The 57671-nt window shown below is 61.8% G+C and carries 46 protein-coding genes, 1 other RNA gene and 1 pseudogene (2 of these 48 only partly in view); 35 read left to right on the forward strand and 13 right to left on the reverse strand.

The window, feature by feature from the left end; all coding sequences use genetic code 11:
• Positions 1–328, reverse strand: the 5' end (the start) of a protein-coding gene (gene caiB / locus AC02Y0_RS05570) for a succinate--glutarate CoA-transferase (protein WP_476382919.1). 872 nt of this gene lie to the left of the window's left edge; 328 of the gene's 1200 nt are visible here — the first part of the coding sequence; its start codon is at positions 326–328; its stop codon lies beyond the left edge, outside the window.
• 160 nt (positions 329–488) lie between these two features.
• Positions 489–1415 (reverse strand): alpha/beta fold hydrolase, encoded by a 927-nt coding sequence (locus AC02Y0_RS05575; RefSeq protein ID WP_476382921.1) that lies wholly within the window; start codon positions 1413–1415, stop codon positions 489–491.
• Between the two features lie 135 nt (positions 1416–1550).
• Between AC02Y0_RS05575 and AC02Y0_RS05580 the strand changes: the two genes are divergently transcribed.
• The 5 genes from AC02Y0_RS05580 to metF all read left to right on the forward strand — a co-directional run bounded on the left by AC02Y0_RS05580 (position 1551) and on the right by metF (position 9645).
• Positions 1551–3335: a hypothetical protein gene (locus tag AC02Y0_RS05580; protein WP_476382922.1), complete on the forward strand. Its 1785-nt coding sequence runs from the start codon at positions 1551–1553 to the stop codon at positions 3333–3335.
• 126 nt (positions 3336–3461) lie between these two features.
• Positions 3462–5111, forward strand: a complete 1650-nt coding sequence (ettA, locus tag AC02Y0_RS05585; RefSeq protein WP_307372866.1) for an energy-dependent translational throttle protein EttA — start codon at positions 3462–3464, stop codon at positions 5109–5111.
• A gap of 192 nt (positions 5112–5303) precedes the next feature.
• Positions 5304–7565 (forward strand): methyl-accepting chemotaxis protein, encoded by a 2262-nt coding sequence (locus AC02Y0_RS05590; protein WP_476382923.1) that lies wholly within the window; start codon positions 5304–5306, stop codon positions 7563–7565.
• A gap of 164 nt (positions 7566–7729) precedes the next feature.
• The gene (locus tag AC02Y0_RS05595) at positions 7730–8737 is read left to right on the forward strand and encodes an ArsR/SmtB family transcription factor (protein ID WP_476382924.1); all 1008 of its coding nucleotides are present in this window, start codon (positions 7730–7732) and stop codon (positions 8735–8737) included.
• Positions 8737–9645: a methylenetetrahydrofolate reductase [NAD(P)H] gene (metF, locus tag AC02Y0_RS05600; protein WP_476382926.1), complete on the forward strand. Its 909-nt coding sequence runs from the start codon at positions 8737–8739 to the stop codon at positions 9643–9645. Before AC02Y0_RS05595 ends, metF begins: the two co-directional genes overlap by 1 nt.
• A gap of 523 nt (positions 9646–10168) precedes the next feature.
• On the opposite strand, the gene AC02Y0_RS05605 is transcribed toward metF, so the two are convergent.
• The 4 genes and pseudogenes from AC02Y0_RS05605 to AC02Y0_RS05620 all read right to left on the reverse strand — a co-directional run bounded on the left by AC02Y0_RS05605 (position 10169) and on the right by AC02Y0_RS05620 (position 14289).
• Positions 10169–11353: a lytic murein transglycosylase gene (locus AC02Y0_RS05605; protein ID WP_476382927.1), complete on the reverse strand. Its 1185-nt coding sequence runs from the start codon at positions 11351–11353 to the stop codon at positions 10169–10171.
• A 101-nt stretch (positions 11354–11454) separates the two neighbouring features.
• A complete protein-coding gene (locus tag AC02Y0_RS05610) occupies positions 11455–12234 on the reverse strand; it encodes a glycoside hydrolase family 25 protein (RefSeq protein ID WP_476382928.1) in 780 nt (259 codons plus the stop codon).
• 127 nt (positions 12235–12361) lie between these two features.
• Positions 12362–13042 (reverse strand): class I SAM-dependent methyltransferase, encoded by a 681-nt coding sequence (locus AC02Y0_RS05615; protein WP_476382929.1) that lies wholly within the window; start codon positions 13040–13042, stop codon positions 12362–12364.
• Positions 13039–14289, reverse strand: a pseudogene (locus AC02Y0_RS05620) (BtaA family protein). The gene AC02Y0_RS05615 and the pseudogene AC02Y0_RS05620 overlap by 4 nt, the downstream one beginning before the upstream one ends.
• Positions 14290–14548: 259 nt before the next feature.
• On the opposite strand from AC02Y0_RS05620, the gene AC02Y0_RS05625 reads away from it, so the two are divergent.
• Together AC02Y0_RS05625 and AC02Y0_RS05630 are read left to right on the forward strand one after the other, a co-directional pair.
• Positions 14549–16003: a putative bifunctional diguanylate cyclase/phosphodiesterase gene (locus AC02Y0_RS05625; protein ID WP_476383966.1), complete on the forward strand. Its 1455-nt coding sequence runs from the start codon at positions 14549–14551 to the stop codon at positions 16001–16003.
• A gap of 90 nt (positions 16004–16093) precedes the next feature.
• Positions 16094–17461: a serine hydrolase domain-containing protein gene (locus AC02Y0_RS05630; RefSeq protein WP_476382930.1), complete on the forward strand. Its 1368-nt coding sequence runs from the start codon at positions 16094–16096 to the stop codon at positions 17459–17461.
• A 10-nt stretch (positions 17462–17471) separates the two neighbouring features.
• Here AC02Y0_RS05630 and AC02Y0_RS05635 read toward each other — a convergent pair whose 3' ends face one another.
• The 3 genes from AC02Y0_RS05635 to AC02Y0_RS05645 form a co-directional block, all read right to left on the reverse strand.
• A complete protein-coding gene (locus AC02Y0_RS05635) occupies positions 17472–18446 on the reverse strand; it encodes a transglycosylase SLT domain-containing protein (protein ID WP_476382932.1) in 975 nt (324 codons plus the stop codon).
• Between the two features lie 132 nt (positions 18447–18578).
• A complete protein-coding gene (locus tag AC02Y0_RS05640) occupies positions 18579–19214 on the reverse strand; it encodes a LysE family translocator (protein WP_476382933.1) in 636 nt (211 codons plus the stop codon).
• A 46-nt stretch (positions 19215–19260) separates the two neighbouring features.
• A complete protein-coding gene (locus AC02Y0_RS05645; protein WP_476382934.1) occupies positions 19261–20475 on the reverse strand; it encodes a pyrophosphate--fructose-6-phosphate 1-phosphotransferase in 1215 nt (404 codons plus the stop codon).
• 315 nt (positions 20476–20790) lie between these two features.
• On the opposite strand from AC02Y0_RS05645, the gene AC02Y0_RS05650 reads away from it, so the two are divergent.
• The 28 genes from AC02Y0_RS05650 to ligA all read left to right on the forward strand — a co-directional run bounded on the left by AC02Y0_RS05650 (position 20791) and on the right by ligA (position 53753).
• Positions 20791–21528, forward strand: a complete 738-nt coding sequence (locus AC02Y0_RS05650; RefSeq protein WP_476382935.1) for a TerB family tellurite resistance protein — start codon at positions 20791–20793, stop codon at positions 21526–21528.
• Complete coding sequence (locus AC02Y0_RS05655; protein ID WP_476382936.1) at positions 21525–22286, forward strand: N-acetylmuramoyl-L-alanine amidase; 762 nt, start codon at positions 21525–21527, stop codon at positions 22284–22286. Before AC02Y0_RS05650 ends, AC02Y0_RS05655 begins: the two co-directional genes overlap by 4 nt.
• 258 nt (positions 22287–22544) lie before the next feature.
• Positions 22545–23069 (forward strand): lytic transglycosylase domain-containing protein, encoded by a 525-nt coding sequence (locus AC02Y0_RS05660; RefSeq protein ID WP_476382937.1) that lies wholly within the window; start codon positions 22545–22547, stop codon positions 23067–23069.
• An 83-nt stretch (positions 23070–23152) separates the two neighbouring features.
• On the forward strand, positions 23153–24343 hold the full coding sequence (locus AC02Y0_RS05665) for an NAD(P)/FAD-dependent oxidoreductase (protein WP_476382938.1): 1191 nt from the start codon (positions 23153–23155) through the stop codon (positions 24341–24343).
• A 79-nt stretch (positions 24344–24422) separates the two neighbouring features.
• An RNA gene (gene rnpB, locus AC02Y0_RS05670) (RNase P RNA component class A) lies at positions 24423–24821 on the forward strand.
• A 382-nt stretch (positions 24822–25203) separates the two neighbouring features.
• Positions 25204–25641: a division/cell wall cluster transcriptional repressor MraZ gene (gene mraZ / locus AC02Y0_RS05675; RefSeq protein ID WP_476382939.1), complete on the forward strand. Its 438-nt coding sequence runs from the start codon at positions 25204–25206 to the stop codon at positions 25639–25641.
• 17 nt (positions 25642–25658) lie between these two features.
• A complete protein-coding gene (rsmH, locus tag AC02Y0_RS05680; protein ID WP_476382941.1) occupies positions 25659–26684 on the forward strand; it encodes a 16S rRNA (cytosine(1402)-N(4))-methyltransferase RsmH in 1026 nt (341 codons plus the stop codon).
• 26 nt (positions 26685–26710) lie between these two features.
• Positions 26711–27079 carry a cell division protein FtsL gene (gene ftsL / locus AC02Y0_RS05685; RefSeq protein WP_476383967.1) on the forward strand — a complete coding sequence of 123 codons (369 nt, stop codon included), beginning with the start codon at positions 26711–26713 and terminating at the stop codon, positions 27077–27079.
• Entirely contained in the window at positions 27079–28824 is a 1746-nt protein-coding gene (locus AC02Y0_RS05690; protein ID WP_102022067.1) for a peptidoglycan D,D-transpeptidase FtsI family protein, read from the forward strand. Before ftsL ends, AC02Y0_RS05690 begins: the two co-directional genes overlap by 1 nt.
• A gap of 58 nt (positions 28825–28882) precedes the next feature.
• Positions 28883–30337, forward strand: a complete 1455-nt coding sequence (locus tag AC02Y0_RS05695) for a UDP-N-acetylmuramoyl-L-alanyl-D-glutamate--2,6-diaminopimelate ligase (protein WP_476382943.1) — start codon at positions 28883–28885, stop codon at positions 30335–30337.
• A complete protein-coding gene (locus AC02Y0_RS05700; RefSeq protein ID WP_476382944.1) occupies positions 30334–31767 on the forward strand; it encodes a UDP-N-acetylmuramoylalanyl-D-glutamyl-2,6-diaminopimelate--D-alanyl-D-alanine ligase in 1434 nt (477 codons plus the stop codon). Before AC02Y0_RS05695 ends, AC02Y0_RS05700 begins: the two co-directional genes overlap by 4 nt.
• Before the next feature lie 24 nt (positions 31768–31791).
• Complete coding sequence (gene mraY, locus AC02Y0_RS05705; protein WP_102022070.1) at positions 31792–32892, forward strand: phospho-N-acetylmuramoyl-pentapeptide-transferase; 1101 nt, start codon at positions 31792–31794, stop codon at positions 32890–32892.
• A gap of 7 nt (positions 32893–32899) precedes the next feature.
• On the forward strand, positions 32900–34309 hold the full coding sequence (gene murD / locus AC02Y0_RS05710; RefSeq protein WP_476382945.1) for a UDP-N-acetylmuramoyl-L-alanine--D-glutamate ligase: 1410 nt from the start codon (positions 32900–32902) through the stop codon (positions 34307–34309).
• Position 34310: 1 nt separating this feature from the next.
• Positions 34311–35465: a putative lipid II flippase FtsW gene (gene ftsW, locus AC02Y0_RS05715; RefSeq protein WP_476382946.1), complete on the forward strand. Its 1155-nt coding sequence runs from the start codon at positions 34311–34313 to the stop codon at positions 35463–35465.
• A gap of 6 nt (positions 35466–35471) precedes the next feature.
• On the forward strand, positions 35472–36593 hold the full coding sequence (murG, locus tag AC02Y0_RS05720) for an undecaprenyldiphospho-muramoylpentapeptide beta-N-acetylglucosaminyltransferase (RefSeq protein ID WP_476382947.1): 1122 nt from the start codon (positions 35472–35474) through the stop codon (positions 36591–36593).
• Positions 36590–38002, forward strand: a complete 1413-nt coding sequence (gene murC / locus AC02Y0_RS05725; RefSeq protein ID WP_476382948.1) for a UDP-N-acetylmuramate--L-alanine ligase — start codon at positions 36590–36592, stop codon at positions 38000–38002. Before murG ends, murC begins: the two co-directional genes overlap by 4 nt.
• Entirely contained in the window at positions 38003–38977 is a 975-nt protein-coding gene (gene murB, locus AC02Y0_RS05730; RefSeq protein WP_444559101.1) for a UDP-N-acetylmuramate dehydrogenase, read from the forward strand.
• A gap of 161 nt (positions 38978–39138) precedes the next feature.
• Positions 39139–39903 (forward strand): GGDEF domain-containing protein, encoded by a 765-nt coding sequence (locus AC02Y0_RS05735; protein WP_476382949.1) that lies wholly within the window; start codon positions 39139–39141, stop codon positions 39901–39903.
• Positions 39904–40106: 203 nt separating this feature from the next.
• Positions 40107–41033, forward strand: coding sequence for a D-alanine--D-alanine ligase (locus AC02Y0_RS05740; protein WP_476383968.1), 927 nt, complete (start codon positions 40107–40109; stop codon positions 41031–41033).
• Complete coding sequence (locus AC02Y0_RS05745) at positions 41021–41953, forward strand: cell division protein FtsQ/DivIB (protein WP_476382952.1); 933 nt, start codon at positions 41021–41023, stop codon at positions 41951–41953. The genes AC02Y0_RS05740 and AC02Y0_RS05745 overlap by 13 nt, the downstream gene beginning before the upstream one ends.
• Positions 41950–43281 carry a cell division protein FtsA gene (ftsA, locus tag AC02Y0_RS05750; RefSeq protein ID WP_102022079.1) on the forward strand — a complete coding sequence of 444 codons (1332 nt, stop codon included), beginning with the start codon at positions 41950–41952 and terminating at the stop codon, positions 43279–43281. The genes AC02Y0_RS05745 and ftsA overlap by 4 nt, the downstream gene beginning before the upstream one ends.
• A gap of 96 nt (positions 43282–43377) precedes the next feature.
• Entirely contained in the window at positions 43378–45123 is a 1746-nt protein-coding gene (gene ftsZ / locus AC02Y0_RS05755; protein ID WP_476382953.1) for a cell division protein FtsZ, read from the forward strand.
• Between the two features lie 262 nt (positions 45124–45385).
• Positions 45386–46342, forward strand: coding sequence for a UDP-3-O-acyl-N-acetylglucosamine deacetylase (lpxC, locus tag AC02Y0_RS05760; protein WP_476382954.1), 957 nt, complete (start codon positions 45386–45388; stop codon positions 46340–46342).
• Positions 46343–46624: 282 nt separating this feature from the next.
• Entirely contained in the window at positions 46625–47431 is an 807-nt protein-coding gene (locus tag AC02Y0_RS05765) for an outer membrane protein assembly factor BamD (protein ID WP_444559242.1), read from the forward strand.
• Between the two features lie 33 nt (positions 47432–47464).
• On the forward strand, positions 47465–49138 hold the full coding sequence (recN, locus tag AC02Y0_RS05770; RefSeq protein ID WP_476382955.1) for a DNA repair protein RecN: 1674 nt from the start codon (positions 47465–47467) through the stop codon (positions 49136–49138).
• Positions 49139–49196: 58 nt separating this feature from the next.
• The gene (locus AC02Y0_RS05775; protein WP_476382956.1) at positions 49197–50645 is read left to right on the forward strand and encodes a phospholipase D-like domain-containing protein; all 1449 of its coding nucleotides are present in this window, start codon (positions 49197–49199) and stop codon (positions 50643–50645) included.
• Between the two features lie 75 nt (positions 50646–50720).
• Positions 50721–51533, forward strand: coding sequence for an endonuclease/exonuclease/phosphatase family protein (locus AC02Y0_RS05780; RefSeq protein WP_102022084.1), 813 nt, complete (start codon positions 50721–50723; stop codon positions 51531–51533).
• A gap of 63 nt (positions 51534–51596) precedes the next feature.
• Positions 51597–53753, forward strand: a complete 2157-nt coding sequence (gene ligA / locus AC02Y0_RS05785) for an NAD-dependent DNA ligase LigA (protein ID WP_476382957.1) — start codon at positions 51597–51599, stop codon at positions 53751–53753.
• A 2-nt stretch (positions 53754–53755) separates the two neighbouring features.
• Here the strand turns inward: ligA and AC02Y0_RS05790 are convergent, their stop codons facing one another.
• The 4 genes from AC02Y0_RS05790 to AC02Y0_RS05805 all read right to left on the reverse strand — a co-directional run.
• Positions 53756–54601 carry a GGDEF domain-containing protein gene (locus AC02Y0_RS05790; protein WP_476382958.1) on the reverse strand — a complete coding sequence of 282 codons (846 nt, stop codon included), beginning with the start codon at positions 54599–54601 and terminating at the stop codon, positions 53756–53758.
• A 247-nt stretch (positions 54602–54848) separates the two neighbouring features.
• Positions 54849–55259 (reverse strand): TIGR02588 family protein, encoded by a 411-nt coding sequence (locus tag AC02Y0_RS05795; protein WP_476382959.1) that lies wholly within the window; start codon positions 55257–55259, stop codon positions 54849–54851.
• Between the two features lie 11 nt (positions 55260–55270).
• On the reverse strand, positions 55271–56137 hold the full coding sequence (locus AC02Y0_RS05800) for a TIGR02587 family membrane protein (RefSeq protein WP_476382960.1): 867 nt from the start codon (positions 56135–56137) through the stop codon (positions 55271–55273).
• 136 nt (positions 56138–56273) lie between these two features.
• Positions 56274–57671, reverse strand: the 3' portion of a protein-coding gene (locus AC02Y0_RS05805; RefSeq protein ID WP_476382961.1) for a DEAD/DEAH box helicase. The gene runs 687 nt beyond the window's last position; only the last 1398 of its 2085 coding nucleotides appear in the window; its start codon lies off the right edge, out of view; its stop codon occupies positions 56274–56276.

Below are 57671 nucleotides of genomic sequence, written 5' to 3' on the forward strand. Positions count from 1 at the left end.
TGAAGTTCTCGATGATGACATCGGCCGAGGCGCAGAGGCGGCGGACCGTTTCCTGGCCCTCCGGCGTCTTCAGATCGACTGATATCGAGCGCTTGTTGCGGTTGGTCGAGTGGTAATAGGCAGCCGAGAGGTTTTCGCCATCGGCGCCCTCAACGAAGGGTGGTCCCCAGGCGCGTGTATCGTCGCCGCCTTCGGGGTTTTCCACCTTGATCACATCGGCGCCGAGATCGGCCAGCATCTGGCCCGCCCAGGGGCCTGCAAGCACGCGGGCGAGCTCGATCACGCGAATGCCTGAGAGCGGGGGCGGGGCGGTGGGCTTGGTCGTCATGGCGCGATCCTGTGCCGTGTCGTCAGGCCGTGTAATCTGACCCTTTTGGATCGCTGGCCATGACAAGAACTGCTGTCGAGCGAGCTATACCGCCGGATTTTGCCATCTGCACCTGATATTCTCTCATGGCATCATTCCGTTTCGGCAAGAGATCAGAGCATCAAGGGCCGAGATTGCCGAGCCAGGCGAGGAAATCGCCAATCGCCCTTTCGCGGCCGATCTCGTTCAGCGTCTCGTGGCGCATGGTCTCGTAGACGGTGGTTTCGACATCGGTCATGCCGGCATCCAGCATGCGCTGGCCTAGCCAGCGGATCTCGCGGCCCTTGTTGGTCGCCGGATCCTCGGCGCCGCCGACGAGATAGACCGGAAGCCTCTGCGGCAGGCGGGCGAGGCGTTCCGGGTCGGCGCCGGCAAAGGTTAGCTTAAAGATGTCGCGCCACATGGAGACGCTGGCGTCGAAGCCGCAAAGCGGGTCGGCGATATAGGCGTCGACTTCCTTCGGATCATGCGAGAGCCAGTCGAAGGCCGTGCGATGGCCAGGGATCGCGCGGCCCCAGGCGGCAAAGGTCGCCTTCGGCAGGATCAGGGAGGGGACATCGGACCCCTTCAGCATCTGCTCAAGGTAAAGCACGCCCTGGGCGAAGCGACCGGCAAGGCCGGGATTGAAATTGGAGTTCCAGATCGAGAGCGCCGCGAAGGCCTGCGGGTGCTCGGTCGCGACATTCAGCGCGATCAGGCCGCCCATGGAATGGCCGAACAGAATGATCGGTAGTCCCGGGTGTTTGCCGGCCGCAAGGTCGCGCATCGCCATGACATCGGCCACGACCTTTGCAGATCCGTCCTTACGGGCGAAGGATCCTAGCGCCGCATCTGACGCCGTGGTCTCGCCATGGCCGCGATGGTCGTGGGCGTAGACGTGATAGCCAGACGCTGAGAGCGCTACCGCGAAACCCTCATAACGCCGCGAATGTTCTGCAAGGCCGTGGCAGAGGAGGAGGATGCCGCGCGGGGCGGTCTCGGCAGGCTGGTGGTGATAGGCGAGGCGAGCCCCGCTCGGGCTGTCGAGCCACTGTCGCTCTGCAAACATCTGGATCCCCTTGCATTTTCCCTTGTGTTGCCTGCTGTACCCCGTCTGTCAATCAACGGCCTTGATCGAGGGCAAAGGAATTTTCATTCCTTTGCGTCTAGCTTCCACGCATCGAACGAAGGTCGGGGATCAGGCATGGCGGAGACGGAGCGATCGGCAGCGGGGCGAGGTGGCATGTGGCCCTTCGTCATTGTGGCCGGTCTCCTGCTGGTCATGGTGGCTTTCGACAGGATCGACGGGATCTCCTTCTTCGGGGACATCGACGATGATCTCAGGTTGCTGCAGCTGAAACATCTGATAGTGACTGGCGGTTGGTACGACCTCACTCTGCCGATGGTCCAATCGCCCGAGATCTATCTTTCGCCTTGGTCGCGCCTGATCGATCTGCCCTATGCGGTGTTGACCTTGCTCCTTCAGCCTTTCCTCGGGCCCGATCTCGCTTTGGTTGCCGCAACTCAGATCTGGCCGCCGGTGATGCTGCTCGTTTTTGCGGTGCTTACCGTGCGGACGGTGCAGGCGTTGACTCCACCGGAGGCCCTCAGCGTTCCCGTCTGGCTGGTGGTCGGCTTCGTGCTGATCTTTGCCGCCTTCGAGTTTTCGCCGGGACGCATCGATCACCACAATGCTCAGATCCTGGCGATGATGGTGATCCTGTACGGACTTGTCAGGGACCAGGGTCGAGGTGGTCGGTTCGTCGGATCAGGGGCGGCGATCTCTCTCGTCATCGGCCTGGAATGCCTGCCCTTCGTCGCCGTAGCCCTTGCGCTTGTTGCCATGGGCTTTGTTCTGCGAGTACCCTTCGCGCGCCGGATGCTGGTCGAGACCGGCATATCCATGGTGGTGGTCGCGCTTATCTCGGGGATTGCCTTCATTGGACCCGGCGCCATGCTGCAGACGGCCTGCGACGCATATTCGGCGCCCTATATCGCAGCGCTGTGCGGTTTTGGCGCCTGCTTCTGGATCTCAGGCCGGTTGGTTCCGGAAGGCGCTGGTCCGCTGCCGCGATTGCTGACGCTTGCGGTGTCCGGCGCGCTCGTGGTTTGCAGCCTCGTGCTCCTCTTTCCGTCCTGCCTTGCCGGGCCTTACCAGATGATCGATCCGGTTTCCCGCTTCTACTGGTTCGAGCGGATCCAGCAGGAGCAGAGCATTCTGGGGTTCCGGCAGATCGGACAGACGGGTGCCGCTGTGCTGGTGTTTCTGGCGCTGATGGCGCTCGTTGCGTTGTTTGCCTGCCCTTTCTGGCGTCGGGAAACGGGCGGCAGCGCGCGGCACTGGGCGGGCTACCTGTTTGCCTGTAGTTCCCTAGCCATGACCGTGCTCCTGATCCGCTATGTGCGATTTCCGGCGGCCGTGATGCCGGTCTTTCTGCCGCTGGCGCTTAAGCTTTGTGTCGATACGCTCTCAGATGGTGAGGGACGGCGGGCGAAAGCACTCGTGATAGCGCCTGTCGCGGTTCTGACAGCCGTCGTGGGCGGTCTCTATGCGCTCATGCCCTACCGGCCGTCACCGCAGGACGCTGTCTGGCTGATGTCGGTGGATGATTGCCGGGGCGAGGATTTCGCCGAGTTGAACGGGCTGGCGCCCGGCCGGATCCTGGCTCCGACCGGCATCGGGCTTGCCCTGGCGGCGCATGTGCCCGATGGCGTCTCGGTCATGGCGATCCCGTTCCATCGCGCGGCCCCGGGCATTAAGCTGAGTTTCACCGCCTTTGCGGGGGCCGATGCCGCCGCGCGGAAGGCTGCACTTGAGGAAGCCGATTATGTGGCGGTCTGCCACGTGCCTTTTCACGTTCCGTCCGAACAGGCGCCACTCTATGCGGCACTGGTCGGCGGGCAAGACTGGCCGGGGCTCGTGCCCGTCGCGGGCGCCGAGCCGGGCCGCCTCAAGATCTACAGGGTCGTGCATGATGCGCTGAAGTGATCGTGAGGCTCTGTTCCTCGCGACAAGAGGCAGAAAAACCCGGCATCCTGGCCCGGTCTGCATTGCTCACGCGACGCAATTCGCCTACATAGCGGCAAATTCCCATTCCCGCCGGAGCAAGACCCCATGGCACGCCAGTTCATCTATCACATGTCGGGACTTAGCAAGTCCTACGGCGCAAAGAAGATTCTCGAGAACATCCATCTCTCGTTCTATCCCGATGCGAAGATCGGTATCCTCGGCCCGAACGGCGCCGGTAAGTCGACCGTGCTGCGCATCATCGCCGGTCAGGACAAGGAATACACCGGCGAAGCCTGGCTCGCTGAAGGCGCCACCGTCGGCTACCTGGAGCAGGAACCGCATCTCGATCCGGCCAAGAACGCGTTTGAAAACGTCATGGAAGGCGTGGCCGACAAGCAGGCCGTGCTCGACCGCTACAACGAACTGATGATGAACTATTCCGACGAGACCGCCGAAGAAGGCGCCAAGCTCCAGGATATCATCGACAGCCAGAACCTCTGGGATCTGGAGCAGCAGGTCGAAATGGCGATGGAAGCCCTGCGCTGCCCGCCGAAGGATGCAGACGTCACCCTTCTCTCGGGTGGTGAGCGCCGTCGTATCGCGCTTTGCCGTCTGCTCCTGTCGCAGCCGGACCTGCTGCTGCTCGACGAACCGACCAACCACCTGGACGCCGAGACCATCGCCTGGCTCGAAAAGCACCTGCGCGACTATCCGGGTGCCGTCATGATGATCACCCACGATCGCTACTTCCTCGACAACGTCACCGGCTGGATCCTCGAGCTCGACCGCGGCCGTGGCATTCCGTACGAAGGCAACTATTCGGCCTACCTTCAGGCGAAGGCCAAGCGCATGCTTCAGGAAAACCGCGAAGAAGCCGGCCGCCAGAAGGCGATCTCGCGCGAACAGGAATGGATCGCATCCAGCCCGAAGGCCCGTCAGGCGAAGTCCAAGGCCCGTATCAAGGCCTATGAGCAGCTGGTTGATGCGGCTGAAGGCATTCGTCCCGGTGATGCGCAGATCATCATTCCGGTTTCCGAGCGTCTCGGCCAGGTGGTCATCGAACTCGACGGCATCACCAAGGGCTTTGAAGGCCGCACGCTGATCAACGATCTCTCGATCAAGCTGCCGCCGGGTGGCATCGTCGGCATCATCGGTCCGAACGGCGCCGGCAAGTCGACGCTGTTCAAGATGATCACCGGTCAGGAAAAGCCGGATGCCGGTTCGATCCGTGTCGGTGACACCGTGCATCTCGGTTATGTCGACCAGAGCCGCGATGCGCTCGATGGTTCGAAGACCGTCTGGGAAGAAATCTCGGGCGGCGCCGAAATCATCAAGCTCGGCAAGTTCGACATGAACTCCCGTGCCTATTGCGGCGCCTTCAACTTCAAGGGTGGCGACCAGCAGCAGAAGGTCGGCAATCTCTCCGGCGGTCAGCGCAACCGCGTGCACCTTGCCAAGATGCTGAAGGCCGGCGGCAACGTTCTGCTGCTCGACGAACCGACCAACGACCTTGATACGGAAACGCTGGGTGCGCTTGAGACTGCGCTCGAGAACTTCGCCGGTTGCGCGATCATCATTTCTCACGATCGCATGTTCCTCGACCGTCTGGCGACGCATATCCTGGCTTTCGAAGGCGACGGCCATGTCGAATGGTTCGAGGGCAACTTCGAAGACTACGAGCAGGACAAGATCCGCCGCCTCGGCCCGGATGCGCTCAACCCGGGCAGCCAGTCCTACAAGCGCCTGACGCGCTGAGGCGCTCTGATCCGGTTGTGACGAAACAAGGCCGACTTCGAAAGAAGTCGGCCTTTCTCTTTGGCTGAAACCGCTCAAGGCCATTGCTCAGCATATCGTATTTTAGAAATTCTTTAATTTGTTCTGCGTACTAATTTCCCCAAATTGGCAGCGAATAGGGTTTGCGCTGCCTGCGCTGTTTGGGGAGGGCATATGGCCGCGCTATCGCTTCGGAAACAACTCTATCTCATTGCCATCGCGCCGCTGGTCGCCTTTCTTTGGCTGAGCGTCACCTCTGTCTGGCACAGTTATCAGCAATATGCCGAGCTTGATCGTCAGATGGTGGTTCAGACGCTTGCTATGGCAGGCGGGCAGATCGCGCAAGTCCTGCCGGCCGAGGCCTTTGCCACAGCCGACAATCGCGCCGAGCGTCGCAAGGCCGTGGATGAAGGGTTGGCGACTTTGAAGGCTGCCTATGCGGGCTGGCAGTCCAGTGGCGAGCGCGACGAGACCATCGAGAAGGCGTTTGCCCTGATTATCAGCAAGGAAGAGGGACTGGCCGAGTATCGCAAGGCGGTCGATGTCGGCAAGGCAACCTCGGATGCGGCGCTGTTCGTGCTGCAGCCGGCCTCTGCCGCCGGACTGGAACTCGTGCGCCGTTCGGGCGGGACCATCCAGGATCTGGAGCTCGCGAGGCTCATCGATGGCTATTACGCGCTCATGCAGGTCAACGATTCCGGCCTCATCGAGATCCGCCTGGGCGAGCAGTATTTCTCCGGTGAACCGCTGGCACAGAAGCAGTATTCCTTCTTCCTGCATGCCCGTTCGCTCCGCGACCGGTTCACGCCCCTGCTGCGGGAGTTCCTGCCGGGCGATATCGTGAAACCTTTTGATGATTTCCACAGTGGTGCGGAGGGGCAGTTCCTCGTGTCCGCGCGTCAGAAGATCTGGGAGAATGCGCCCGCCGGTGCTGATCCAGCCTCCGGCGAGACCTGGGCGCAATTGACGGGCGCACAGGCCGGGATGATGGCGAAGCTCATTGCCCAGACCGATGCCTTCCTGACCAATGGTGCCCAGCAGAAGCTGAATAGCCTGCGCGGTGACTTCCTTCAGGGGACGGCGATCTCGGCCGGTGTGACGCTGGTCGTGCTCGGGCTCTTCTTCTTCGTCGTCCGCACGGTGTCGCAGATGATTCGCGGAATTGCCGGGCGGATGCAGACCCTGGCCGATGGCGATCGTGCGAGCACGATCCCGTTCACCGGGCGTACCGACGAGATCGGTGTCATGTCGCGTTCGGTCGAGGTGTTCCGGGACGCCGCGATCCGCAACGCGCAGCTGGAATCCGAAGCGGAAGAGAACCGTGTCCGCGCCGAACGAGAGCGTGCGGAGATGCAGGCGCGGGCGGAAGCGGATGCCGAAGCGCGCCTCACAAAGGCAACCGGGACACTCGCTGCCGGGCTGAAGCGTCTCGCGTCCGGCGACATGATGTGCGAGATCGACGAACAGTTCGCCCCGCAATTCGAGGCCCTCCGCCAAGACTTCAATACGTCTGTCGATCAGCTGCGCGGCGTGCTGGTCTCGGTTGGTCGTTCGGCCCATGCCGTCAGCGGCGGGTCCGGCGAAATCTCGCATGCCTCCGATGATCTGGCCAAACGCACCGAACAGCAGGCGGCTTCGCTCGAAGAAACGGCCGCAGCGCTCGAGGAAATTACCTCGAACGTCACGGCAACTTCGCGGCGGACCGGTGAGGCGCGTGACATCGTCCGCAACACCCGCAGCCGTGCCGAGGAGTCCGGCGTGGTGGTCGGCAATGCCGTCACCGCCATGGAGCGCATCGAGCATGCCTCCAAACAGATCAGCCAGATCATTTCCGTGATCGACGAGATCGCCTTCCAGACAAACCTTCTCGCGCTCAATGCCGGCGTGGAGGCCGCCCGTGCGGGCGAAGCCGGCAAGGGCTTTGCCGTTGTCGCCCAGGAAGTTCGGGAGCTTGCGCAGCGCTCGGCCAATGCGGCGAAGGAAATCAAGGCACTGATCGGCAATTCCGAGGTGGCCGTCAGCGAAGGCGTGAAGCTGGTCAACGAGACTGGCGATGGCCTGACGGCGATTGCAGGGCTCGTACAGTCGATCAACGAGCATATGGACGCCATTGCGTCAGCCGCTCAGGAGCAGTCTGTCGGCCTCGGGGAGGTCAATCAGGCGGTCAACCATATGGATCAGGCGACGCAGAAGAATGCCGCTATGGTCGAGGAGATGAATGCAGCGTCCGCAGGCCTTGCGCAGGAAGCGGCGGGGCTTGCTGAACTCCTCAGCCGGTTCAGAACCGGAGAGGGCGTTCAGGCGTCCTCATCTTCGAGAGCAGGCCCCGGCGGGGACGAAAGGCGCACGCCTGCACATTCACAGGGTCGAATGTCTGCGCGGCCGGCGGTTTCAGGAAACACCGCGCTTGCCCGCGAGAGCTGGGAAGAATTCTGACCGCAGTTCGCCTCGCGCTTTTCATTTCCAGTCACGTCAGACGGCTGCTGCAAGGCGGCCGTCTTCGTTTTTCCGACCACATTGCGCCGACGGAAAACTTTCGGCTTGCATCATCCGCTGAACAGACATAAAGATATCTTTATGTCATTATTGCGGTGGTGCTGATGAGACTGGGCGTCGATACTCTTGTGGATTTGCTGAAGGCGGCGGGCGAGCCGACCCGCCTGCGGCTGCTCACGCTGCTGTCTTCCGGCGACCTGACCGTTACGGATCTTACCGAAATTCTCGGTCAGTCGCAGCCCCGTATCTCGCGCCACCTGAAATTGCTCGCGGAAGCCGATCTGATCGATCGTTACCAGGAAGGTGCCTGGGCCTATTTCCGTCTGAAGCAGGACGGAGCGGGCGCCGAACTCATTCGCCTGCTGCTCGATGCCGCCGAAGAGAGCGATCCCGTTCTGCAGCGTGACCGCGATCGCCTGGCTGGCGTGAAGCGGGCGAGGGCCGAGAAGGCGCAGGCCTATTTCAGCCGCAACGCGTCCGAATGGGACGAGCTTCGCCGGCTGCATGTCAACGATGCCGATGTCGAGGCCGCGCTTCTGCAGATCGTTGGCACCGAAGCCGTCGAATCGATGCTGGACCTCGGCACCGGCACGGGGCGCATCCTGCAATTGCTCTCACCGCGGTATCGTCGGGCGATCGGCATCGATGCCAGCCGTGACATGCTGGCGGTTGCCCGCTCCAATCTCGACAAGGAAGGCATCCTGTCGGCCAGCGTGCGCCATGGCGACATTCTGAACCTGCCGCTCGATGCCGGCGACTACGATCTCGTGACCATCCATCAGGTTCTGCACTTCCTCGAAGAGCCGGAACTGGCGCTGGCGGAAGCCGCGCGCATGCTGCGGGACGGCGGCCGTCTGGCGATCATCGATCTCGCCCCGCATGCCCATGAATATCTGCGCGACGAGCACGCCCATGTCCGTCTCGGCTTCTCGCATGGCGTCATGGCCGAATGGCTCGGCCGGCAGGGCCTGTCGGTCGAAGACGTGATCGACCTGCCGCCGCAGAGTTCAGCAGGCCGCGGTCTCACAGTCACCATCTGGCTTGCCCGCCGCGGAGACGCTGCTGCTGCCACACCCCAGGACCAACCCCTTGCCTTGACCGGGAGCCGATAATGACGAAGACCGAACGGCCGATCGCCAAGCCCTCTGACCTCAAGGTCTCCTTCGAGTTTTTCCCGCCCAAGTCGCCCGATATGGCAGAGCAGCTCTGGCAAACGGTTGGGGCACTGCAGCCTTACCAGCCGGATTTCGTCTCGGTGACCTATGGTGCCGGCGGCACGACGCGCGAGCCGACGCTTGCGACCGTCAAGCGCCTGATTGCCGACACGCCGCTCGCCACCGCTTCGCACCTGACCTGTGTCGGAGCCTCGCGTGAGGAGGTTCGGGCCGTCGTCGAGGAATTTAAGGCTGCCGGCGTTCGTCATTTCGTCGCTCTGCGCGGCGACCCGCAGGGCGGTGTCGGGACGCGTTATGCGCCGCATCCTGATGGATTCGTCAATGCAGCCGATCTGGTTGCTGGATTGCGCGACATGGGGGACTTCGAGATCTCCGTCTCCGCTTATCCCGAGCGTCACCCGGAAAGCGAGAGCGAGTCCGTCGACCTCGATATGCTCAAGCAGAAGGTCGATGCGGGGGCCACGCGCGCGCTCACACAGTTCTTCTTCGATAATGACGTCTATGAACGCTACATGGACCGCGTTCGTGCGGCAGGCATTTCGATCCCGATCGTGCCCGGCATCATGCCGATCCAGAACCTGACCCAGCTCAAGCGTTTCGCCTCGATGTGCGGTGCAAGCGTTCCTGCCTTCCTCGACGCGCGGTTCGAGGGCACGGAAAACGATCCGCAGGCGCGTGCAGCGATTGCCGCTGATATCACCGCCGAGCAGATCGCCGACCTGTCGAGACGCGGGGTCGAGGAATTCCACATCTATACGATGAACAGGGCGCCGCTGACGATTGCGACGCTCGAGCGCCTCGGCGTAACCGCGAAGGCTCAGGCCCTTTCGGGCGCCGCTGCCTGATTCCAGATGCCGACCAATGGAAAGAGGCGCATGACGGTCCTTGTCATGCGCCTCTTGCTCTTTTGGAAATTATGGATGCTGGAGCGGCCTGGTTCGGCCAAGCCATGGGTTTTGGTTCATTCGACCTGTGTCAGATGAACAGCATCGTGGCCACGAAAACAAACGCTGCACCTACGATCAGGACGTTGATAGAATTGGTCAGTCCCATGTGTGCCTCCTTGCGTTGACCGTTAGATATTATGTCTGTTTTGTGTCTGTGCAAGGGCCAATCGGTGTTGCAATGCGGCATTTCGCATTGGAAAACCTACCGGATTTCACCAATAAATATTTAATTACAAAGGCTTGATGGTGATCTCGCGCTGTTAATGAAGTTTAATATCCGTGAGCGCGAGAGGCTGTGCATAAGCGGTTTTGCGGGGCTTATGCCCAGGCTCATCGCTCAGCCATCGGCACGTCAAAAAGCCGGGGCAGCGATGCCACCCCGGCCATCTTTTTCTCAATTTGGCGCGTATCTGACCGCGTCTCAGAGGGCGTTGAGAAGAGCCGGTGTCGGCCAGCCGTCTGCGGGCAGACCGACCCGCTGCTGCTCTTTCTGGACCGCCACGCGGGTGCTGGCGCCGAGGATGCCGTCGATCTTGCCGACGTCGTGGCCCAGTCCCTGAAGTTTCGTCTGCAGGACCGTCATCTGGTCGACGTCGAGGCCCGGTTCAGGATTGCCCTTCTGGTAGACCGGCGCGCCGCCGAAACGGGTGGCGAAATAGGCAGCCGAGGTCGTGTAGATGAAGGACTGGTTCCATTCGAGATAGATGTTGAAGTTCGGATAGGTGATGAAGGCCGGGCCTTTGCGGCCTTGCGGCAGCACCAGAGAGGCGGGCAGGGAGCCGAAGCCGGTGTTGCCGTCGCGCGGCTGGACGCCGAGCGCAAACCATTCAGCTGCCGTCATCGTGCCGCCGAGGCCGGACTTTTCGAAGGGCAGGGTCTCCGGGATCGTTACTTCCTGGATCCAGGGCTCACCGCGCTTGAAGCCGAGATGCTGGATGAACTTGGCCGCCGTCAGGATGGCGTCCGGGCTGCTCTGCTTGACGTTCACATGGCCGTCGCCATCACCGTCGATGCCGAATTCGATGATGTCCTTGGGCAGCATCTGAACCTGGCCGATTTCGCCGGCCCAGGCGCCGGTATTGCCGGCCGGATCGAGATCGCCATGCTCGACCATCTTGATCAGAGAGAGGAGCTGCGGTCGGAAGAGTTCCGGCCGGCGGCAGTCGTGCGCCAGGGTGACGAGGGCGTTGCGGGTGTTGAAGTCGCCTTGGACGGCGCCGAAATCGGTCTCCATGGCCCAAAAGGCCGTGATCACGCCCGCTGGTACGCCGTATTCCTGCTCAGCGCGGGCGAAGACCTCTGCGTATTCCTTGATCTTCTGGCGGCCGATGTCGAGGCGGCCCTGGCTGACGGTGCGGCCGGAGAACTCGAGGAAGGTCTGACGGAACACGCCCTGCGAGCGATCGCGGGAGAGAACCTTCTGGTCGATGGCTGCACCCGCCAGCGCTTTGTCCGCGATTTCAGGCGGCGTCCCGGCTGCCACGGATTCGGCTTTCACGCCTTCGAGAAAAGCTGCGAGGTCGCCTCCGCATTGCTGCGCCTGCACAAGGCCGGTCGAGGCGAGGAGGAGGGCGAGGGGGAGCGCATGACGCAGGGCTTTGTTCATCAGTCGGTCCTTCAAGGGTTGGTGCGCAGAGGGCTTCAATCTCGCGCATTCGTGCCGCCATTGCTGGCGGGTTCTGCGGAGCCTCTAGCGCTCGTTTGCGATCATTTCGAGACGGATGTGACCCAATTCTGCCAGTTCTTCTGGGTGCCGGCAAAGACATTGATATCAGTGCCGCCGCGGATGCCCGGGACGACGCCGGTCGACGTGTATTGCCAGAAGGCCCAGCGGCGGTCGGGATAGATTTCGCTTGGATGCTGGGCGACCGCGCGAACCCAGAAATGGTGATCCTTGAAGGCGCCCTCCAGGTTTTCCCGGTGGAAGTCGACGGAGGTGTAGATGATCGGCCGCTTGCCGTAATGGGCTTCTATGCGCTGCATGAAGCGCTGCATCTCGGATCTCACGGTGGCAGCATCCGGGCGCAGGCGGCAGGTCGGGGAGGTTGGGTTCCACTCGACATCGAGCACCGGCGGCAGAAGGTTTGCTTCGCGCGGAACGTTGCGGATGAACCAGTCAGCCTGTTCATCGGCAGACGAGCAAAAATAGTAGAAGTGATAGGGCGCATGGGGAATGCCGGCGGCGCGGGCACCCTGCCAGTATTCATGGAAGCGTGGATCCAGCATGTCACCACCCTCCGTCGCCTTGATGAAGACGAAGGCGACGCCTGATTTCTTCACCTGCCGCCAATCGACATCGCCGTTCCACTTGGAGACGTCGATGCCGTGCACCTCGTGACGATGCGGTGTCTTACCGTCGAAATGCTGTGGGTCGGTGTCTTGAAAGCGGGGCGAGACGGAGGCCGTGCCCATCAGGTCATAGGAGCCCGACGTGCAGGCCGTCACCGTGAGACAGAGGGGAAGAAGGAGTGTCGATAACCACCGCATGGAGGGTCCGTCTGCTGGGAATGAAGAGATATGCCCCCAGGCGGTGCGACCAAGACGAAACACGGGGAGAGCCGACACCACCCTTGGCCCATCATGGTTAAAATCTGGTTAGATGCAATGTTGCTGATCAGCGAGGTGATGAACGTGTCAGGACGGCATGCCAGGCGTAACCACGCCAGAGCGGCTCGAAGCGGAAGGTCAGGCCATGGGCTTCCGCGCGTTCTTCCAGCGCGTGGCGTAGCTCAAGACGTGGCGTGACGTGGAAGCGGGCGAGCCAGGCCTGCAGCGCCTTCTGGAACCAAGCGGGCAAGCGTTCCTGCTGGCCGAAATCGACAATGTGCAGTGACCCCGCAGGCCCGAGTGCCTCGATGGCCCGATCGATCGCGGCCTGCCAGTCCGGGATCATCGACAGGGCATAGGAGATCATCACGCGGTCGAAATGCGGCTGGCCGAAATCCTCCGGAGAGAAAGCCGTGGCATCGGCGACCTGCAGCCTTGGTGCCGTGTGGTCCCGTGCCAGCTTCGCCTGAGCCGTGGCGAGCATCTCGGCCGAGATATCAAGCCCGAAGAGGTTTGCCGCCGGAAAGTGCCTGCGGGCGAGGGCGAGGTTGCGCCCTGTGCCACAGCCGACTTCCAGCAGCGTGCCGCCGCTCGGCACATCCAGGCCCGCAATCATATGGTCGCGGCCGAGCAGATAGTATTTGCGGGTGAGGTCGTAGATGTGCCGCTGGTAGCGGTACATCCGGTCCATGCGGTCGGCATGGTCCTTGATGTCATCGACTGCCAGGATTGCCGGGCTTTCGCTCATGCCGCGCGCTTCTCATAAATGTGGAAGCCGCCGTAGATGGCGGAGCGATCCTGGGCGTTCAGCGATTGCGAGCGCTCCACCTGGTAGTGCCACTGGTCGAGCAGGGCAGGTGCCAGCTTGCCGGTCAGGATGCTCTCTTCGGCAGCTGTCCGGAAGATGACCCGGGCACCGTCGGCAGCGGTCCTGGTGATCTCTGTCCACAATTCGTTCAGCTGCCGCTCGTTCATCCAGTCCTGGGCGTCGAGAAGAACGTAGCGATCGACGCTCCCAGCGGGCTTTTTCGCCAGCAATTCGGTGAAGTTGGCGTGGTGGACCGTGACGTTCGCGACGGATTCGCGGATGGCCGGATAATGCGCCTCCTGAAGATAAGTCGGCAGGACGCCTTCCTCGGGCTTCGGATAGCGGCGCATGAAAGCCTGCCAGGCGAAGTAGTTGTCGCGCAGAAGGAAGTGGCAGCAGAGCTTTTCGAGGCGGTGGCGCAGGACGGGTGCGATTGTGCCGTCGTCGGCGAGCGAGGCGAGTTCGTCATATTGCTGCGGGGGAATGCCAAGCCCGAAGAGCGAACTCTTGCGGCGGGTGAGCCAGCGGATCAGCGGCTTGTCGAAGAGCGGAGCGATACGGCTGTCGAAGAACATGCGCTGTTCGCGCAGAGAGCGAGTCTCGGCCAGTTCCTCAAGCCGCACGCCGTGGCTGCGGGCAATCAGATGGCCGATGGCGATGAAGCGTCCGAGAAGCCCGGTGCGGTAGATGTTGCGATTGAAGACGGAGATGCGGCGACGGCCGCTGATGCCGCGCGTCTCCTAGTAGCGCCGTGTTGGAGCGTCAAGATTGGGCGCGATGTGGCGGTCGTAGAGGCTGGCATTCGTTGCAACCATCTGATCGCCGAGCAGACGCCGCACGGAGGCATGGTCCGGCAGATGGCGGAAGGCGGCAAGCTTCAAGCGATTGAGCGCCACGTGGTTCGGGTTCAGGTCCACCACGTCGATCGAGGCTGGACGGCGGCCGAGATAGGCGAGCATGTTGCAGCCGCCGGAGCCGATGGTGACAAGGCGGTGGCCCTCAGAGAGATCCATGGCCTGCATGTCGACCTCAGGATCTTCCCAGATCTGGGCGTAGACCAGGCCGGAAAAGAGCAGGCCGAAAAGGCGCTCCGACATGCCGGCGGGCGATAGAGCCGCATGCTGGAGAAGCGCGTCTTTCAGCTTCTCGTTTCCACGAAATCCGGCATCGGGTGCAAGGTCTGTCATGTCGATCCGCCGTCCTCTTGGGTTTCACGGCGTGTAGCTTTCGCTTGCTACAGTTTGATGACGTTCGCGCCCGAGGGCGGTAACCGAATTTCAACGCATTTAATACAATTTATCCTCAGTTATTTTAGGGGTGTTTAACATGATGTTAATTGAAATCCCGCTTGGCAGACGGCTGCGTTACGGTCTTGCCGGCTTTGTTGGTGGTGCGGTTGCGCCAGCTATCATCCTGCTTACCGCTTACAAACAGAGCGGTTTTGGCATGCTCTCCACAGAATTTCTCGGTGACTGGTCGTCGCTTGCAGCGTTTGGTCTGCCCGTTGTCGGGGCTGCGATCGGTTGGCGAATCGCTGCATGGGAGGCGCTTCTGCATGAGCGCATCCTTCGCCTGGAAGGCGGAGCGGGCGAACTTGAGGCTGCATCGCGCGTCGATCGGCTGACCGGGCTCGGCAATCGGCAAGCGTTCAACGAGGCCTTGGCGGCGGTCCTCAAGCCAGGCAGCCAGCCCCGCGGAACGCTTCTTCTGATCGATCTGGACCGCTTCAAATATGTCAACGACACGCTCGGTCGTGCTGCGGGCGATGGGCTGTTGGTCGGTGTAGCAAAGCGGCTGCGGGATGCTGCCGGGGAAGAAGCTCAGCTCTTCCGATTGGGGGGCGATGAGTTCGCTGTCCTTCTGCCGCAAGTGCAGCGACGGCCGGTGGCCGAATTCGTCTGCCTGGAAATCGAACATGTCCTCGCCCAGCCCTTCGAGCTTGAGCATGGTAGGGTGATGGCGGGCGTCAGCATCGGCGCGACGGTGATCTCTCCCTCGGACCGGGATGCAGCAGCGCTTCAGCAGCGCGCCGATCTCGCACTCTACCGTGCCAAGGAAGTCTTCGGCCCGGCCCATGCCTTCTATGACGAGGCACTGGCCCGCGAAGTGATGGATGGCCTCGAACTCGAGCGCGACCTGTCTCGTGGCTTCGTCGATGGCGAATTCTATCTCGAATACCAGCCGATCGTCGGCGTCGAGCATGGCGAAGTTCGGTCGCTGGAGGCGCTTTTGCGTTGGCACCATCCAATGCGGGGTCTGATCACACCCGACGTTTTCATTCCGCTTGCTGAAAAGACCGGGAGCATTCAGGTCATCGGCAAATGGGTGGTCCAGCAGGCCTGCGCCGCAGCAGTCACCTGGCCGAAGCCGACGGGCGTCAGCGTCAACGTCTCCGGCGACCAGTTCAAGGATCCCAACTTCGTCACGCATATCCTCGATTGTCTCGTCGACACCGGGCTTGCACCGGAGCGGCTGACGATCGAGGTGACGGAGGCGGTGTTTTCCGTCGATATCGATCTCGTCTGCCGGAGCCTTGCCGAACTCCGGTCGAGCGGAGTGCGCATCGCGCTCGATGATTTCGGTACGGGCTTCTCGTCGATCAACAATCTGCGGCTCTTCCCGCTCGACGAACTGAAGATCGACCGGTCTTTCGCCGGGCAGATGCTGGAAACCAGCCAGGGAGCCAAGCTCGTCGATCTCATGCACAAGCTCTCGGAGACCTTCCAGATCCGCACGACGATCGAGGGCATCGAAACCAAGAACCAGCTCGATTTCGTCAAGCGGCTCGGTATCGGAGAGGCACAGGGGTTTCTGTTCTCAAAACCCTTCGGCGGCGGAGAGGTGGTTGCCTATCTGCAGGCTCGCCTGATCCAGCAGGCAAGTTCGGCGCCCGCCGGTTAAGAGCGGGCGGGAAATCGTCCCTTCGCGGCGCTCTGCACCTTCCGTCTGTCATGCTTTCCTGCTTCGATGGTGAGGTCTGGAGGAATGTAGATGCAAAGACTGGTGAAATGGGGTGTGCGGCTGGTGGTCGCCTTGGCTGCGATCGTTGTCGTCGGCATTGGGTTTGTCGTTGCATTTCCTCCGGAACTGCTCCGGGTCGGAACCGGTTACGCAGCCAAGATCATCTGTTCCAACGTCTTCATTGCCGGTCGCGATGCCGACGAGGTGCTGCGTGACGATGTGCAGGCGCCCGGGCATCCGCTGTTGCGGTTGGTGCGAGCCGAGGTGGATCTTGAGCAGGGTCTCGTGCGCACGTCGATGCTGGGCATGATTGCGCCGTCAGTGGCTCTCCATCGCCAGGGGCTGGGATGCACGTCTGTCAGTGACGCGCAGATCGCGGGCGCGAAAGGACTGTCGGCCCCGCCGGCAGAGGCAGCACCCGGCGATCTCAGTCTGCCCTGGCCTGAAGGCGAGGCTGTACAGAGTGGCGATCCTCGGCTTCAGAGCATTCTTGCCGATGCGGCGCTGATCGGCCCTGCGGGGCGGGCCGTTGTGGTCGTCAAGGACGGTCGCATCATTGGCGAAACCTATGCGCCAGGGTTCAACGAGAACACGCCGCTGCTGGGCTGGTCGATGACCAAGACGGTCACGGCTGCGCTGGTCGGGCTTTTGGCCGGGGAGGGGCGTCTGGATCTCGAGGCGGCCCAGCTCTTTCCCGAATGGTCGGGCGATGCCCGGCGGGATATCAAGCTCGCCGACCTGCTCGCCATGGAAAGCGGGATCAGCTTCAACGAGAGTTACGGTGATGTCACTGACGTCACCCGGATGCTTTATCTTGAGGGTGACATGAGCGCCTACGTCGCGTCGCTGCCCACTGAGGCCGCTCCTGGTACACGCTTCAACTACTCATCCGGGGAAACGGTGCTCATCTCGCGCTACTGGATGTCCCGCTTTTCAGAGCGCTCTGAAGCGCTGGCCTATCCGCGTCGTGCTCTCTTCGATCCAATCGGTATGCGGAGTGCCGTGCTGGAGGCGGATCCAACCGGGACCTTTGTCGGCAGTTCCTACCTTTATGCGACGGCACGGGACTGGGCACGATTCGGTCTGCTTCTTGCCGACAATGGCAAATGGGGCGAACAACAGGTTATCGCCCCGTCCTTCATCGAGCGTATCAATCGGCCGACGACCGTTTCTGGCGGTGACTATACGCAGGGGCAGGCCTGGCAGAACGGTCCGGTCGACAAGGACGAGAGTTATGGGCTACCCGCCGAGACGCTCTGGATGCTCGGCCATGACGGTCAGTCGATTGCCGTGATCCCGTCGGAGGGGCTGGTGGTGGTGAGGCTCGGCCTCACGCCACGAAGTGTCGGCTACAGACCGCAAAAACTCGTTCAGGCGGTTCGCGAGGCGCTAAGATGAGAGTGCGGTTTCACCGTGTCAGGTGCAGCAGGCCCTTGCGCTTGGCATCGTAATAATAGCCGCGTGCATAAAGGCGGACTGCCTGGTCGTGATCGTTGTCGGCAACGACCCAGGCGCCCTTCAGATACTTGACCGCGTATTTGATGTTGGTTTCTGCGTCGAACAGTCCGTCGGCCGGGCCATCATAACCCATGGCCCTGGCGGTATTGTAGCGGATCTGCATCAGGCCGTAATTGCCCTTGCTGTAGGCGGCGGGGTTGTAGCGGCTCTCGCGATGGACGACGCGATGCACGAGATCGACCGGGATCTCGTAAAGCCTGGAATATTTCTCGATCAGCGCGTTGAGGCGCGTCGGGCCAACCGTTTCAGGCTTGCGCTCGAGATCAAGCGACGGCGGTGCGCCGGGCGGAGAAACGTCAAAGGGGTCGCCGAAGCTGGTCAGTGCTGTTGCCCGTAAGGGGGCGGCATAAGCGAGAACCACAGGCTTCTGCTCAGTCGAAGTCGTAACTGCGGCCGTTGCTGCGGTAGCCGTGGCTGGTGCCACGCCTGGCGGTGTCAGTGTCGCTTCGGTGGAGGCGGCTGCTGCAGCCATCTGCTGGGCACCGGTCTGCGGCGTGGCAGGTGCCGTCACCATGGCGAGCGCATCGGTCGCAGCCGTCTGGGGGGCAGTCGCCGAGAGAGCGGATGCCTTGAGCGCGGGGATCGGAGCCGCCGTTTCCGTTCCCGGGATGATCGGCGCCGGTCCTGGATTGGCGGCAGCCAGTTCAGCCTGGGTCATCGTGGGCGCACCTGGCGTCGTCGATGCGCCGTTCACGGCAGCTTCGGCAGCCGAGGCTGCGAGCATTTCCGGGGACTTGGGATTGGCAACCGGCGCAGAGGCGAGATCTGCCTTGACGCTCTCATCGATCGCTGTGCATCCGCCCAGTCCGGCCAACAATGAAGCAGCCATGCAGAGAGCTATGCCGCGGTCAGTTCTGACGTTCATGCCACTATCCGTTACGAGATGCACGCGAACACCTGAGCAAATCACCCGGCGGTTCGTTTCCAATTCTTAATCTATGCCCGAGATTGCGGCAAGCTTACGGTCGAAGCGGCGGAACTTCGCAAGCGAAGTGGCTCAAGCGGCGATCTTGCGATAGCCGGCTGTCACGGCCTTTGCCGCGATCAACACCGTGCCGCCGGAGCGGTTGATTGTCCGGCGAACCACATGTTTTCTGATGGTTTTTCGCACCTTGTCGGCCATCATCGCGTAGACGAGAGATGTAGTGGCGGACAGGAAAACCAGGAGGCCGCCAAGGATCGCGGCCTGCGGAAGGAAGGGGCTCGCGGGGCTTAGGAATTGCGGCAGAAGTGCGGCGATGAGCAGGGCGCTTCGCGGATCGCGCAGCTCGCTCGCGACGCAATGGGAGATGACTCGCAGCGGTTTTTCTTCCGGCAGATTGTCATTGTCGGCGACCGGCTCGCTGCCGGCCGGGGCACGCGACAGGCCAAGGCCGAACAGCACGAGGCAACCGAGCGCGATCCATTGCAGGACAGCGAAGGCCGAAGGGGAGATCGAGATCACAGCGAAAGAGACTGCCAGGACCGCGGCAGCCGTCAATGCAGTGCCGAGGGTAACGCCGGTCACCGTGGCGAAGGCGCTCTTTCGCCCATGCGCCATGGCATAGGCGAGAACCAGCCGTTTCGACCGGTCCGGCGCGACCAAGAAGGCGGTCGCGACGACAGCGAACAGGATCCAGGTAACATGGGACATGGCACTCACTCCTCGGTTGAGAGGAAGCCAGCTTTCCGCCGCGAGGTCAATGGATCGGACGGTACTTCTGCCCCAGATAGTCCATCACTTCTTTGAACCACGGCGTTTCGAGGTCAAACGGCTTGCCGCCCTTGATCCGCGGGAACTCGATGGTGCGCAGGCGTCCGCCCTTGTCCTCATCGTGACCAGTCACCCCCGAAACCTTGTTCAGACCGCTTTCGACCGCGAGATCGACCATGCTCTGGATCAGGCGCAGGTCCTCATAATTTGCGGGGGCGGAGCGTGCGTAATAGCCCGATTTCTGCACCATGGAGCGATCGGCATCGAGGAGTTTCGCGAAGTGCTTCTGGAACCAGTTGCCGACATTGATCGTGTCGAGCTTCACATGTCCGAAGGCGTCGCGCTTGATCTCTTCGCCGGCCGCCTCACGATCGGCGACGATCTCGTCCATGCAGGCGCCTTCCGACACGAAGAGCGTGACGAAGCCGGTGCGATCCATGATTTCCTTCAGGCGGGCGGCTTCCCCCTCCATGTCGAAATGGGTTTCCGGCAGATAGAGGCCGTCGATGTTCTTAAGCTCCTGGTTCATCATGAAGCCTTCGACATATTCGTTATGCTTGGTCCGCTGCATGTAGGCGCGGGCCGTCGCCGCCGTCAGCCAGCCGCAGTGGCGGCCCATGACTTCGTGAATCACAAGCGTGCGTGGCGAGGCGCTCTGCTCGTTCGAGACATGGTCGAAGAAGCGCGCGCCGACTTCGGCGGCCGTCCAGGCGCCGAGCGTCTGCTTGATCGGGTAGACGTCATTGTCGACGGTCTTCGGCATGCCGACAACGGTCAGGTCGTAGCCGTTGGCGCCGAGATAGGCGGCGAGGTCGGCCGCTGTTGTGTTGGTGTCGTCACCGCCTATGGTGTGGAGGATCGTCACGCCATCAGCCGCGAGCCGTTCGGCTGCGACACGGAGCGGGTTCTGGTCTTCCCTGACGAGCCCGCGCTTCACGCAGTCTGCGACATTTGTGAGCTTCACGCGGCTGTTGCCGATCGGCGATCCGCCGTAGCGATGCAGCACATGCGCCTTTTCGCGCATCTCCTTGGTGATCTCGATCTTGTAGTCCATCAGCAGGCCGCGGAAGCCGGACTTGTAGGCGATGAGCTCGACTTCGGGTGCGATGTCGGTGTAGCGCTCGATCAATCCGCCGACGGCGGACGAGAGACAGGGCGCGAGGCCCCCGGCGGTCAACATCGCGACTTTCTGCTTGGCCATCGATCCTCCTCAGGCGTCTTCATCGCCCGGCTGCTGGGTGTTCGGGTGGCAAATGGATGCGACAGCAGAGCCGAGCTGTAAAGCGAAAAAATCAAGGAAAACGGGCATTTCGCCGGTCTTGGCTGCGCTTGATCGGATATAATCGATTCAATCGATGACGGTGGCGCAACGTGGTCTGTGGATAAGATTGGGCCGATACCAGCATCGGCCAAAGCGGACGCGTTCAGCGAAACATATTCAAGATGAAGAAACTTTAATCTTCACCAAAGGCCGGTCCGCCTTGCTTTTTCTGGGTAATTTTGGTCAAGCTTCTTCATGATTTTCGATTTCGCCTGCGAACAAATATCGTCATTCTGGGACCGCCTTCTGGGCGCGATCGGGGATGCCGCCGGCAATGTGATCGGCAGTATCGTCGAGGCCATTCGCACGGCCTTCGAAGGCGATCCGGAAACGCGCCGGCGCGTGTCCTTCTCGGTTGCCATCATCGCGCTCTCGGCGAAGATGGCCAAGGCAGACGGGATCGTCTCCAATGCCGAGGTCGAGGCCTTCCGCAAGATTTTCGAGTTTCCGCCTGAGGAAGCGCGCAACGTCGCCCGGCTGTACAATCTGGCCCGCCAGGACGTCGCCGGTTTCGAGACCTATGCGAAGAACCTCGCCGGGATGTGCCGGACCTGTGACGAGTTCTGCCCGGTCCTGGAAGACATCATCGATGCTCTGTTCCACATCGCCAAGGCCGATGGCCTCGTGCATGAGAAGGAACTCGCGTTTCTGTCGCGCATCGCTGAAATCTTCTCGATCTCGGAAGAACGGTTCGCGATGATCACCGAACGGCATATCCATCTCGACGGCGATCCTTACGGGGTTCTCGGCGTGCAGCCGTCCGACGATTTTGCGACGATCCGCAAGAAGTACAGGGCGCTGGCGGCCGAACATCATCCCGACCGACTGCATGCGCGCGGCATTCCGACGGAATTCCACAGCGTCGCCAACCATCGCATGGCCAAGTTCAACGAGGCGTATTCGGCGATCGAGAAGGCGCGCCGGGCGGCATGAGTTCGTTCACTGCGGATTTCGCGCGCGCGGAGGTCTGTCCTTCGCCCAATCATGGCGAACGCGTTGGCGTCGAGCGGCCGGATATTCTCCTTTTGCACTATACGGGCATGCCTTCCGCCGAGTGCGCACAGGCTTGGCTTTGTACGCCGGAAAGCCAGGTCTCCAGCCACTATCTGGTTCATGAGGACGGTCGCGTGGTTCAGATGGTGCCGGAAGAGCGACGCGCCTGGCACGCGGGCAAAAGCATCTGGGGCGGCGAGACGGATATCAATTCCCGTTCGATCGGCATCGAGATCGCCAATGCCGGACACCCGGGCGGCCTACCGGACTTTCCCGAGAAGCAGATCGAATCCCTCATCGAATTGTGTCTCGAATGCGTCAACCGGCATGGAATTGCCCCCGAACGCGTGCTGGCGCACTCCGATGTGGCCCCCATTCGCAAGGTCGATCCCGGTGAAAATTTCCCCTGGGGCCGCCTGCATGGCGCAGGGGTTGGACACTGGATTGAACCCTCGGTGATCGGAGGTGGACGCTTCTTCCAGCGGGGTGACCGAGGTCAACCGGTCGAGGCCCTGCAGTCGATGCTGTCGCTCTATGGTTACGGCATTGAGATCTCTGGTGAATTCTGCGCCCAGACAGAGGGCGTCGTCGCAGCTTTCCAGCGTCATTTCCGGCAAGCCAAGGTTGACGGTGTCGCCGACAGCTCGACCATCGAGACGCTGCATCGGCTGCTGACAAGCCTGCCGCGTTTCGGCTGATCGTGCCTCTTCGGCACGGTTCAAAAGGCCACCGCGGTCAACGACCGCAGCACCGTTTTGTTGCAGCGCCACACGAATTCCTTATTGCGCCGCTCTAAAGGACGGGCTGAACGGCGTGGGTGGTTCGCTTCAGGACCCGGCGCAAACATCAACTCGAGAGAACCGAAACGGGCAGCCCGACCTGGGCTCGCGACGCATGACCTGCGTTTGCTTTGACGCGCGCCGATGCCGGTTCTCGACTGGAGACTGAACCTTCTCATGACACGACGACTTGTTGCTGCCGCGGCATGCATTGCAATGCTTTTGACCAACGTCCAGTCCGCGCATGCCGGCAGCGAGGAGCGCCGCTTCAAAAAGCCCCTCAAGACGATCACCCGTGATGCCGGTTATCCGGCAGCGCCTTCCTTCTCGAAAAGTCCCTACAGCGCGATCATCACGAAATACGCCAAGAGCTACGGCGTCCCGGTTGATCTTGCCCATGCCGTTGTCCGCGTGGAGAGCAACTTCAACCCCAAGGCGCGCGGAAGTGCCGGCGAGGTGGGGCTCATGCAGATCAAGCCGGCGACGGCGCGGGCCATGGGTTACCGCGGCAAGACCAAGGGGCTTTATGATCCCGAGACCAATATCCGCTACGGCATGAAGTATCTCTCTATGGCCCACGAACTGGGTGGCGGTGAGACCTGCGGTACCATTCTGCGCTACAATGCTGGCCATGGCGCCAAGCGCATGAACCCGATCTCGAAGCGCTATTGCGGCAAGGTGATCGCCTTGATCGGCAATTGAAAAACGCCGCCATCCGGTTTCAAATCGGCTGGACAGCCGGGTTCGTCATGCTATCACCGCACGCAACGTAAGGATGGTGACGCATGGTTGAGCGGTTCAAGTCGATTGTCGTTGGTCGAGGCATGATGGGTGCTGCAGCGGCCCGGTATCTGGCACTTTCCGGAGATGGCGTCGCGGTCATCGGGCCCGATGAGCCGAAGGACTGGTCGCGCCATCACGGTGTCTTCGCCAGCCACTACGACGAGGCCCGGATCACCCGGACGATCGATTCGAACCCCATCTGGGCGCGGCTCGCCAATCGCTCGATCGCGCGCTACGGCGACATCGCATCCCAAAGCGGCGTCGCGTTTTATGATGAAGTCGGATGCCTGATCGTCGGGCCGAAGCGCGGTGGGCGCGACCCCTATGTCGGCCAGGTCGAGGCCGCGGCCGCGCAGCTTGGTGTCTCGATCGAGATGCTGTCAGACGCGGCACTCAAGTCGCGGTTCCGCTATTTCGATTTTGGCTCCGATTGCGAGGGTGTCTACGAGCAGCGGAATGCGGGTTACGTCAATCCGCGCCGGCTCGTGGAGGCGCAGAGCCTGCTTGCGGAGAAGGCCGGCGCCAGGGTGATTCGTCAGACGGCGGTATCCGTCCGGGAGGAGGGCGGTCTTGCCATCGTCACCACGGATGACGGCGCCGTCTATACGGCGGAGCGCGTGCTGATTGCGGCCGGTGGCTTCTCGATCAATGAGAACCTGTTGCCGCGTCCCATCGATCTCAAGGTCTATGGGCGCACCGTCGCTTTCTTCGAGATCCCCGACGAGGACCTTGCCGCCTATTCCGGCATGCCGTCGCTCATTCATCAGCCGGCGGATCCGATCGACCACATCTATCTTCTGCCGCCGGTGCGCTATCCCGATGGCAAGACCTATCTGAAGATCGGCGGGGATCCTGACGATCTGCATTTGGAGACGGAGCCGGAGATCCGGGCCTGGTTCAGGCGTGGCGGCCGGCTTACCACGCGCGATCACCTGCACCGGATCATCACCGGCCTCGTGCCGACCCTTGCCGATGCGCCTATTTCGATGGCGGCCTGCGTGACTTCTTTCACCCCGGAGAATTATCCGTCGATCGGTTTTGCGAGCGAGCATATCGCCGTGCTCACGGGCGGCTGTGGCGCGGCGGCCAAGAGCTCCGACGAGATTGGGCGTCTGGGTGCCGAGCTTCTCCAGCATGGTCGAATCATCGACGAGGCCTATGGCGACGTGTTCCGGCCGGTCTTCAGAGACTGATTCACCAAAAGCGCCCAAGTGTTCCTTCATGCTCGCTTTTCGATGGCATTCGGCCAAAGGGTCGGTTAAGGACGCCTTGCCAGTTGGCCGGGCAGCCGCGCTTTACCAATGCCGAAAGGCGGTAGGGTGAGGAAAGTCCGGGCTCCACGGAAACACGGTGCCGGATAACGTCCGGCGAGGGCGACCTCAGGGAAAGTGCCACAGAAAGCAAACCGCCTCGCTTGCGAGGTCAGGGTGAAAGGGTGGGGTAAGAGCCCACCGCGTCGCTGGCAACAGGGACGGCACGGCAAACCCCACCGGGAGCAAGACCGAATAGGGATGACGCGGGTGGCGCGCAAGCGTTGCTACAGCCTGTTTCTGGGCCAGTCATCCGGGTGGGTTGCGCGAGGCAGCGTGCGAACGCTGTCCCAGATGAATGGCTGCCACGTTCCGGGAAACCGGGGCCATACAGAACCCGGCTTACAGGCCAACTGGCAAATTTCCCCTTTTTGGGCTTTCGAGCGAACCGTCTGAAATCAATGGCGGAACGCTTCTGCGTCTCGCAGATCACGTTCACGGCAACCGGATCCGAAAAGGCGTCGGAAAACAGCGGTTTCTAACCATTCGTTAAGCTTAACCGCCTATCAATGTTTGACTCGTGGAGCTGGCTCATCCCGACCGTTCCCATTGACGCCCATATTGTCCCATGGTATCCCATTTGCATGCCGTTGCGGGGGTCGTTTCATCCCCGAAGTCTCGTGAATCAAGTGCTTCCTCTCGTCCTTCGGGTGGTCGTGTCACGGGTGTGGCGGTTGGCGTATTCATGTGTATTCGGGGGTCTTTGATCGACCCTACGTTCAAGGGGAGGTCGGTTGTCAGTGATGAGCCGCTTCCTGTCCAACGCGACAAACAGGATCGATGCGAAGGGGCGGGTTTCCGTCCCTGCGGCCTTTCGTGCCGTGCTGGTGCAGCGCGAAATTCAGGAGCTTTATTGTCTCCAGGATTTCGTCTATCCGGCAATCAACATTGGTGGTCCGGATCTGCTCGAGCGGTACGAGCGGAAGATGGCTGCCGAAGATCCCTTCGCGTTGGAGGCAAACGAGATGTCGCTGCTGCTTCATGGTGGCGGCGTCTTCGCGCGACTCGATGCCGAAGGGCGATTGGCGGTGACGGATTTCATCCGGGATTTCACGGGGATTTCCTCGGAGGTCTGTTTCGTCGGTCGTTCGGATCATTTTCAGGTGTGGCAACCGCAGGCGTTTCACGAGGCGCAGGCGAGAGCCAGAGAGGTGGTCAGGCAACGCGGCCTGCGCACCTAGAAAGACGGGGAAACGGAATGGCGGCGAACTTTGGCGAAGGTAATTCCGATGCCGATGGCGGACCGGTTCGCCACATTCCGGTTCTTCTTTCCGAAGTCCTGAAGGCTCTTGAGCCCGAAGCCGGCAAGGTCATCCTCGACGGAACCTTCGGCGCTGGAGGCTATACCTCTGCCATTCTTGCAAAGGGTGCTCACGTGATCGCGCTTGACCGCGATCCGAACGCCATTGCCGGCGGCAAATCTCTCGTCGATTCGAGCGAGGGCAGGCTCACCCTTCATCACACGGAATTTTCCCAGCTCGCCGATTTCGCTCCCGAGGGTGGTCTGGATGGTGTTGTCCTCGACATCGGCGTGTCCTCGATGCAGATCGACGAGGCAGAGCGCGGTTTCTCGTTCCAGCGCAACGGGCCGCTCGACATGCGTATGGCGGTTTCCGGCGTTTCTGCCGCCGATGTCGTCAATCGCGCCAAGGTTTCCGATCTCATCCGCATCTTCGGTTTTCTCGGCGAAGAGAAGCATTCGGGTCGAATCGCACGTGCCATCGAGAAGCGGCGGGTAAACGAGCCTTTTCAGACGACGCGCGATCTCGCCAACCTCATCGAGACCGTCAATCCGCGCAAGGCCAAGGACAAGATCCATCCGGCAACCCGCGTCTTCCAGGCGTTGCGTATCTATGTGAACGACGAGCTTGGTGAGCTTGCTCAGGCGCTTTTTGCTGCCGAGCGGGCGCTGAAGCCGGGCGGTCGCCTCGTTGTTGTGACCTTCCATTCGCTGGAGGATCGCATCGTCAAGAAGTTCTTCTCTGAGCGTTCCGGCAAGGCGTCAGGTTCGCGCCATCTTCCGATGGTCGAAGCGCGGGCGGCTACCTTCGATCCCGTCGGCAAAGGCATGGTCGCAGCCACCGAGGAAGAGGCGGAGATCAATCCGCGTGCTCGTTCCGCGAAGCTGCGTGCCGGTATCCGCAGCTCGGCGCCCGCCGAGCGCGCCGACATGTCGATCTTCGACCTGCCTGACCTCGCCACTCTCGAAAAGATCGGAGGCTGACCGTGCTGAGACCCTTCGACTTCCTGATGATCGGGGCCATGCTGGCGGCAGCGACGGTCACTTACCAGATCAAGCACGACACGGATAACAAGGCAGCCGAAGTGCGCCGCCTCGAAGCCGAGATCAAGCTTGAGAAGGATACGATCGAGCTGCTGAGAGCCGACGAGGCGCTGTTGACGCAGCCAAACCGGCTTGAGCGTCTGGTGCAGACCTATGCCGCAGAACTGCAGCTCGTTCCGACCTTGCCGACCCAGCTCGCGCGGCCAATGGAGCTGCCCATGCCGAAGGATCAGGTTCCCGTGCCGGAAGGCGAAGAGGCGGCGGAGAGCGCCAGCGCAGGCGAGCCTTCCGACCCCATCAAGGATCTCATCACGACAGGATCGGTGGACCGCTGATGACATTTCTCTCGCGAATCATGCTGCTGAAGAGCCAGGCGCATTTCTCGACCGACGTGCAGCGCGGCGGTACCGTGGTAAACGGTGCGACCTTCAAGGGAACCGGCAAACGCAAGACGGAGATGGCAAAGACCCGCGTCGGGCTGATGTTCGCCACCTTCTGTGTTGCCTATGCGATCATCGGCGGCCGCCTGGTCCAATATGGTCATGCCCAGCCGGAAACCGTTTCCAGCATCCTGCCCGCTGACCGCCTGATGGCGTCGCGCCCGGATATTCTCGATCGGAACGGCGAAATCCTGGCGACCGATATTCGCACGGTCTCGCTGTTTGCCGAACCGCATAAGATCGTCGATCCCGATGAGGCTGTCGAACGTCTGTCCACGGTGCTCAAGGATCTGGACGTCAAGGATACCTATCGCAAGCTTTCGTCCAATTCGCGCTTCCAGTGGCTGCGCCGTCAGCTGACGCCGAAGCAGCAGAGCCAGATCCTGGCGCTCGGCATTCCCGGCATCGGCTTCCGTCCGGAAAAGCGCCGCTTCTATCCGGGTGGGGCGACGGCCTCGCATATCGTCGGCTACGTCAATATCGACAATCGCGGCATGGCCGGGATGGAAAAGTACATCGACAACCAGGGCATGGCGGATCTGCGCGCGCTCGGTATGACCAGTGATGCGCCGCTGGAGCCGGTACGGCTTTCGGTCGATATCCGCGTGCAGAACATCCTGCGCGACGCACTCGTAAGTGCCGTGACTAAGTATGAGGCGATCGCCGCAGGTGCCGTCGTCCTCGACGTGCATACCGGTGAAGTCGTTGCCATGTCGTCGATCCCAGATTTCGACCCGAATCGCCCGCAGGAAGGGGCCGAGGAAGGCTGGATGAACCGGATGACGAACGGCACGTTCGAAATGGGCTCGACCTTCAAGACCTTCACGACGGCCATGGCGCTCGATTCGGGCAAGGTCACGATGAAGGACAGTTTCGACGCGCGCTATCCGATCCGAATTGGCCGCTTCACGATCAAGGATTTTCACGGAAAGCACCGCGTTCTGACGGTGCCGGAGATCTTCCAGTATTCGTCGAATATCGGCACCGCGCGCATGGCTGAGGCCGTGGGTACTGCCGGGCACAAGGAATTCCTGACCCGCATGGGCCTTCTCACGCGTCTGGAGACGGAGCTGCCGGAGGTTAAGGCACCCTCGCAGCCGCGCGAGTGGAAGCAGATCAACTCGATCACCATCTCCTTCGGCCATGGTGTGTCGACCACTCCTCTGCAGACGGCTGTCGGGGCAGCAGCCCTCGTCAATGGCGGCAAGCTGATCGCACCGACATTCCTTACCCGCACTCGTGAACAGGCCGAAGACATTGCCCAGGTCGTGGTCAAGAAGCAGACCAGTGACGATATCCGCCACCTGTTCTGGCTGAACGGCAAGAGCGGCTCGGGCAAGTACGCCCTCGTTGAAGGTTTCGATGTCGGCGGCAAGACCGGAACGGCTGAAAAGGTCGTCAATGGCCGCTATTCCGACGACCAGAACTTCAACTCCTATGTCGCCGCTTTCCCGATCGAAAATCCTCAGTATCTAGTGCTGAGCTTCATCGACGCGCCAAAGACGGGTGAGGGCGGTGGCCGGACCGCCGGTCTGACGGCTGCACCGATCGTCGGCGAGATCATCCGCAGAAGCGCCGCAATTCTTGGTGTAGAACCCACATTCGGGGAAGACGGCTCAGCGTTGCTCGTCTCTTATTGATCAGAACGACTACAGGCGGGGCGATTCGCGGAACTTGCCCCGGAAGGATGGACTGCAAATGCTTTTGGGCGCACTGGCTGGCGAAGAGTTTGGGGATCAGGTGGCAGCCGGTGGCGCTGCGTCCGTCGAAGTACGGGGGCTCTCTGCCGATAGCCGCAAGGTCGAGCCGGGCACCGTGTTCTTCGCTCTCTCCGGGACCAGGGCCGACGGATCTGCTTTCATCGCCCAGGCCGTCGAGAAAGGCGCCGTTGCAATCGTCGCCTCGCATTCCGTCGATGCATCCGTTCCCGTGATCACCGTCGATAATCCCAGGCGTTTCCTGGCGCTCGCGGCTGCCCGCCTTGTCGGACGGCAGCCGAAGACCATGGTTGCGGTGACCGGTACCGCCGGCAAGACTTCGGTTGCCTCCTTCACCCGCCAGATCTGGGCTGAAGCCGGCCATGCCGCCGCGCAGATTGGCACGACGGGGGTCATCTCTCCGTCGCGGAACGATTACGGCTCGTTGACCACGCCTGACCCACTTGCATTGCACACGCTGCTCGGCGAACTCGCCGACGAGGGCGTGACGCATGCTGCGATGGAGGCCTCGAGCCACGGCCTCGACCAGAGCCGCCTTGATGGCGTCGTGCTGTCGGCTGCCGGCTTTACCAATCTTGGCCGTGACCACATGGACTATCATCCGACCATGGAAGACTATATGGCGGCGAAGATGCGGCTGTTCGATACGCTGCTGCCGAAGGGCGCACCGGCGGTGATCTTTGCCGATGATGCTTGGTCTGACGCGGCGATCCGCGCTGCGAAAGCTGCCGGACACGATGTGCGGACCGTTGGCCGGAAGGGCGAATTCCTGAGCCTCAAGCGCGTAGAGCATTTCCGCCACAAGCAGGTGGCCGAGGTGCATCACGGCGGTGAGATTTTCGAGGTGCATATCCCGCTGGCGGGCGACTTCCAGATCGCCAATGCGCTGGTGTCCGCCGGTCTCGCAATCTCGACCGGCGTTGCACCCGCTGTCGCATTGAAGGCGCTGGAGCATCTCAAGGGTGCTTCGGGGCGTCTCGAACTGGTTGGACAGACCAAGGCAGGCGCGCTCGCTTATGTCGATTACGCGCACAAGCCGGAGGCGCTGGAGAACGTGCTGACCTCGGTGCGCCCGTTCACCACCGGTCGCGTCATCGTGGTCTTTGGATGTGGCGGTGACCGCGACAAGGGCAAGCGGCCGATCATGGGCGAAATCGCTTCGCGACTCGCTGACGTCGTCATCGTTACCGACGACAATCCTCGCTCTGAAGTACCAGCGACCATCCGCTCCGAGATCATGGCCGCGACGCCCAAGGGTATCGAGATCGGCGATCGCGCCCAGGCGATCCGGGCTGGGGTCGCTATGATGTCGGCGGGAGATACGCTGATCGTGGCGGGCAAGGGGCATGAGGAAGGACAGACGGTTGGAACGGAGACATTGCCGTTCTCTGACCATCAGGAAGTCCGCAAAGCCTTGGAGGAGTTCGACCGTTGACCCTGCTCTGGACCGCGCGTGAAATGGTCGTCGCCATGGGCGGCCGGCCTTTCGGCAATCTGCCCGAAGGCATTACCGGTATTTCGATCGACAGCCGGACGATCACCTCTGGCGAAGCCTTTTTCGCCATCAAGGGCGACCGCGTCGATGGCCATGATTATGCGAGCATCGCGATTGCCAATGGCGCCTCGCTGCTCGTTGTCAGTGAAGCCAAGCTGCCGGCGCTCGGCCGGCTGACCATTCCGATGATCGTCGTCGAAGACGTACTGGTCGGCCTGCAGAAACTCGGCATGGCTGCCCGCGACCGCACACCGGCGACCGTGATTGCGGTGACCGGATCCGTCGGCAAGACGACCACTAAGGAAATGCTGCGCATGACGCTCGAGCCCTCGGGCAAGGTGCATGCCTCCGTGGCTTCCTTCAACAATCACTGGGGCGTGCCGCTGACGCTCGCCCGAATGCCGATCGACACGCGCTACGGCGTTTTCGAACTCGGCATGAACCATCCCGGCGAGATCGGTCCGCTGTCGCGCATGGTGCGGCCCGATGTGGCTGTCATTACGACGATTGCGCCCGCGCACCTCGGCAATTTCTCCAGCGTCGACGAAATCGCCGACGCCAAGGCCGAGATCTTCGAGGGCGTCGTCAATGGTGGCGATGCGATCCTCAACCGCGACAATCCGTATTACGAGCGCCTCGAACAGGCTGCACTTGCTCAGGGCGTCGAGAATATTCACAGCTTTGGCCAGCATGCCAAGGCTGAATTCCGGCTCGCCGAATTCGACGGTGCGGCGGAGCTTTCGACCGTTTGGGTCTCGTTCGGCGGCGAAACGCGGGAAGTGACGATTGGTGCGCCCGGGCGACATCTGGCCGAGAACGCCATGGCGGTGCTTGCGGCTGTTTCGCTTGTTGGCGCCGATGTCGATGCGGCGATCGAGGCGCTTGCCAATTTGGCGGCGGTCAAGGGACGCGGCGCGCGCCACAAGCTGAAGATGCCGGAAGGTGTCCTGACGCTGATCGACGAAAGCTACAATGCAAACCCTGCCTCCATGCGCGCGGCGATCTCCGTGCTTGCATCGGCCCAGCCGACGGGCGAGGGGCGGCGGATTGCCGTGCTCGGCGACATGTTGGAGATGGGCGAATTCGCCCCCAGCGTGCATGCTGACCTCGCCGGGCCGCTGCTTGCGGCCGGCATCGAACATGTCTGGCTCGCCGGACCGGAAATGGTGGCACTGCGCGATGCGCTGCCCGAAACGGTCCACGTCGTCTATCTCGAGACCACGGAGGAACTCGCGAATTTCGTCACCGCAGAGGTCCGCCCCGGTGATGTCGTGATGGTCAAATCTTCTCTCGGCATCGGTTTCGGCAAGATCGTATCGGCTCTGCTTGACAAGCATCCAGCATTCTCCGACACGGAGCGCCAATTTTAATCCGGGCTTCGGGAAAGGGCTCCAATGCTGATCTGGCTTGTGGAACTGTCGGACAACCTTCAGTTTTTCAATCTCTTCCGTTACATCACCTTCCGGACGGGGGCAGCTCTCTTCACCTCGGCGCTGGTGGTCTTCCTGTTTGGCCCGGCGATGATTGCATCGCTGCGTGTGCGCCAGGGCAAGGGCCAGCCGATCCGGGCTGACGGACCGCAGACCCACTTCAAGAAGGCGGGAACGCCGACCATGGGTGGCCTGATGATCCTCGCCGGGATTGTTGTGTCGTCTCTGCTCTGGGCGGATCTCTCCAACGTCTATGTCGTGGCAACACTGCTGGTGACGCTCGGCTTCGGTGCCATCGGATTCTATGACGACTACCTCAAAGTGACGAAGCAGACGGAGAAGGGTTTCTCCGGCAAGGCGCGCCTTGGTATCGAATTCCTGATCGCCGGCATTGCCGTCTATTTCATGATGTCGACCGCCTTGAGCTCCGGGCCGCAAGGCTCGACCTTTGGCTCCTCGATCGCCTTCCCCTTCTTCAAGGATTTCCTGATCGATCTCGGGATCTTCTTCGTGCTGTTCGGCGGCTTCGTCATCGTGGGTGCGGGCAATGCGGTCAACCTGACGGACGGCCTTGATGGCCTCGCGATCGTGCCTGTGATGATCGCGGCCGCCTCCTTCGGCGTGATCGCCTATCTCGCCGGTAATGCCGTGTTCTCCAATTACCTGCAGATCAATTTCACGCCGGGCACGGGCGAGCTCGCCGTCGTGCTGGGCGCCGTGATCGGGGCCGGCCTCGGCTTCCTGTGGTTCAATGCGCCACCGGCTGCCATCTTCATGGGTGACACAGGTTCGCTCGCCCTCGGCGGCCTGATCGGCTCGGTGGCTGTCGCCACCAAGCACGAGATCGTCATGGCGATCATCGGCGGCCTCTTCGTCATGGAGACGCTCTCGGTCATCATCCAGGTCGGTTATTTCAAGCTGACGGGCAAGCGCGTCTTCCTGATGGCGCCGATCCACCACCATTTCGAAAAGCTCGGCTGGACCGAGAGCCAGGTCGTCATTCGCTTCTGGATCATTGCTGTGGGCCTTGCCATGCTTGGCCTCTCGACCCTGAAGCTGCGGTGAGGCGGCGATGATCGCGGCCAACACCTTCAAGGGCAAGACCGTCGCGCTGTTCGGGCTCGGCGGTTCGGGCCTCGCCACGGCCAAGGCGCTTCAGGCCGGCGGCGCCCATGTGATTGCCTGGGACGACAATCCGGACAGCGTTGCACGGGCTGAGGCCGACGGCGTGCCGACCCGGGACTTGCGCGAGATCGACTGGTCGTCGGTTGCATCCTTCGTGCTGTCGCCCGGCGTGCCGCTTACCCATCCGAAGCCGCATTGGACCGTGGGTTTTGCCCGCAATGCCGGCGTGGAGATCATCGGCGATGTCGAGATCTTCGTGCGCGAGCGGCGGGCGCAGGCGCCGGATTGCCCGTTCATCGCAATCACCGGGACCAACGGTAAGTCGACGACCACCGCTCTCATTGCCCATATCCTTCAGGCAAGCGGTCGCGATACGCAGCTTGGCGGCAATATCGGCCGTGCGGTGCTGACGCTCGATCCGCCGAATGACGGCAGGTTTTTTGTCGTTGAATGCTCGTCCTACCAGATCGATCTTGCGCCGACGCTTAACCCGACCGCTGGCATCCTGCTCAACCTGACGCCCGATCACCTCGATCGCCACGGCACGATGCAGCATTATGCCGATGTGAAAGAGCGTCTGGTTGCCGGAGCCAAGACTGCGATCATCGGCATCGATGACAGCTATTGCGAGCTGATCGGCGATCGTGTCGAGCGCGCCGGCACCAAGGTTATCCGGATCTCGAAGCGGCAGCCGCTTGCCGATGGCCTTTATGCCGAGGGCTCGCGGATCATTCGGGCCGAACAGGGGGCGACCTCGCTTCTTGTCGATCTCGACGGCATTCAGACGCTGCGCGGCAGCCACAATGCGCAGAATGCCTGTGCCGCGATCGCCGCCTGCCTGGCAGCCGGCGTATCGGAAGACGAGATCCGCAAGGGCCTCCAGAGCTTCCCCGGCCTCAAGCATCGCATGCAGCCGGTCGGTCGCCGCCGTCAGGTGGTCTTCGTTAACGACAGCAAGGCAACCAATGCGGATGCGGCAGCACCTGCGCTGTCCAGCTACGAGCGGATCTACTGGATCGCCGGTGGCCTGCCCAAGGAAGGCGGCATCGCAAGCCTCGCACCACTCTTCCCGCGCATCGTGAAAGCTTATCTGATCGGTGAGGCTGCTTCGGCCTTTGCCGCGCAGCTTGGTGACCGGGTGGCTTACGAGATCTCGGACAGGCTGGAGCGCGCCGTGGCCCATGCGGCTGCCGATGCCGATCGGGATGGCGACGCTTCTGCCGTGATGCTGTCACCGGCTTGCGCAAGCTTCGACCAGTACAAGAATTTCGAAGTCCGCGGCGACGCCTTCGTGGGGCATGTGGCGGAACTCGATGGAGTGACGATGCTGATCGACCTGCCGACAGGAGGTAAATGAGATGGTAAGCCGCGTAGAGAGGGGGCCGGTCGCTGACTGGTTCTGGACGATCGACCGTCTGTTCCTGATCACCTTCGTTCTCCTCATGGGGATCGGGCTGATGCTCTCCTTCGCGGCGTCTCCGGCGGTTGCCGAACGTCTCAATCTCGACAGCTTCCATTTCGTCAAGCGCCATGCCTTCTTCATGATGCCGGCCCTCGGCGTCATGATCGGTCTTTCCTTCCTGTCGCCACGACAGGTCAGGCGCATGGCCATGCTGATCCTGGCGGCCTCGCTGATCATGATGGTGCTGGTTCTATTCATCGGCCTTGAGGTCAAGGGCGGCCGCCGCTGGCTGTCGGTCGGCTCGATGTCGATCCAGCCGTCCGAATTCATGAAGCCGGCCTTCGTCGTGATCTGCGCCTGGTTGTTCGCCGAACATGCGCGCCAGCCTGAAATTCCAGGCAATCTCTTTGCCATCCTGCTGTTTGGTATCGCCGCGGCGCTTCTCATCGCGCAGCCTGACCTTGGCCAGACCATCCTGATCGGCAGCGTCTGGGGCGCCATGTTCTTCATGGCCGGCATGCCGTGGCTCTGGATCGTCGTGCTCGGCGTTCTCGGCGGTGCGGGCTTCTTCGGCGCTTACATGACCCTGCCGCACGTGGCAGGACGAATAGACCGATTCCTGACCGGGGAGGGCGACACCTTCCAGGTCGATACGGCGCGGGAGGCGATCATTCGTGGCGACTGGTTCGGCCAGGGCCCGGGCGAAGGCATCGTCAAGCGCATCATTCCCGACAGCCATACCGACTTCATCTTCTCGGTCGCGGCGGAAGAGTTCGGTATTGTCTTCTGCATGGTGCTCGTGGCGATCTTCGGTTTCCTTGTGCTCCGGGGCTTGAGCCACGCCTACAAGGAACGCAATGACTTCAACCGTCTTGCCGTGTCCGGTCTGGTCCTGCTTCTCGGCGTCCAGTCGATGATCAATATCGGTGTCAATCTCGAACTGCTGCCGGCCAAGGGCATGACGCTGCCGCTCATCTCTTATGGTGGATCGTCGATGACGGCGATCTGCGTTACCGCCGGCTTCATCCTGGCGCTCACCCGCCGCCGTCCGGAAAAACGCGCGCAGGAGCGCAGCCTCTTCCGCTCGGTTGCGGGCGTACCCGCGGAGTAATTGCGTATGACAAAAGGTATCGTCCTGCTTGCCGCCGGTGGCTCCGGCGGACATCTCTTTCCGGCCGAGGCTCTGGCGCACGAGTTGAAAACCCGTGGCTATGGCGTTCATCTGGTGACCGACCGGCGCGCTGAACGCTATGCTGGCAGCTTTCCGGCTAACGAGATCCATACCGTGTCCTCGGCCACCATCGGCTCCAAGAACCCGGTCGCCGTCGTCAAGGCGTTTCTCTCGCTCTGGCGCGGTTATCGCGAGGCGCGGAGCCTTGTGTCGCGCCTGAAGCCGAAAGCGGTTATCGGCTTTGGTGGATATCCGACAGTGCCTCCGCTGTTTGCTGCAGCCGGTCTTGGTGTACCGACTGCGGTGCACGAACAGAACGCCGTCATGGGCCGTGCCAACAAGCTTCTGGCGTCGCGGGTTCGGGCAATCGCTGGCGGTTTTCTGTCGCCGAGCGGTGAGCATGCGGCGAAGATGGTGTTGACCGGAAATCCGGTGCGGCCGGCGGTGATTGCCGCTGCAGCACAGCCCTATTCTCCATCCCGCGACAGCGCGCCGTTCAATCTGGTGGTCTTCGGTGGGAGCCAGGGGGCGCAGTTCTTTTCCGACGCTATCCCCGGCGCCATCCGGCTGATGCCAGATGCTTTGCGTGCGCGGCTCGTCGTGACGCAGCAGGCGCGCCCTGAAGACCGCCAGAAGGTTATCGACAGCTATGCGACGCTCGGCATTCGCGCCGATGTCGCGCCGTTCTTTACCGATATGGCGGAGCGGCTGGCCGCTGCCCATCTCGTGATCTGCCGCTCAGGGGCGTCGACGGTGTCGGAGCTCGCGGTCATCGGTCGGCCAAGCCTGCTCGTGCCCTATCCGCATGCGCTTGACCATGACCAGGCGGCGAATGCTGCGGCGCTTGCGGCGCAAGGCGGAGCGCAGGTCATCCCGCAGGCGCAGCTTTCCACCGACAGGATCGCAGGTCTTCTGACGGAGGCGATGGAGGGGCCAGAACGGCTCGCCACGATGGCCCGCGCTGCGAAAAGCACGGGCAAGCCCGATGCGGCCGGCTTGCTCGCAGACCTCGTAGAGGCTATTGCCGCCGGCAAGGGCATTGCCCAGTCGAAGGGAGCCACACAATGAAAATGCCGAAATCCATTGGCCTCGTCCATTTCATCGGGATCGGTGGCATCGGGATGAGCGGGATCGCCGAGGTACTGCACAATCTCGGACACAGGGTGCAAGGGTCAGACCAGGCCGAAAGCGCCAACGTTCAGCGCCTGCGCGCCAAGGGTATCGAGGTCTTTGTCGGCCACAAGGCCGAGAACCTGGGTGAGGCCGAGGTCGTCGTCGTTTCGACCGCGATCAAGAAGAACAATCCCGAACTCGTCGCCGCCCGCGAAAAGCTGCTACCGATCGTTCGCCGCGCCGAAATGCTGGCTGAGCTCATGCGCTTCCGCAATGCGATCGCCGTCGGCGGCACGCATGGCAAAACTACGACCACCTCGATGGTCGCAGCGCTGCTTGATGCTGGCGCGCTCGACCCGACCGTCATCAATGGCGGTATCATCAATGCCTATGGCACCAATGCCCGCATGGGCGAGGGCGAGTGGATGGTGGTCGAGGCTGATGAGTCCGACGGCACCTTCCTGAAACTGCCCGCCGATGTTGCGATCGTCACCAATATCGATCCGGAGCATCTCGACCATTACGGCACTTTCGACAATGCGCGTGCGGCTTTCCGCCAGTTCGTCGAGAATGTGCCGTTTTACGGTTTCGGCGTGATGTGCCTCGACCATCCGGAAGTGCAGGCGCTGGTTGGCCGCATCGAGGATCGCAAGGTCATTACGTACGGTGAGAACCCGCAGGCGGATGTGCGCTTCTCGAATGTGCGTCTCGATGGCACGCGCTCGATCTTCGACGTCGAAATCCGCCGTCGCCGCACGGGCCGGGTGTTCAACTTCAAGGATCTGGTCCTGCCGATGCCGGGCCGGCACAACATTTCCAATGCCTGCGCCGCAATTGCTGTCGCCAACCGGCTCGACATTCCGGAAGAGGCGATCCGCAAGGGACTTGCAGGTTTTGGCGGCGTCAAGCGACGCTTCACGCTGACCGGCGCTTCGAACGGCGCGCAGGTGTTCGACGACTACGGGCACCACCCGGTTGAGATCAAGGCCGTGCTCCGGGCTGCGCGCGAATCGTGCAAGGGGCGGATCATCGCCGTGCATCAGCCGCACCGCTTCAGCCGGCTTGCAAGCCTGTTCGATGACTTTGCCAACTGCTTCAACGATGCCGACACGATCTTCCTGTCGCCGGTGTATGCAGCGGGCGAAGAGCCGATCGAGGGGATCGATTCGGAAACGCTGGTCTCGCGGATCAAATCGGGCGGCCACCGCGACGCGCGATACTTGGCCGCGCCTGAGCAACTGGCCTCGCTCGTCGCGGGCATTGCACAACCGGGTGATTTCGTGGTCCTGTTGGGGGCCGGCAACATCACCCAGTGGGCTGCTGCACTGCCGACGGAACTAGATGCAATTTCGGGAAAGTCTTGAATGAAACAGGTGGATGGGGAAAAGCTTCTGGCGTCGCTCGGCCCTGGAGTTAACGATCTCAAGGGGCGGCTGACGCCCGATGCGCCGATGGACAGGGTGACCTGGTTCCAGGCCGGCGGCCTCGCCGAACTGATGTTTCAGCCGCATGACGTCGAGGATCTGACTGCGTTCCTCAAGCTTCTGCCCGAAGAGGTGCCGCTGACGGTTGTCGGCGTTGGCTCGAACCTGCTCGTGCGTGATGGCGGGATCCCCGGTGTGGTGATCCGCCTCTCTGCCAAGGGTTTCGGCCAGGTCGAGCTCGCGGGCGAGAACCGCATTCGTGCGGGAGCGATCTGCCCCGACAAGCACATTGCCGCCATGGCGATGGACAACAATATCGGTGGTTTCCACTTCTACTACGGCATTCCCGGTTCGATCGGTGGCGCGATCCGCATGAATGCAGGTGCCAATGGTGGCGACACGGCCGGCCGGCTGGTCGAAGTCGAGGCCGTCGATCGCAAGGGCAATGTGCATGTCCTGTCGAATGCCGACATGGGCTACAGCTACCGCCATTCGGCAGCGTCCGAAGGCCTGATCTTTACCAGCGCTATCTTTGAGGGTTATCCGGAAGAGAAGGCCAAGATCCGTGCGGATATGGATGCTGTTCGGCACCATCGCGAGACGGTGCAGCCGGTCAAGGAAAAGACCGGAGGCTCGACGTTCAAGAACCCCGAGGGCCATTCGGCCTGGGAGCTGATCGACGAGGCTGGTTGCCGCGGTCTGATGATTGGTGGGGCGCAGATGTCGTCGCTCCACTGCAACTTCATGATCAATGTCGGCCATGCGACCGGCTACGATCTCGAATATCTCGGCGAGACCGTTCGCCAGCGGGTGTTCGAGACCTCCGGCATCAAGCTAGAATGGGAAATCAAGCGCCTCGGCATCTTCATGCCCGGTCGTGAAGTGAAGCCATTCATGGGCGTCGTTGCGGTGTGATAGCCGCCACTCCGGATCCCACGAAGTTTTAACTTCGCTCAACTAGGCTCCTCCTCGGTATGGGGAGCGCTATGTTCGATCTGGTCCATGTTTGGGTGATCCGACAATTGACGCTGGGCGAGTTTTCGTCCCGGCGTGCTGTTGTATCTAAAGCTGCCTTCATGGCAGCGAAGATCGCCGTCTTTGCCTATCTCCTCAATATCGTCGGACATCTGATCCTGGTGGCGCTCGGACTTCTTCCTTATGCGCTCGGGCCTGCACTCGTCGTTGCCACCATGCTCACGCCGCCCGTGTCCTTCGTGGTGGCCATGATCGCCTATTCTGTCGTCGGGCTTGCGGTCTATGATCTCGGCATGTCGCGGCAGCGTTTCGAAATGCTCAGCCGAACGGACATGCTGTCGGGGCTGATGAACCGCCGCGCATTCCTTGATACTTTCGAGCGTACGCGTGGGGAGGTTGCTTTGATCCTGCTCGACATCGATCGCTTCAAATCAATCAACGACACGCTGGGCCACAAGGCCGGGGACGATGTGATTGTCCGCGTTGCCCAATGCCTGACGGATCTGCTGGGTGAGGGGGCGACCGTTGCCCGCATCGGCGGCGAGGAGTTCGCCGTACTTCTGGTGGGCCCACGCGGCGACGAAGCGCTTGAGGTTGCCCAGTCGATCTGCCGTTCCGTCGAGGCCATGGGCTTCGAGGTTGCCGGGCTTCCTGTCTCTGTCACCATCTCCGGCGGCGTGTCTGCCGGCGTGTCGGAACTCGGATTCAGCGAGCTTTTCTCGGCCGCCGACCGTGCGCTTTATCTGGCCAAAGCCAGTGGCCGGAATCGAATCGTGCATGCCAGAGAGTTGGCTGAAACGGCCCTGGACCCCATGCAGCGTGCCGAGATGCAGCTGGAACCTGCGGCACAGCGCAAGACGGCTTAACGGCATTCAAGTCGTCATTATTTCAATAAAAGCATAGCCTTGAATAATTAGCTTCACCTCACGGATGAGCGTGCGCACGCCTAGCTGCGTGTCGGAAGTTAACGAAAGTAAACGCTTCATTAACCTTAATGTTGTTGAACTGAGCCTACGGAGCCGTCCAATCGATGCGGCTACTGATTGGTTTGGAATTTTGCGAGGCGTTTATGAGTGGCAAGCATGTCGCGGTTTTGATGGGTGGATTGTCCTCCGAGCGGCCTGTGAGCTTGTCGTCGGGTAACGCCTGCGCTTCCGCACTCGAAGGTGAGGGTTTTAAGGTGACGCGGGTGGATGTCGGTCGTGATATCGGTCGCGTCCTCGAAGATCTGAAGCCCGATGTCGCCTTCAACGCTCTACATGGCCCCTTCGGCGAGGACGGCACCATCCAGGGCGTGCTTGAATATCTTGAGATTCCCTACACGCATTCCGGCGTTCTTGCTTCGGCTCTCGCCATGGACAAGAAGCAGGCGAAGATCGTTGCGGCCCAGGCGGGTATTCCCGTCGCCGAGGCCATGGTGATCAACCGCTTCGACATCGGCAACAGTCATCCGATGTCGCCTCCTTACGTGGTCAAGCCGGTCCGCGAGGGCTCCAGTTTCGGCGTCGTCATCGTGCGCGAAGACATGGCGCATCCGCCGCAGATCCTGACCTCCAGCGAATGGCGTTATGGCGACGTTGTGATGGTCGAGCGCTATGTGGCTGGTCGCGAGCTGACCTGTGGCGTGATGGACGGCAAGGTGCTTGGCGTGACCGAGATCGTGCCGCTCGGCCACAGCTTCTATGATTTCGACTCCAAGTATGCGGCCGGTGGCTCTCAGCACGTCCTTCCTGCGGAAATTTCACCGAAAATTTACCAAAAAATACAATCATTGGCACTCAAGGCACACCAGGCGCTCGGGTGTCGCGGAGTGAGTCGGTCCGACTTCCGCTACGACGATCGTCTCTCCGAAGATGGTGATCTGATTTGGCTGGAACTGAACAACCAGCCGGGCATGACCCCTACCTCGTTGCTGCCGGAAATGGCTGCCCATGCGGGCTATAGCTTTGGTGAGTTCGTACATTGGATGGTGGAGGACGCTTCTTGTTCTCGTTGAGCGGTAACAAAATGGCTGAGGTTTCCGGAGTTTATCCGGCTGCACCGCTCGCCTCCCAGGAGGCCAAGGTGCTTCCGCGTCCGCTGCGTCGCCTCGTTCGTTTCCTAATCAGCCTGTGCTCCGGTCGTATTGTTCTGCCTCGCCATCTCGGCAAGGCCAGCCTGGCTGCGTTTTACGGTGCCGTTTCGCTGCATGGTGTCGTGGTTGGTGGTCATGGTCCTTTGGTGATGCAGGCGGTGACGTCCAAGGCTGGATTTGCCGTCGAGGATGTTCGCGTTTCCGGCAATCAGCATACGTCCGAAATCGATATCCTGCAGCTGCTCGGCCTCGATGGTTCGACGAGCCTGCTGGGTCTCGACATTGCGGCTGCCCGCAAGTCGCTGTCCGAGCTCCCTTGGGTCGAATCGGCTGAGGTTCGCAAGGTTTATCCGTCCACCGTCGAAGTAACGCTGCGCGAGCGTCAGGCTTATGCGATCTGGCAGCACGGCAGCGATCTCTCGCTCATCGAGCGTTCGGGTTCGGTCATTGCGCCGCTGCGCGACAACAAGTTTGCCTCGCTGCCACTCTTCGTCGGTCGTGATGCCGAGACGGCAGCAGCCTCCATCGATGAAGAATTCTCCAAGTGGCCGTCGATCGCTTCGCGGGTGAAGGCTTTCGTTCGTGTTGGTGGTCGTCGTTGGGATGTCCATCTCGACAACGGCATCGTCGTGCGTCTCCCGGAAGAGAATGTGGCTAGCGCGCTTGCCCTGCTCAACCGTTTCGATGTCGAGCAGCAGGTGCTGTCTCGCGATGTGGCGCTGATCGACATGCGCCTTCCCGACCGGGTTGCCGTGCGCCTGACGCCCGGTGCGCAGGAGCGTCGTACGGCGGCGCTTGAAGAGCGTCGCAAAGCCCTCAAGAAGCTGGAGCAGAAGATATGAGCATCTTTGGTGGCTCCTCCTTCGGTCTTCCGCGCACCCGGCCGCTGTCTTCCAAGCGGGCGCATGTCGTTTCGGTTCTCGATATCGGTACGACCAAGGTCGTCTGCATTATCGCTCGCCTGACGCCGCGCCGCGAATCCGCCGTGCTGCCGGGCCGCACGCATAATGTCGAGGTGATCGGTCTCGGGCACCAGCGTTCGCATGGCATCAAATCCGGCGTGATCGCCGATCTTGATGCGGTCGAAAACGTTGTGCGCCTCGCCGTTGACGCAGCTGAGCGCATGGCAGGCCTTACGGTCGAAAGCCTGATCGTCAACGTCTCTGCTGGCCGCATCGGCTCTGATGTCTACACCGCGACCATCGATCTCGGTGGCCAGGAAGTCGAAGCCGGCGACCTGCGCAAGGTGCTGATCGCTGCTGGCCAGCAGTCTCAGGGCAATGACCGTGCCGTGCTGCACTCGCTTCCCACCGGCTTTTCGCTTGACGGAGAGCGGGGAATCCGCGATCCCCTTGGAATGTATGGCGATGTTCTCGGCGTCGACATGCACGTGGTCACGGCCGAACGGGCAGCGCTCCGCAATCTGGAGCTCTGCATCAACCGCGCCCATCTGACCGTCGAGGGTGTGGTCGCAACGCCTTATGCCAGCGGCCTTGCAGCCCTGGTCGACGACGAGGTGGAGCTCGGTTGCGCGGCGATCGACATGGGCGGTGGCATGACCACCATCTCTGTCTTTGCTGAAGGCAAGTTGATCCATACGGACGCCATCGGGATCGGCGGTCATCATGTGACCACAGATCTGGCGCGCGGGCTTTCCACCCGTATCGAGGATGCAGAACGTCTGAAGGTCGTTCACGGTTCGGCTGTCGCCAACGGCGCCGACGATCGCGAAGTCGTATCCGTTCCGCCGATCGGCGAGGACGATCGCGACCAGCCGACCCAGGTGTCGAAAGCGCTTCTGACCCGGATCATCAGCGCGCGTATCGAGGAAACCCTCGAGATGCTGCGCGACCGGATCCAGAAGTCGGGCTTCTCGCCGGTGGTCGGAAAACGCGTCGTTTTGACGGGTGGCGCCTGCCAGCTCACCGGCATGCCAGAAGCGGCCCGCCGTATTCTGGCCCGGAACGTGCGTATCGGTCGTCCGATGGGTGTGTCGGGCCTGCCGGCAGCGGCCAAGGGACCGGCCTTCTCAACGGCCGTCGGCCTGACGATCTATCCGCAGATGGCGGATCAGGAAACACATGCCGGGCAGGGCGGGTTGTTCTCGCCCTTCGGCAACGGAAACAGCCGGTTCGCCCGTATGGGTCAGTGGCTGAAAGAGAGTTTTTGAGTTCACCCGGCTGGGCGCAAGGTTCGGCCAAGGGAAATCTGTTGAAATGACATGGCCGGCTTGGCGATGCGGCCGGAAAAAGAAGGAACGGGTACCATGACCATCAAGTTGCAGAAGCCAGATATCACTGAGCTGAAGCCACGCATCACCGTTTTCGGTGTCGGTGGCGGCGGCGGCAATGCCGTCAACAACATGATCACCGCTGGTCTGCAGGGCGTCGATTTCGTCGTTGCCAACACGGATGCCCAGGCGCTGACCATGACCAAGGCCGAGCGCATCATCCAGCTCGGCGTCAACGTCACCGAAGGCCTTGGCGCCGGTTCGCAGCCGGAAGTCGGTCGCGCCGCCGCTGAAGAGTGCATCGACGAGATCATCGATCACCTGAACGGTACCCATATGTGCTTCGTCACCGCCGGCATGGGTGGTGGTACCGGTACCGGTGCTGCTCCTGTCGTCGCCCAGGCGGCCCGCAACAAGGGCATCCTGACCGTCGGCGTCGTGACCAAGCCGTTCCACTTCGAAGGTGCTCGCCGCATGCGGCTTGCCGAATCCGGCATCGAAGAACTGCAGAAGTCGGTCGACACGCTGATAGTCATCCCGAACCAGAACCTCTTCCGCATCGCCAACGACCGCACCACCTTCGCTGACGCCTTCGCAATGGCTGACCAGGTTCTGTATTCGGGCGTTGCCTGCATCACCGACCTGATGGTCAAGGAAGGCCTGATCAACCTCGACTTCGCGGACGTTCGCTCCGTGATGCGCGAAATGGGCCGTGCGATGATGGGCACCGGCGAAGCATCCGGCGAAGGCCGTGCGATGCAGGCTGCGGAAGCTGCCATCGCCAACCCGCTGCTCGACGAAACCTCGATGAAGGGCGCCCAGGGCCTGCTGATCTCGATCACCGGCGGCCGTGACCTCACGCTGTTCGAAGTCGACGAAGCTGCAACCCGCATCCGCGAAGAAGTCGATCCGGACGCCAACATCATCCTCGGCGCTACCTTCGACGAAGCCCTCGAAGGCATCATCCGCGTCTCGGTCGTCGCGACCGGCATCGACCGTGCGGCGCTCGCATCCAAGGGCTTCGAGGCCGCTCCGCTGGCAAAGCCCGCTATGCGTTCCTCCGCGGCCGTTGCTCCGGCACCGGCCGCATATCAGCCTGCAATGACGCAGGCCCCCAAGCCGACCATGGATCCGGTCGCAGACACCATTCGTTCGGCTGAAGCTGCCATGGAACGCGAACTCGAAATCGCCGTTGCCCGTCAGCCGCTGAGCCAGCCGCAGCCTGCTCCGCAGCAGGAATTCCGTCCTGCAAGCCGCCTGTTCGCTTCGCCGGCTCCGGAAGCTGCTCCCGCTCCGCAGATGATGCAGCCGGTTGCTCAGGCTCCCATCATGAGCCAGCCGGCTCCGGTCATGCAGCAGCCCGCTCCCGTCATGCAGGCGCCTATTGCGCCGGCACCGATGGCAGCTGAACCCCGCATGGCCGCCGAACCGGTCCGCATGCCGAAGGTCGAGGACTTCCCGCCGGTGCTTCGCGCCGAAATCGATCACCGCGCCCAGCCTGCAGCTCCTGCTGCCCAGGACGAGCGTGGCCCGATGGGTCTCCTGAAGCGCATCACCAACTCGCTCGGCCGTCAGGCTGAAGACGAGCAGGTTATGGGTGACATGACCGGTTCCGCACCGGCCGCTGCCTCGCAGCAGCGCCGTCCGCTGTCTGCAGAAGCCAGCCTCTACGCTCCGCGTCGCGGCCAGCTGGACGACCACGGTCGTGCAACGCCGGCTCGCGCCACCAGCGAAGACGACCAGCTTGAGATCCCGGCCTTCCTTCGTCGCCAGACGAGCTAAGTGCCAGGCCAGAATGTTTGAGGAAACCCGGGCCGCGAGGCTCGGGTTTCTTGCGTTTCATGGCCTGTTCCAGAACGTAGATTTGTTGATATTAATCAATGGCCTGGCTTCGTTACAAAGCGAAAGAATCAGTGATTTGGCTGGAGGGGCGGGGCCACGTATGTATGAGATCGAAAGAGGGCTCGATTTGAGTCTTTGACACGCGTTTGCGACGGGAAGTTTAAGATCCACCGCCTCGTCGCTTCACTTTAAGGCTATCGGAATGGCAATTGCTTTGCTCGGATTTCAAACCACGATCGCAGCGCCGCTTACGCTGACTGGGATTGGGGTTCATTCCGGACGAGAGGTTACGATCACTTTCCAGCCGGCAGAAGCCGGGACGGGAATTGTTTTTCAACGTCAGCACGATGACGGTTCCACGAGCGAATATCGTGCCGTCTCGGCGCATGTCGGCAATACCGATCTCTGCACCGTACTCGGGACCAACCCGGCCCGCTCGATCGCGACCATCGAACATGTCATGGCGGCTATCTATGCGCTGGGCCTCGACAATCTGATTGTCGAAGTCGACGGTGCGGAAATGCCGATCATGGACGGCAGCTCCGAAGTCTTCATCGATGCCATCGAGCAGGTCGGCATCACCAATCTTGGCGTCAAGCGCCGCTATATCCGCGTCATCAAGCCGGTTCGCATCGAATCGGGTGCATCCTGGTCTGAATTCCGCCCCTATGACGGTACTCGCTTCGAGGTCGAAATCGATTTCGACAGCAAGCTGATCGGTCGGCAGAAGTGGGAAGGCGATCTGACCGCTGAAACCTTCAAGAACGAGCTGTCGCGCGCCCGCACCTTTGGCTTCATGCGCGATGTCGAGCGTCTCTGGGCTGCCGGTTTCGCCCTTGGCTCTTCGCTCGAAAACTCCGTCGTCATCTCCGACGATGACACCGTGATCAATGTCGAAGGCCTGCGCTACGAGAAGGACGAATTCGTCCGTCACAAGACGCTGGATGCCGTTGGTGACCTCGCGCTTGCCGGTGCGCAGTTCATCGGTTGCTATCGCTCCTATCGCGGTGGCCACAAGATGAATGCCAATGCATTGAAGGCCTTGCTCAGCGACCCCACGGCCTATGAGGTCGTCGAAGCGCCGAGCCGCAGCCACCAGGTTCGTGCTCGTGAATTCGTTCCGGTTCAGGTGCCTGAATTCGCACCCTGGTCGGCCTGAGCAGAAAACGGGCAAGTTACAGATCGAGCGCCGGTTTCCTCAAAGGAGGCCGGCGTTTTTGCTGGGCGACAGAAGATGCTGAATGAACGGCACTTTCTGGACGTCTCGCCACAAAAATGCGTTAAAGTCACATCACTGCGTTGCCCTAGTGCCGCTTTTGTGGCTAGAAACGCCAGTTGAAGGCGACGGTTTTCAAGCGGCGCTGCAATCGGGATCTTTCGAATGAATCAAGTGGGATCGGTCGTTGTGAAGAAAGCCGCGCGTATTGCAGGCCTGAGCGTGATGTTGTCCGTCGGCGCGGTGCTTGCCGGTTGCCAATCGGATCCCGATATCGACATCAGCAAGCTTGCTGCCGAGACTGAGCCGCCGGAAGTGCTCTACAACCAGGGCCTCGCCAACATCAAGGCCGGGAACATGGGCGAAGCATCGCGCAAGTTCGATGCCGTCGATGCGCAGCATCCCTTCTCCGAGTGGTCGCGCAAGTCGCTCGTCATGAGCACCTTCACGAAATATCGTCTTGGCCGCTATGCCGATGCGATTTCCACCGGTAACCGCTATATGAGCCTCTATCCGAAGTCCGAGGATGCGGCCTATGCGCAGTATCTGGTCGGTCTTTCCTATTGGAAACAGATCTCCAACGTCACGCAGGATCAGCGCAACTCGGTCAAGACGATCGAGGCGATGGAGCGCGTGGTGAACGAGTTCCCTGATTCGGAATATGTCGACGACGCGCAGGCGAAGATCCGTTTTGCGCGCGACCAGCTCGCCGGCAAGGAAATGCAGGTCGGGCGTTACTATCTGGAGCGCAAGGAATACCTTGCCGCCGTCTCGCGCTTCCGCGTCGTGGTCGAGCAGTATCCGAACACCAACCAGATCGAAGAGGCGCTCGCGCGTCTGGTCGAGGCCTATTTCGCTATGGGCGTCGTTTCCGAGGCACAGGCAGCCGCAGCCGTTCTCGGCCACAACTACCCGGACAGCCAGTGGTATGCCGATAGTTATGCGCTGCTGCAGCGGGGCGGCGTAGAGCCGCGCGAAAACACCGGATCGTGGATCACCCGCGCCGGTCGCAGGCTCCTGATCGGGACCTGACGGTCTCTTTTGACGAAGTGAGAATCTGAGCCCATGCTGGTCCAGCTGTCGATCCGAGATATCGTTCTGATCGAGCGGCTGGATCTTGCGTTCGAGACCGGCCTTTCCGTGTTGACCGGTGAAACGGGTGCCGGCAAATCCATCCTGCTTGATAGTCTGTCGCTGGCGCTCGGTGGGCGCGGCGATGGTTCTCTCGTGCGCCACGGCGAGGACAAGGGACAGGTGACCGCCGTCTTCGACATCGGCAACAGCCATGCCGCCAGAACGCTGCTGAAGGGCAACGGCGTCGACGACGATGGCGACCTCATATTCCGCCGCGTGCAGTCCGCCGACGGCCGCACCCGTGCCTATATCAACGACCAGCCAGTCAGCGTGCAGTTGATGCGCCAGGTCGGGCAGTTGCTGGTCGAAATCCATGGCCAGCATGATGATCGCGCCCTGATCGATACCAATGCCCACCGGATGTTGCTCGACGCCTTTGCGGGGCTCACCGACGAAGCCGTCAACCTCGGCGAAAGCTATCGCCGCTGGCGTGATGCCGAGCGTTCGTTCAAGACCCACAAGGCGAAGGTCGAGGCTGCCGCCCGCGAGGCGGACTATCTGCGCGCCTCGGTCGAGGAGCTTGAAACGCTGTCGCCGCTCGACGGCGAAGAGGACGATCTCGCCGAGCGGCGCTCGGCCATGCAGAAATCCGAGCGTATCGCGGGAGATATCGCCGAGGCCTCCGAATTCCTGAATGGCAATGCGTCGCCAGTGCCACATATCGCGTCGCTGATGCGCCGACTGGAGCGCAAGAGCCAGGAGGCTCCGGGACTGCTGGAAGAGACCGTGCAACTGCTTGGCACGGCACTGGACACGCTGTCTGCCGCCCAGATGGAAGTCGAGGCGGCGCTGCGCCGCACCGAATTCGATCCGCGCGAACTGGAGCGCGTTGAAGAACGGCTCTTCGCGCTGAGGGCCGCCGGACGGAAGTATTCCGTCGCGGTTGCCGATCTTCCCGCGCTTGCGGAAAAAATGGTCGCGGATCTCGCCGACCTCGATGCCGGCGAAGAGCGTCTCGGACAACTCGAAGCCGCAGTCCACGAGACAAAGACACATTACGATCACCTGGCACAGCAGCTCTCGGCAAAGCGCCAGAATGCCGCCCAGGCCCTGGCGGATGCGGTCATGCAGGAATTGCCGGCGCTGAAGCTCGAGCGGGCCCGCTTCATGGTGGAAGTGGCTGCCGATCCTGACAATGCCACGGCTGACGGCATCGATACGGTCGAATTCCATGTGCAGACGAACCCCGGCACGCGTCCCGGACCGATCATGAAGGTTGCCTCGGGCGGCGAGCTTTCACGCTTTCTGCTGGCGCTCAAAGTGGCGCTTGCCGATCGTGGATCCGCACCAACGCTCGTCTTCGACGAAATCGACACCGGCGTCGGTGGCGCGGTCGCCGATGCCATCGGGCAACGGCTCAAGCGCCTCTCTGCCAAGGTGCAGGTGTTGTCCGTCACCCATGCACCGCAGGTTGCGGCACGGGCCTCGACGCATTTCCTGATTTCCAAGGGGCCGACCGGAGATGCCGGCGACAAGATCGCCACGCGGGTGGCGATCATGGAGCCGGAGCATCGCAAGGAAGAGATCGCCCGCATGCTGGCGGGTGCATCCGTGACCGACGAAGCGCGTGCCGCCGCTGCAAAACTCCTGGCGGCCGGGGAGTGATCTCCATCCGCACGGTGTCGGTTGCGCTCCTTATCAAAACCTGTTTCGCTGATCTGCCATGCTTGAAGTGATCCAGATCTACTGGGCCGAGACCCTTGCCGTGCTCTCCGTCGTGTTCGGCACGGTCGCTGCGACCCATGCGGCGATGACCAAACGCGAGGTTCGCTCGGCGCTTGGCTGGGTGGGGGTGATCATCCTCTCGCCGCTGGTGGGCGCCATGATTTATGCGGTCGCCGGCATCAACCGAATCCGCCGCGCGACGCTTATCTCCCGTCGTGCCCTCGAACTTGATGAGATCTGGCGCAGTCTGTCTCTCTACGCCATCAGCCGCGAGACGGTTGCCATACAGTTCGGACCCCGCTTTGGGCAGATGAAGTTGCTCGGCGACAAGGTCAGCCGCCATCCGCTGTCATCGGGCAACCTCATCACCATGCTGACGACCGGCGAGGAGACCTTCGATGCGATGTGCGAGGCAATCGAGGCCGCACAGTTCAGCATCATCCTCGAAACCTATATCTTCGATCGCGATGTCGTCGGCCGGCGCGTGGCCGACTGCCTGATCGCCGCGCACAAGCGCGGTGTCGCCGTTCGCGTCATCGTCGATGCAGTCGGCGCACGCTACAGCGTTCCCAGCATCATTGGCTATCTCGAAGAGGGCGGCGTTCCGGTTGCTGTTTTCAACGGGCAGGTCATCATGGGCCTGCGGCTGCCTTACGCCAATCTGCGCACACACCGGAAAATTCTGGTGGTGGACGGGGCGACCGCCTTTGTCGGCGGCATGAATATCCGCGCAGGCTTTGTCGGGTCGGATAGCGCGCGCGACACCCATTTTCGCGTGACCGGACCTGTGGTGGCCGACATCCTGGCGGTTGCTGCCGAGGACTGGCACTTCGAGACCGGCGAGGTGCTGCTGGGGCCGGAATGGCGCGTGCGGCTCGACGATGCGCTGCCTGGGGCAGGGACCGCGATCCGGGCGGTGGTCTCAGGGCCGGATACACATATCGAGACGAATCACCGGCTTCTGCTCGGTGCCTTCTCGGTCGCCGAACGGTCGATTAGGATCGTCTCTCCCTACTTCCTGCCGGATACGACCTTTATTGCTGCCCTGAACACAGCCGCACGGCGTGGCGTGCAGGTCGATGTGATCGTGCCGTCGCAGAACAATCTGGCGATCGTCGCCCGCGCCATGATGGGTCAGTTCGACCAGATCCTTCGGGATGGGTGTCGTGTCCATCTGTCGAGCGGCCATTTCGATCATTCGAAGCTGATGGTCATCGACCGACAGTGGTGTTTCATCGGATCATCCAATCTCGATTCGCGTTCGCTGCGGCTGAATTTCGAGATCGATCTCGAAGTCTATGACCGGGTTCTCGCCGAGCAGATCGAGGACGGCATCGACGAGAGACTGGCAACGGCAGAACAGGTCACGCTTGAAGGCCTTCGGGCGCGTTCTCTGCCGAACCGGATGATCGACCGTTTGTTCTGGCTCGGATCGCCCTATCTTTGACACAGCGCAGCCGCTGATGGCTGTGATGGCCATGAGCGCTGAACGCCTCGAGAGACGATGGATGCCCCTGGTGTGATGAAGAAAACCAAGCCCAGCCTCGCCCGCACGATGGTGACCTCGCTGCGTAATCGCAAATGGCGCCCGGGCGAGCGGCAGGTCTCAGATACGCCTGACGGTGTCATGACGGTCGCCTCCTACAACGTCCACAAATGTGTGGGGACCGACGGGCGCTTCGATCCGGAGCGGATCATCGACGTCATCCACGAAATCCGCCCCGACGTGATTGCATTGCAGGAGGCGGATCAGCGCTTCGGCGAGCGCTCGGGTCTGCTCGATCTCAACCGGCTGCGGCTTGAAACCGGATTGTTGCCGGTCCCCGTGGTTGCCGGGCCGAAGTCGCATGGCTGGCGGGGCAATGTGCTCTTGTTTCGCGAGGGGATCGTCCGGGATGTGCATCAGGTGGCACTGCCCGGGCTTGAGCCGCGGGGCGCGCTGGTCGCCGAGATCGACCTTGAGGGAAAGGCTGGACTGCGGGTGATCGCTGCCCATCTCGGGCTGTTGCGCTGGGCGCGGCGCCAGCAGGCGGATGTCATCCTCGATCTGCTGCAGAGCCGCGATGAACGCCCGACGCTCTTGATGGGTGACTTCAACGAATGGCGGCTCGGGCCCGGCTCGGCGCTCACGCGGCTGGAGCCGGTGTTCGGCCCATTGCCGCCAGCGATCCCCAGCTTTCCGGCGCGGCTGCCGGTGCTCTCGCTCGACCGGATCATGGCGAACCGGGCCGGATTGATCGCCGATCTCACGGTGCATGACACGCCGCTCGCAAGGCTTGCATCAGACCATCTGCCGCTTACGGCGCGGCTTGATCTCAGCAAGGTGGAGGACTGAGGTCCGGGCCTTTTCATTCGCCGATTTTCCGCTAAACCCGACTGGAGATTTCCGGAGGTTGCCATGGCCGTTGACACCATTCCCGTCGAAACCCTGACCGAGGAGCAGGCGAAGGCCGAGCTGCAGCGTCTGGCGGACGAGATCGCCCATCACGACGCGCTTTATCATGGCAAGGACAAGCCCGAGATATCTGACGCGGATTATGACGCGCTGAAGCGGCGCAATGATGCGATCGAGGCGCAGTTTCCGCAGCTGGTGCGCACCGACAGTCCCTCGCAACGGGTGGGGGCTGCTCCCGCCGGCATCTTTGCCCAGGTCGTGCACGCGCGGCCGATGCTGTCGCTCGACAACACGTTTTCCGATGAGGACGTGCAGGACTTTGTCTCCTCCGTCTATCGCTTCCTCGGGCAGATGCCTGACAATTCGATTGCCTTCACCGCCGAGCCGAAGATCGACGGGCTCTCGATGTCGCTGCGCTACGAGAACCGCAAGCTCGTGACCGCTGCAACCCGGGGCGATGGCACGACCGGCGAAAATGTGACGGCAAACATCCTGACGATCAAGGAAATCCCGACCGAGCTTCCGGCCGATGCGCCCGATATCGTCGAGGTGCGCGGCGAAGTCTATATGGCGAAGTCCGACTTCCTGGCGCTCAATGCGCAGATGGAGGCCGAGGGCAAGCAGACCTATGTCAATCCGCGCAACACGGCTTCCGGCTCGCTGCGTCAGCTCGATCCCAAGGTGACGGCGAACCGCAAGCTGCGCTTCTTCGCCTATGCCTGGGGTGAGATGAGCCAGATGCCGGCGGACACGCAATGGGACATGGTGCAGGTCTTCGGGCGCTGGGGCTTCCCGATCAATCCGCTGACACGGCGACTGAGCTCCGTCGCTGATATCATCGCCCATTACAGCGATATCGGGCTGCAGCGGCCTGATCTCGACTATGACATCGATGGTGTCGTCTACAAGGTGGACCGCCTCGACCTGCAGGCGCGCTTGGGCTTCCGGTCTCGCTCGCCGCGCTGGGCGACCGCTCACAAGTTTCCCGCCGAACAAGCCTTCACCACAGTCGAGGCAATCGACATCCAGGTCGGTCGAACGGGGGCACTGACGCCCGTTGCGCGGTTGACGCCGATCACGGTCGGTGGCGTTGTGGTCACCAACGCGACGCTGCACAACGAGGACTATATCAAGGGCATCGGCAATTCCGGCGACCGCATCCGGCCAGAAGAGCATGACATCCGGATCGGCGATACCGTGATCGTCCAGCGGGCCGGCGACGTCATTCCGCAGGTTCTCGACGTGGTTCTGGAAAAGCGTGAAGCAGGGCATACGCCTTACGTGTTTCCGAAGACTTGTCCGGTCTGTGGAAGCCACGCGGTGCGCGAGAAGAACGAGAAAACGGGCAAGCTCGATTCTGTCACCCGTTGCACCGGTGGCTTTGTCTGCCGGGCTCAGGCCGTCGAGCACATCAAGCATTTCGTCTCGCGCAACGCCTTCGATATCGAAGGGCTTGGCACCAAGCAGGTCGACTTCTTCTTCGAAAGCGACGACCCGGCGCTGATGATCCGCACTGCGCCCGACATCTTCACCCTGAAGGCGCGCCAGGACCAGTCTCTGACCAAGCTCGAGAATATCGAAGGCTTCGGTCGGGTCAGTGTGCGCAAGCTCTTCGAGGCGATCGATGCACGGCGCGAGATTGCGCTCAACCGCTTCATCTTCGCGCTCGGGATCCGCCATGTCGGCGAGACGACGGCGAAGCTCCTGGCGCGCTCCTATGGCAGCTACGCGGCCTTTGCGGAGGCGATGCAGGCGGCTGGTCCAAAGTTCGGCGACGCCTGGAACGAGTTGAACAGCATCGATGGGATCGGCGAGGTCGTCGCTGCTTCGATCGTCGAGTTTTTCAAGGAGCCGCGCAATCTTGAGGTCGTTCAGCGGCTCTTGAGTGAAGTCACGCCTCTCGACGCGGAGGCCGCCGTTGTGAGCGACAGTCCCGTGGCTGGCAAAACGGTGGTCTTCACCGGTTCCCTCGAACGCTTCACGCGCGATGAGGCCAAGGCGCGGGCCGAGGGCCTTGGCGCGAAGGTCGCGGGGTCCGTATCTAAGAAAACGGATTACGTCGTGGCCGGCCCCGGTGCGGGCTCCAAGCTCGATAAGGCGCGTGAGCTCGGTGTCGAAGTCATGACCGAAGACGAGTGGTTGGCCCTGATCGGGGGCTGAGATCAAGCCGCGCTGATGGCGGCGTCCGTCAGCGTGAGGCTCGGTGTGTCCGCTTGCGTGCTGCGCGACATGTCCCGCTCCAGCACGATGCGATTGCGTCCTGAGGTTTTGGCGGCATAAAGCGCGCGGTCGGCCGCGGCGTAGACGGCGGAGAAATCCCGCATGGGCGTAATGTCGGCAAGGCCGCCGGATACGGTGACGGCGATTGTCTGGTGGAAGGCATCGATGAGCCGGTTGGCGATCGAACGGCGCAGGCGCTCTGTCATGGCGACCACTTCGCCAAAGTCCGCATCCTGGAAGAGAATGGCGAATTCCTCGCCCCCGATACGGGCGACGAGGTTCGTCGGCCCGACGATCTCGGTCAGCGTGTTTGCGACCGATACGATTACGTCATCTCCGGCCAGATGACCGTAGCGGTCGTTGATCTGCTTGAAGCGATCGATATCGAGAATGAGCAGGTAGCCACGCTCGACCTGCGAGAGATCCTCAATGAAGGCTCGGCGGTTCAGCAGGCCGGACAGCATGTCGGTCCGGCTCATCTGGCGGAATTCGAGGCGTGTCCGTGCGAGGTGAATGACGGCGTAACCCATATAGAGGCAGCACAGCATCGTCAGGACGAAGGCGACGATTACCGCGATGCCGCAGCCGATCGCGATGTCGCGAACTAGGGGATTGAGAAGAACATCGAAGGCGTGCAGGACGATCAGCAGCCCGGCGACCATGACGCAGGCAATGATGGAGTTGCGGATCGACAGTCGAGTGGCGAAACGGAGCACAGTGTCCCAGTTGTCGAACTCCGTCAGTCCAATATCGCGGATGACCCAAGCCTCAATCTGTTTCTTCAACATCAGTTTTGACCACACAATAAGACTTGAAACGACAAATTGTAGCGCAGCATGGAAGACTATCAACGCCGGCTGCTGTCATAAATATGTATGGCCCCGTGCCCCGCGGCCGATTTACGTCAAGGTGACGAATGCAACCTGAGCAGTAAAGCGCTCATTTGCATTTCTACTAGTCTTAATCCCTTAAAAATTAAGTTTGAATGAATTTGTAACTCAGGATTGCAGCTGCCCCTGTGTCGAAGCGGCACGATCACGGTTCAGTGAAGCCTGAAGGCGCAACTTCCAGCCTGAATTCCGCCGGATCCTGCGAGAAGATCAGTCCGCCACGCGAGGATGATCCGGCGGCCACATAGTCGAAGGTCGTCTGGGCTTCCTCGACAGTGGTTGTCCCGTCGAGAAGGGCAGCCTTTACCTCGACGGCAGCTGCTGCCTGGTCGCCATCGTTACGCACCTCGATCATCACGCGCCAGCCCGAGGCGACAGGTTCGACGGCCAGCACATGGGTCGACAGCTCCGGCGGGCGGTCGGTGGTCGTTGCGGCTTCAAACAGGGTCCAGCCGATGATGGCAAGCACCATCAAGGTTGCAATGACGCCCGTCAGCCATTCGATCCAGTGCGGGCGAAGCTTGGCAGCGTTTTGGCTGTGCGTGGAAGGGGTCACGAGTGGATACCTCACAGGACGAGACGGGCTGCGGCGGCGCCAATGGCGGCCGGAAAGCCAAGGACGATAATGGTCAGGACGGCTTCGGCGGCGGCGATGTCGTCCAGCCGGCCGAAGGTCCAGAGGGCATAGAGGCTGACGGCGAGGGCGATGACGTAACCGGGGATCGTGAAACGGATGAAGGCGTGCCAGACGGGCGTATCGGCATCCAGATGATGTCCGCCGCGAAAGGCGAGTGCGTAGACGAAGCCATGCATCAGGAGGATCGAGAGGAGCATCAAGGCCAGCGCGTGCCACACGGTCATCTTGTAGGCGAGCAGGATCATTTCCTCCGTGGGCGCCAGATTGAGCGACAGGAACAGGGCGCCGATCGCCATCATGAAGAGTTCGATCACATAGCCGCTCTCGCTGGAGGCACCCGGTTCGTCCTCCGGCTCGTCCGTTTCTTCGTCGTCTTTCATGCTGAGCTGACTGCGGCCAAGAAGTGCGCCGATGCTGGCCGGCACCGCCTGAACCGCCACCATGCCGACCCATTGCCGCGGTGACATGTCGGTCGTGATCACGCCGAAGAGAAACAGTATCAGCGCGCTGGCAGCCACGCCCATGCCATAGGCGACGATCGCATCCCGGGCCGACTCGCGCCAGGTTGCTGTGCGTTCGAAGCCGATGCGATGGGAGAGCAGTAGAAGGAGGGGGAGGTTGACGACGAGCAGGATCAACAATCGCTCGCGATCCATGTAGAAGCCGAGAAACCACATCTCCATGGTCATCAGCATCGGAATGGAGAAGAGCAGGGCGCCGGCGATGCCGCGCGCCAGACCGACCAGAAACCGGTTCACCCGTTCCGGATCGTCATGTTCATTGTCGATTGCTGTCATTGTTCCACCGTCCCTTGCCGCGCAGGGAATGCGCAGCAGACGATGGTTGTTCCATCTGCCGAGGCAGAAGGTGGCGGCCAATGGCCGCCACGATGCCTCTCACTTGAGAGGGAAGTCTACTGCACGCGCGGCGCAATCAGCCCTTGGGCTTGAAGGTCCTCTTCTTCGGACCGGCGGCTGCGCCGCGGTCTTCAAACTTGCCCTTCGGCTTGCCGGCGAAGGCTGGCTTGTCACCCTTCGGCTTGCCGGCCCAATCAGGCTTGGCAGGCTTGTCCCAGGCGTTGGACGCGGCCTTGGGCTTCTTCTTGAAAGCCGGCTTGTCGTCGCTCCAGTCGGTGCGCTTCGGCTTGGGCGCGTCGCCCCAGACGTCGGCATCGGTCACGGCCATGGCATCGCGCGGGCGGGCGGGCGGATCGTCCTTGCGGGCATAGGGCTTCTTGTCGCCGAACGGCTTCTTATCGCCAAAGGGCTTCTTGTCCCCGAAAGGCTTCTTGTCGCCATAGGCCTTCTTTTCACCGTAAGGCTTGCGATCGCCTTCCTCGCGCGGCGGGCGGGGTGCACGTTCCTTCGGCGGTGCGCCGAAGTCCGGCATGCCCGGCAGCTGTGCGAGGGTGATGCCGCGTTCCATCGCCTTGTTGGGGCCGAGCGCGCCGAGGAAGGTGTCGAGGGCGCTTGCGGCGATCTCGACGAAGGTTTCCTCCGGCTGCATCTTGATGGCGCCGATCTCGTTCTTAGTGATGTTGCCGTTGCGGCAAAGCATCGGGATCAGCCAGCGAGGCTCTGCATTCTGACGGCGACCGACGGAGACGGAGAACCAGACGCTGGCGCCAAAATCGCCGCGCGGCTTGGTCGCGGAATTGGAAGGGTTGGCGTAATCGGGCTCCTTGCGGGCCTTGCCGGCTTCCAGGCTGACGGGGATGAGGTCTTCGGGTGCCGAACGCTTGCCACGCTGCAGGCGCAGGAAGGCGGCAGCCACCTGCTCGGCGCCATGGGTCGCGATCAGCGATGCGATCATCGGCGCTTCGTCTTCGGTGATGACTTCGGTCAGCGAGGGATCGCCCATCAGGCGTTCGTCGTCGCGGGCCTGAACTTCGTCGGCAGAGGGCGGCAGCGCCCAGGTCGGGCGGACATTGGCACCACCGAGCAGGCGCTCGGCCTTGCGGCGGGCGCTGTTCGGCACGATGAGCGCCGAGACACCCTTGTTGCCGGCGCGGCCCGTGCGGCCCGAACGGTGCAGCAGGGTTTCGGAATTTGTGGGGAGATCGGCATGTATGACCAGCTCAAGACCGGGCAGGTCGATGCCGCGGGCGGCAACGTCGGTTGCGATGCAGACGCGGGCGCGACCATCGCGCATCGCCTGCAGCGCGTGTGTGCGTTCGTTCTGCGACAGTTCGCCGGAGAGGGCGACGACCGAGAAACCGCGATTGTGCAGGCGGGATGTCAGGTGGTTGACTGCTGCGCGGGTCGAGCAGAAGACGATCGCATTGCGGGCTTCGTAGTAGCGAAGCACGTTGATGATCGCGTTTTCGCGGTC

This window comes from Allorhizobium sp. nf9_anc, from assembly GCF_056323085.1.

Excerpts from the sequence above, each read along its gene's own strand:
- AC02Y0_RS05575 (WP_476382921.1), bottom strand. The coding sequence starts at position 1,415 with ATGTTTGCAGAGCGACAGTGGCTCGACAGCCCGAGCGGGGCTCGCCTC.
- AC02Y0_RS05580 (WP_476382922.1), top strand. The coding sequence starts at position 1,551 with ATGGCGGAGACGGAGCGATCGGCAGCGGGGCGAGGTGGCATGTGGCCC.
- ettA (WP_307372866.1), top strand. The coding sequence starts at position 3,462 with ATGGCACGCCAGTTCATCTATCACATGTCGGGACTTAGCAAGTCCTAC.
- AC02Y0_RS05590 (WP_476382923.1), top strand. The coding sequence starts at position 5,304 with ATGGCCGCGCTATCGCTTCGGAAACAACTCTATCTCATTGCCATCGCG.
- AC02Y0_RS05595 (WP_476382924.1), top strand. The coding sequence starts at position 7,730 with ATGAGACTGGGCGTCGATACTCTTGTGGATTTGCTGAAGGCGGCGGGC.
- metF (WP_476382926.1), top strand. The coding sequence starts at position 8,737 with ATGACGAAGACCGAACGGCCGATCGCCAAGCCCTCTGACCTCAAGGTC.
- AC02Y0_RS05605 (WP_476382927.1), bottom strand. The coding sequence starts at position 11,353 with ATGAACAAAGCCCTGCGTCATGCGCTCCCCCTCGCCCTCCTCCTCGCC.
- AC02Y0_RS05610 (WP_476382928.1), bottom strand. The coding sequence starts at position 12,234 with ATGCGGTGGTTATCGACACTCCTTCTTCCCCTCTGTCTCACGGTGACG.
- AC02Y0_RS05615 (WP_476382929.1), bottom strand. The coding sequence starts at position 13,042 with ATGAGCGAAAGCCCGGCAATCCTGGCAGTCGATGACATCAAGGACCAT.
- AC02Y0_RS05625 (WP_476383966.1), top strand. The coding sequence starts at position 14,549 with ATGCTCTCCACAGAATTTCTCGGTGACTGGTCGTCGCTTGCAGCGTTT.
- AC02Y0_RS05630 (WP_476382930.1), top strand. The coding sequence starts at position 16,094 with ATGCAAAGACTGGTGAAATGGGGTGTGCGGCTGGTGGTCGCCTTGGCT.
- AC02Y0_RS05635 (WP_476382932.1), bottom strand. The coding sequence starts at position 18,446 with ATGAACGTCAGAACTGACCGCGGCATAGCTCTCTGCATGGCTGCTTCA.
- AC02Y0_RS05640 (WP_476382933.1), bottom strand. The coding sequence starts at position 19,214 with ATGTCCCATGTTACCTGGATCCTGTTCGCTGTCGTCGCGACCGCCTTC.
- AC02Y0_RS05645 (WP_476382934.1), bottom strand. The coding sequence starts at position 20,475 with ATGGCCAAGCAGAAAGTCGCGATGTTGACCGCCGGGGGCCTCGCGCCC.
- AC02Y0_RS05650 (WP_476382935.1), top strand. The coding sequence starts at position 20,791 with ATGATTTTCGATTTCGCCTGCGAACAAATATCGTCATTCTGGGACCGC.
- AC02Y0_RS05655 (WP_476382936.1), top strand. The coding sequence starts at position 21,525 with ATGAGTTCGTTCACTGCGGATTTCGCGCGCGCGGAGGTCTGTCCTTCG.
- AC02Y0_RS05660 (WP_476382937.1), top strand. The coding sequence starts at position 22,545 with ATGACACGACGACTTGTTGCTGCCGCGGCATGCATTGCAATGCTTTTG.
- AC02Y0_RS05665 (WP_476382938.1), top strand. The coding sequence starts at position 23,153 with ATGGTTGAGCGGTTCAAGTCGATTGTCGTTGGTCGAGGCATGATGGGT.
- mraZ (WP_476382939.1), top strand. The coding sequence starts at position 25,204 with ATGAGCCGCTTCCTGTCCAACGCGACAAACAGGATCGATGCGAAGGGG.
- rsmH (WP_476382941.1), top strand. The coding sequence starts at position 25,659 with ATGGCGGCGAACTTTGGCGAAGGTAATTCCGATGCCGATGGCGGACCG.
- ftsL (WP_476383967.1), top strand. The coding sequence starts at position 26,711 with ATGATCGGGGCCATGCTGGCGGCAGCGACGGTCACTTACCAGATCAAG.
- AC02Y0_RS05690 (WP_102022067.1), top strand. The coding sequence starts at position 27,079 with ATGACATTTCTCTCGCGAATCATGCTGCTGAAGAGCCAGGCGCATTTC.
- AC02Y0_RS05695 (WP_476382943.1), top strand. The coding sequence starts at position 28,883 with ATGCTTTTGGGCGCACTGGCTGGCGAAGAGTTTGGGGATCAGGTGGCA.
- mraY (WP_102022070.1), top strand. The coding sequence starts at position 31,792 with ATGCTGATCTGGCTTGTGGAACTGTCGGACAACCTTCAGTTTTTCAAT.
- murD (WP_476382945.1), top strand. The coding sequence starts at position 32,900 with ATGATCGCGGCCAACACCTTCAAGGGCAAGACCGTCGCGCTGTTCGGG.
- ftsW (WP_476382946.1), top strand. The coding sequence starts at position 34,311 with ATGGTAAGCCGCGTAGAGAGGGGGCCGGTCGCTGACTGGTTCTGGACG.
- murG (WP_476382947.1), top strand. The coding sequence starts at position 35,472 with ATGACAAAAGGTATCGTCCTGCTTGCCGCCGGTGGCTCCGGCGGACAT.
- murC (WP_476382948.1), top strand. The coding sequence starts at position 36,590 with ATGAAAATGCCGAAATCCATTGGCCTCGTCCATTTCATCGGGATCGGT.
- murB (WP_444559101.1), top strand. The coding sequence starts at position 38,003 with ATGAAACAGGTGGATGGGGAAAAGCTTCTGGCGTCGCTCGGCCCTGGA.
- AC02Y0_RS05735 (WP_476382949.1), top strand. The coding sequence starts at position 39,139 with ATGGCAGCGAAGATCGCCGTCTTTGCCTATCTCCTCAATATCGTCGGA.
- AC02Y0_RS05740 (WP_476383968.1), top strand. The coding sequence starts at position 40,107 with ATGAGTGGCAAGCATGTCGCGGTTTTGATGGGTGGATTGTCCTCCGAG.
- ftsA (WP_102022079.1), top strand. The coding sequence starts at position 41,950 with ATGAGCATCTTTGGTGGCTCCTCCTTCGGTCTTCCGCGCACCCGGCCG.
- ftsZ (WP_476382953.1), top strand. The coding sequence starts at position 43,378 with ATGACCATCAAGTTGCAGAAGCCAGATATCACTGAGCTGAAGCCACGC.
- lpxC (WP_476382954.1), top strand. The coding sequence starts at position 45,386 with ATGGCAATTGCTTTGCTCGGATTTCAAACCACGATCGCAGCGCCGCTT.
- AC02Y0_RS05765 (WP_444559242.1), top strand. The coding sequence starts at position 46,625 with ATGTTGTCCGTCGGCGCGGTGCTTGCCGGTTGCCAATCGGATCCCGAT.
- recN (WP_476382955.1), top strand. The coding sequence starts at position 47,465 with ATGCTGGTCCAGCTGTCGATCCGAGATATCGTTCTGATCGAGCGGCTG.
- AC02Y0_RS05775 (WP_476382956.1), top strand. The coding sequence starts at position 49,197 with ATGCTTGAAGTGATCCAGATCTACTGGGCCGAGACCCTTGCCGTGCTC.
- AC02Y0_RS05780 (WP_102022084.1), top strand. The coding sequence starts at position 50,721 with ATGAAGAAAACCAAGCCCAGCCTCGCCCGCACGATGGTGACCTCGCTG.
- ligA (WP_476382957.1), top strand. The coding sequence starts at position 51,597 with ATGGCCGTTGACACCATTCCCGTCGAAACCCTGACCGAGGAGCAGGCG.
- AC02Y0_RS05790 (WP_476382958.1), bottom strand. The coding sequence starts at position 54,601 with ATGTTGAAGAAACAGATTGAGGCTTGGGTCATCCGCGATATTGGACTG.
- AC02Y0_RS05800 (WP_476382960.1), bottom strand. The coding sequence starts at position 56,137 with ATGACAGCAATCGACAATGAACATGACGATCCGGAACGGGTGAACCGG.